The 45,884-nt window shown below is 71.3% G+C and carries 38 protein-coding genes, 1 tRNA gene and 1 pseudogene; 17 read left to right on the top strand and 23 right to left on the bottom strand.

Features of this window, described 5'->3' with window-relative positions:
• The first annotated feature begins 270 nt into the window (after nt 1–270).
• The 5 genes from ACYQ8L_RS09745 to astB all read left to right on the top strand — a co-directional run bounded on the left by ACYQ8L_RS09745 (nt 271) and on the right by astB (nt 6,999).
• The gene (locus tag ACYQ8L_RS09745) at nt 271–1,443 is read left to right on the top strand and encodes a hydrolase (protein WP_459941597.1); all 1,173 of its coding nucleotides are present in this window, start codon (nt 271–273) and stop codon (nt 1,441–1,443) included.
• A 141-nt stretch (nt 1,444–1,584) separates the two neighbouring features.
• A complete protein-coding gene (locus ACYQ8L_RS09740) occupies nt 1,585–2,967 on the top strand; it encodes an aminotransferase class III-fold pyridoxal phosphate-dependent enzyme (protein ID WP_459941596.1) in 1,383 nt (460 codons plus the stop codon).
• Nucleotides 2,964–3,989: an arginine N-succinyltransferase gene (locus ACYQ8L_RS09735; RefSeq protein ID WP_459941595.1), complete on the top strand. Its 1,026-nt coding sequence runs from the start codon at nt 2,964–2,966 to the stop codon at nt 3,987–3,989. Before ACYQ8L_RS09740 ends, ACYQ8L_RS09735 begins: the two co-directional genes overlap by 4 nt.
• Complete coding sequence (locus tag ACYQ8L_RS09730) at nt 3,989–5,533, top strand: succinylglutamate-semialdehyde dehydrogenase (protein WP_459941594.1); 1,545 nt, start codon at nt 3,989–3,991, stop codon at nt 5,531–5,533. Before ACYQ8L_RS09735 ends, ACYQ8L_RS09730 begins: the two co-directional genes overlap by 1 nt.
• Before the next feature lie 110 nt (nt 5,534–5,643).
• Nucleotides 5,644–6,999: an N-succinylarginine dihydrolase gene (astB, locus tag ACYQ8L_RS09725; RefSeq protein ID WP_459941599.1), complete on the top strand. Its 1,356-nt coding sequence runs from the start codon at nt 5,644–5,646 to the stop codon at nt 6,997–6,999.
• A 65-nt stretch (nt 7,000–7,064) separates the two neighbouring features.
• On the opposite strand, the gene ACYQ8L_RS09720 is transcribed toward astB, so the two are convergent.
• A complete protein-coding gene (locus tag ACYQ8L_RS09720) occupies nt 7,065–7,892 on the bottom strand; it encodes a TIGR02757 family protein (RefSeq protein WP_459941593.1) in 828 nt (275 codons plus the stop codon).
• 242 nt (nt 7,893–8,134) lie between these two features.
• Between ACYQ8L_RS09720 and ACYQ8L_RS09715 the strand changes: the two genes are divergently transcribed.
• The 9 genes and pseudogenes from ACYQ8L_RS09715 (at nt 8,135) to recD (ending at nt 17,763) form a co-directional block, all read left to right on the top strand.
• Nucleotides 8,135–8,725, top strand: coding sequence for a tetratricopeptide repeat protein (locus ACYQ8L_RS09715; RefSeq protein WP_459941592.1), 591 nt, complete (start codon nt 8,135–8,137; stop codon nt 8,723–8,725).
• Nucleotides 8,726–9,009: 284 nt separating this feature from the next.
• The gene (locus ACYQ8L_RS09710; protein WP_459941591.1) at nt 9,010–9,234 is read left to right on the top strand and encodes a DUF2061 domain-containing protein; all 225 of its coding nucleotides are present in this window, start codon (nt 9,010–9,012) and stop codon (nt 9,232–9,234) included.
• 15 nt (nt 9,235–9,249) lie between these two features.
• Nucleotides 9,250–9,981, top strand: a complete 732-nt coding sequence (locus ACYQ8L_RS09705) for a phosphoadenylyl-sulfate reductase (protein WP_459941590.1) — start codon at nt 9,250–9,252, stop codon at nt 9,979–9,981.
• A complete protein-coding gene (cysD, locus tag ACYQ8L_RS09700; protein ID WP_459941589.1) occupies nt 9,974–10,777 on the top strand; it encodes a sulfate adenylyltransferase subunit CysD in 804 nt (267 codons plus the stop codon). Before ACYQ8L_RS09705 ends, cysD begins: the two co-directional genes overlap by 8 nt.
• 350 nt (nt 10,778–11,127) lie before the next feature.
• On the top strand, nt 11,128–12,690 hold the full coding sequence (locus tag ACYQ8L_RS09695; protein WP_459941588.1) for a sulfate adenylyltransferase subunit 1: 1,563 nt from the start codon (nt 11,128–11,130) through the stop codon (nt 12,688–12,690).
• 28 nt (nt 12,691–12,718) lie between these two features.
• Nucleotides 12,719–13,494, top strand: a pseudogene (lgt, locus tag ACYQ8L_RS09690) (prolipoprotein diacylglyceryl transferase).
• Between the two features lie 28 nt (nt 13,495–13,522).
• Nucleotides 13,523–14,659 (top strand): trans-sulfuration enzyme family protein, encoded by a 1,137-nt coding sequence (locus ACYQ8L_RS09685; protein WP_459941587.1) that lies wholly within the window; start codon nt 13,523–13,525, stop codon nt 14,657–14,659.
• A 59-nt stretch (nt 14,660–14,718) separates the two neighbouring features.
• A complete protein-coding gene (locus ACYQ8L_RS09680; protein ID WP_459941586.1) occupies nt 14,719–15,882 on the top strand; it encodes a trans-sulfuration enzyme family protein in 1,164 nt (387 codons plus the stop codon).
• Between the two features lie 39 nt (nt 15,883–15,921).
• Complete coding sequence (recD, locus tag ACYQ8L_RS09675) at nt 15,922–17,763, top strand: exodeoxyribonuclease V subunit alpha (RefSeq protein ID WP_459941585.1); 1,842 nt, start codon at nt 15,922–15,924, stop codon at nt 17,761–17,763.
• Nucleotides 17,764–17,841: 78 nt separating this feature from the next.
• On the opposite strand, the gene ACYQ8L_RS09670 is transcribed toward recD, so the two are convergent.
• A tRNA-Ser gene (locus ACYQ8L_RS09670) sits at nt 17,842–17,929 on the bottom strand.
• A gap of 12 nt (nt 17,930–17,941) precedes the next feature.
• Nucleotides 17,942–19,213, bottom strand: coding sequence for a serine--tRNA ligase (serS, locus tag ACYQ8L_RS09665; protein WP_459941584.1), 1,272 nt, complete (start codon nt 19,211–19,213; stop codon nt 17,942–17,944).
• 184 nt (nt 19,214–19,397) lie between these two features.
• Here serS and amrA point away from each other — a divergent pair, with 184 nt between their 5' ends.
• Nucleotides 19,398–19,955, top strand: coding sequence for an AmmeMemoRadiSam system protein A (gene amrA / locus ACYQ8L_RS09660; protein ID WP_459941583.1), 558 nt, complete (start codon nt 19,398–19,400; stop codon nt 19,953–19,955).
• Here amrA and ACYQ8L_RS09655 read toward each other — a convergent pair whose 3' ends face one another.
• From ACYQ8L_RS09655 to ACYQ8L_RS09560, 20 genes are all read right to left on the bottom strand, one after another.
• Nucleotides 19,956–21,023: a divergent polysaccharide deacetylase family protein gene (locus ACYQ8L_RS09655; protein ID WP_459941582.1), complete on the bottom strand. Its 1,068-nt coding sequence runs from the start codon at nt 21,021–21,023 to the stop codon at nt 19,956–19,958. It lies immediately after the preceding gene.
• Nucleotides 21,013–22,386, bottom strand: coding sequence for a S41 family peptidase (locus ACYQ8L_RS09650; RefSeq protein ID WP_459941581.1), 1,374 nt, complete (start codon nt 22,384–22,386; stop codon nt 21,013–21,015). Before ACYQ8L_RS09650 ends, ACYQ8L_RS09655 begins: the two co-directional genes overlap by 11 nt.
• A gap of 220 nt (nt 22,387–22,606) precedes the next feature.
• Nucleotides 22,607–23,623 (bottom strand): Ppx/GppA phosphatase family protein, encoded by a 1,017-nt coding sequence (locus ACYQ8L_RS09645; RefSeq protein WP_459941580.1) that lies wholly within the window; start codon nt 23,621–23,623, stop codon nt 22,607–22,609.
• Nucleotides 23,602–25,011: a glucose-6-phosphate isomerase gene (locus tag ACYQ8L_RS09640; protein WP_459941579.1), complete on the bottom strand. Its 1,410-nt coding sequence runs from the start codon at nt 25,009–25,011 to the stop codon at nt 23,602–23,604. The genes ACYQ8L_RS09645 and ACYQ8L_RS09640 overlap by 22 nt, the downstream gene beginning before the upstream one ends.
• Before the next feature lie 236 nt (nt 25,012–25,247).
• Nucleotides 25,248–26,045, bottom strand: a complete 798-nt coding sequence (locus ACYQ8L_RS09635; RefSeq protein WP_459941578.1) for a dihydropteroate synthase — start codon at nt 26,043–26,045, stop codon at nt 25,248–25,250.
• Nucleotides 26,042–26,998 (bottom strand): DUF4388 domain-containing protein, encoded by a 957-nt coding sequence (locus ACYQ8L_RS09630; protein ID WP_459941577.1) that lies wholly within the window; start codon nt 26,996–26,998, stop codon nt 26,042–26,044. Before ACYQ8L_RS09630 ends, ACYQ8L_RS09635 begins: the two co-directional genes overlap by 4 nt.
• Complete coding sequence (locus ACYQ8L_RS09625; RefSeq protein WP_459941576.1) at nt 26,995–28,722, bottom strand: hypothetical protein; 1,728 nt, start codon at nt 28,720–28,722, stop codon at nt 26,995–26,997. Before ACYQ8L_RS09625 ends, ACYQ8L_RS09630 begins: the two co-directional genes overlap by 4 nt.
• Nucleotides 28,723–28,788: 66 nt before the next feature.
• Nucleotides 28,789–29,157, bottom strand: a complete 369-nt coding sequence (locus ACYQ8L_RS09620) for a DUF1844 domain-containing protein (RefSeq protein WP_459941575.1) — start codon at nt 29,155–29,157, stop codon at nt 28,789–28,791.
• Between the two features lie 128 nt (nt 29,158–29,285).
• Entirely contained in the window at nt 29,286–29,927 is a 642-nt protein-coding gene (locus ACYQ8L_RS09615) for an exosortase C-terminal domain/associated protein EpsI (protein WP_459941574.1), read from the bottom strand.
• A gap of 7 nt (nt 29,928–29,934) precedes the next feature.
• Nucleotides 29,935–30,789 carry an exosortase A gene (gene xrtA, locus ACYQ8L_RS09610; RefSeq protein WP_459941573.1) on the bottom strand — a complete coding sequence of 285 codons (855 nt, stop codon included), beginning with the start codon at nt 30,787–30,789 and terminating at the stop codon, nt 29,935–29,937.
• A 122-nt stretch (nt 30,790–30,911) separates the two neighbouring features.
• Complete coding sequence (locus tag ACYQ8L_RS09605) at nt 30,912–32,237, bottom strand: CDP-alcohol phosphatidyltransferase family protein (RefSeq protein WP_459941572.1); 1,326 nt, start codon at nt 32,235–32,237, stop codon at nt 30,912–30,914.
• Nucleotides 32,238–32,632: 395 nt separating this feature from the next.
• Nucleotides 32,633–34,555 carry a GGDEF domain-containing protein gene (locus ACYQ8L_RS09600; RefSeq protein ID WP_459941571.1) on the bottom strand — a complete coding sequence of 641 codons (1,923 nt, stop codon included), beginning with the start codon at nt 34,553–34,555 and terminating at the stop codon, nt 32,633–32,635.
• A gap of 475 nt (nt 34,556–35,030) precedes the next feature.
• Nucleotides 35,031–35,402: a YkgJ family cysteine cluster protein gene (locus tag ACYQ8L_RS09595; RefSeq protein ID WP_459941570.1), complete on the bottom strand. Its 372-nt coding sequence runs from the start codon at nt 35,400–35,402 to the stop codon at nt 35,031–35,033.
• A gap of 489 nt (nt 35,403–35,891) precedes the next feature.
• Nucleotides 35,892–36,440 (bottom strand): PEP-CTERM sorting domain-containing protein, encoded by a 549-nt coding sequence (locus tag ACYQ8L_RS09590; RefSeq protein WP_459941569.1) that lies wholly within the window; start codon nt 36,438–36,440, stop codon nt 35,892–35,894.
• Nucleotides 36,441–36,876: 436 nt separating this feature from the next.
• On the bottom strand, nt 36,877–39,093 hold the full coding sequence (locus tag ACYQ8L_RS09585; protein WP_459941598.1) for a tetratricopeptide repeat protein: 2,217 nt from the start codon (nt 39,091–39,093) through the stop codon (nt 36,877–36,879).
• A gap of 356 nt (nt 39,094–39,449) precedes the next feature.
• Nucleotides 39,450–40,262 carry a nickel pincer cofactor biosynthesis protein LarB gene (gene larB, locus ACYQ8L_RS09580; protein ID WP_459941568.1) on the bottom strand — a complete coding sequence of 271 codons (813 nt, stop codon included), beginning with the start codon at nt 40,260–40,262 and terminating at the stop codon, nt 39,450–39,452.
• Nucleotides 40,259–41,188 carry an ATP-dependent sacrificial sulfur transferase LarE gene (larE, locus tag ACYQ8L_RS09575; protein ID WP_459941567.1) on the bottom strand — a complete coding sequence of 310 codons (930 nt, stop codon included), beginning with the start codon at nt 41,186–41,188 and terminating at the stop codon, nt 40,259–40,261. The genes larB and larE overlap by 4 nt, the downstream gene beginning before the upstream one ends.
• Before the next feature lie 140 nt (nt 41,189–41,328).
• A complete protein-coding gene (locus ACYQ8L_RS09570) occupies nt 41,329–42,582 on the bottom strand; it encodes a peroxiredoxin family protein (RefSeq protein WP_459941566.1) in 1,254 nt (417 codons plus the stop codon).
• Nucleotides 42,579–42,833: a hypothetical protein gene (locus ACYQ8L_RS09565; RefSeq protein ID WP_459941565.1), complete on the bottom strand. Its 255-nt coding sequence runs from the start codon at nt 42,831–42,833 to the stop codon at nt 42,579–42,581. The genes ACYQ8L_RS09570 and ACYQ8L_RS09565 overlap by 4 nt, the downstream gene beginning before the upstream one ends.
• 209 nt (nt 42,834–43,042) lie before the next feature.
• Complete coding sequence (locus tag ACYQ8L_RS09560; protein WP_459941564.1) at nt 43,043–44,299, bottom strand: diaminopimelate decarboxylase; 1,257 nt, start codon at nt 44,297–44,299, stop codon at nt 43,043–43,045.
• Nucleotides 44,300–44,503: 204 nt separating this feature from the next.
• On the opposite strand from ACYQ8L_RS09560, the gene ACYQ8L_RS09555 reads away from it, so the two are divergent.
• Together ACYQ8L_RS09555 and ACYQ8L_RS09550 are read left to right on the top strand one after the other, a co-directional pair.
• Nucleotides 44,504–44,821 (top strand): hypothetical protein, encoded by a 318-nt coding sequence (locus tag ACYQ8L_RS09555; RefSeq protein ID WP_459941563.1) that lies wholly within the window; start codon nt 44,504–44,506, stop codon nt 44,819–44,821.
• 6 nt (nt 44,822–44,827) lie between these two features.
• A complete protein-coding gene (locus tag ACYQ8L_RS09550) occupies nt 44,828–45,814 on the top strand; it encodes a 2-hydroxyacyl-CoA dehydratase family protein (RefSeq protein ID WP_459941562.1) in 987 nt (328 codons plus the stop codon).
• Nucleotides 45,815–45,884: the final 70 nt, after the last annotated feature.

Below are 45,884 nucleotides of genomic sequence, written 5' to 3'. Positions count from 1 at the left end.
GAGCTTCCAAAGAACTTCGGCTAGGCGGCTGGGCTGCTTCCAAAGAACTTCGGCTAGGCGGCTGGGCTGCTCGGCAGCTAGGCGGCTAAGAACATTCGGGATTCCGGCGCCAGCGGCTGCCCCAACCTGTGGGAGCGGCTTCCAAGCCGCGACGCCCTTTCTTTCGGGCCTTCGGCCCGGGTCGCGCCTTGGAAGGCGCTCCCACACCGGCGCCGGCCCGGGCGTTGCCTTCCTCCGTTGTAAGGCCCCGCAGTGGCCCGGGGGACCTCCATGGACCTTGTTCGCCGGCTGACTCGATGGGTCGGGATGCCGACCTGGAGCCGCGACCCGGCCGGGGTGGAACGATTTCTCTGGGAACTCGAGCCCCTTTTCGCGAAACTTGGGGCGGAGACCGAGCTCGTTTCCCTGCCGGCCTGGCACACCCGCGACGAGGCGGGTGAACCCGTGACGTTCGTGCCGGCCCCGGCCCTTTGGGTGACCCGAAGGCCCGAGGCGCCCTGCCGAGTGCTCTTGGTCACCCACGCCGACACGGCCCTCCCACCCTCCGCCCCCTCTCCCCCCGATTCCCGGAGATCGGACCGGTTGTGGGGCGTGGGAGCCCTCGACGACAAAGGGGGCATCCTGGTGCTGTGGGAGGCGCTCCGGCGGTGCGAAGCCGATTCCGGCACCTCGCCGGAGATCGGCTGGTCGGTCTGGATCGCCCCCGACGAGGAACTGGGATCCCCCTGTTCGGGGCCGGAACTCCAAAGGCGTGCCGCCGGCCACGACCTCGCCCTCGTGTTCGAACCCTCCCACCCCGACGGGGCCCTCGTTTCCGACCGCGACGGGTCGGGGAACTACATCGCGGTGGTTCGCGGGCGGCGGGCCCACGCGGGCCGAAACCCCGAACGGGGGCGAAACGCCGTCCACGCGCTGGCCGCCCTGGTCGTAGAGTTGGACGAACTCGGGAGAGCCGAACCGGAGCTGCGGATCAACGTCGGGGAGATCCGGGGCGGGGAGGCGGTCAACGTGATCCCCGACCGGGCGGTGGCCCGGTGGAACGTCCGGGCCCGGACCCCGGAGGCCGCGGCCCGGTTCGAGAAGGCCCTGGCGGCCGTCCACGCCCGGGTGGCAGCCCGGTTCGGGGTGACGATCGAGATCGAGGGCCGGTTCGGCCGGCCGCCCCGCCGTCTGGACGCCAGGGCCCTGGCCGTTTACCGGGCACTGGTCGCCTGCGCCGCGGACCTGGGCCGGGAGCTCACCTGGAGGCCGAGCGGTGGGGTTTCAGACGCCAATCTGCTCACCGCACTGGGCCTCCCCTGCGCCGACGGCCTCGGCCCCCGGGGAGACGGCATGCACACGGCGGAGGAGTGGGTGGCCGTGGAGAGCCTCGAGGAGCGGGCCGCATTGGTGCACGCCTTCCTGTGCCGGCTCGAGGCCGGAGTTCCGTGGAACTCCGGCTAGGCGGCCCGTCGGCCAGGCGGCCGGGCAGCCGGGATCGCCGTTGGACCCCGCCGAAAACGGGGCTCCCACCGGGGATTTCGTCCCGGCCGTGGCCCTTCCCGCGGTAAGGCCCCCGGGGGGGCCCCTGGTAGGAGAGACACCTTGGACACCCTGAACCCTTTTCGAACCGACCCCGGGATCCAGAAACTCCGGGAAGGGCTGCTCCGGAGGATCGCCGAACTCCAGGCCGACCTGAGGGGCGTGCGCCCCCCGGACCCCGCGAGGGCCGAGGCCGCCCGGGCGCGGATCGAGGCGTGGTCCGAACTCCGGGGAGGGCCCCTCGCCCTCCCCTACCTGGCCACCGGCCGGGGCCGGGGGCCCCTGGTCGAGCTTGTGGACGGCAGCGTCAAATACGACATGATCGGGGGAATTGGGGTCCACTTCCTGGGCCACGGCCACCCGGCCCTCCTCGAGGCCGCCCTCGACGCGGCCCTCGAGGACGTGGCCATGCAGGGGAACCTCCAGCAGGGCGGGGTCGTGCCGGCCCTGGGCGAGGACCTCCTCCGGCTCGCGAACGAGGGGGGCGCGGCCCTTCGGCACGTGTTCTTCACCACGAGCGGGGCCATGGCCAACGAGAACGCGCTCAAGCTCGCGTTCCACCGCCACGCGCCGGCCGACCGCCTTCTCGCCTTCGACGGCGGGTTCGCGGGCCGCACCCTGGCGCTCGCATGGGTGACCGACCGGCCGGGCTACCGCACGGGTCTCCCCCCCACCCTGGCCGTGGACTACGTGCCGTTCTTCGACCCCGGGGATCCCGAGGGGAGCACGGCGCGGGCCCACGAGGCCCTTTGCCGCCACCTCGATCGCTACCCCGGCCGCCACGCCGCGATGATCTTCGAACTGGTGCAGGGGGAACGGGGGTTCTATCCGGGCACCGCGGAGTTTTTCCGTCCCCTCATGGCCGAACTGCGGGACCGCGGCGTCGCCGTGGTGGTGGACGAGATCCAGACCTTCGGCCGCACCCACGCTCCCTTCGCGTTTCAGCACTTCGGGCTCGACGACCTCGTGGATCTCGTGACCGTGGGGAAGATGACCCAAGTGTGCGCCACCCTGTTTCGGTCGGAGTACCGGCCCCCGGCGGGCCTGGTGAGCCAGACCTTCACCGGGGCCACCGCCTCCTTCTGGGTGGGCCGGGCCGTGGTCCGGGAGATCCGCGAGGCCGGCCTCTTCGGGCCCGGGGGCCGAAACGCACGGGTGGAGGCGTTCTTCCGCGAACGACTGGGCCGCTTGGCCGAGCGGATGCCCGAACGGATCCGGGGCCCCTTCGGGCTCGGGGCGATGGTGGCGTTCACCCCCTTCGACGGCTCCGAGGCCGCGGCCAAGGCCACGGTGCAGCGCCTTTTCGACGAGGGGATTGTGGCGTACACGGCCGGCCACGACCCGGCCCGGGTCCGGTTCCTGGTGCCCGCCCCGGCCGTCTCCGAGACGGACCTCGAGGCCGTGGTCGGGATCGTGGAACGGGTGATCGAGGGAGGGCCGCCATGATGGTTCTTCGGCCGGTGCGCGTGGACGACCTGGAGGCCGTGGTGGGGCTGGTGGGGGCGTCGGGTTACGGGCTCACGAGCCTGCCCAAGGACCCCGACCTCCTGGCCGACCGGGTCCGGGACGGGGCCGAGGCCTTCGGCCGCGAGATCCGGAAGCCCGGGGGGGAGTCGTACCTCTTCGTCCTCGAGGATCTCGAGACCGGCGCGATCGCCGGCACGAGCGGCATCGTGGCCAAGGTGGGCGGGTTCGAGCCCTTCTACACCTACCGCCTCGAAACCCACGAACTCGTCTCTGAGGTCCTGGGAATCCGCCGAGAGATCCGGTGCCTGCACCTCGTGCGCGAACACAGCGGACCGTGCGAGATCGGGAGCCTCTACCTCTCCCCCGCGTACCGGCGCCACGGCAACGGCCGCATGCTCTCCCTCGGCCGGTTCCTCTACATGGCCTGCCAGCCGCACCGGTTCGAGCGGGTGGTGATCGCCGAGATGCGCGGCGTGGTGGACCCGGCCGGCCGCTGCCCGTTCTGGGAGGCCATCGGCCGGCACTTCTTCGGCATCGATTTCCCCAAGGCCGACTACCTAAGCGTGCGGGACAAGCGGATCATCTCGGAGCTCATGCCGACCCATCCGATTTACGTGCCCCTTCTGCCCCGGGAGGCCCAGGAGGTCATCGGCCGGGTCCACCCCGAGACCGAGCCGGCGCTGGCGCTCCTCCGGCAGGAGGGGTTCGAGCCCCTGGGATTCGTGGACATCTTCGACGGGGGTCCCGTGGTCGGATGTGACCGGCCCGCCATCCGCACGGTCCGGGAAACCCGCGTGGTGCCGGCCGCTCCCGCCGCCCGGCCCGCGGACGGCGTGCCCCACCTCGTGGCACCCCACCCCACGGGGGTGCCCATCGTCTCGGTTCCCCTTCCCGCCGGGGCGGCCGAGGCGCCCCTCGACGGGGAAGCCCGAGCCGTGCTCGGCGTTTCACCCGGGGATCCCGTGGCCTGCGCACCCCTGCGGCCGGGGGGAACGGCCTGATGGGCCGGCTCTGGGTCGGCGGCCGGTGGATCGGGGGCCGGGGTCCGGCGTTCCGACGGACCGACCCCGCCACGGGCGAGGAGGTCTGGACCGGGCGCGAGGCCGCGCCGGAGCAGGTGCGAGAGGCCGTTGCCGCCGCGGCGCGGGCCGCGCCCGGGTGGGAGGAAACCCTTCGGGAAGATCGCCTCCGGGTGCTCCGCCGGTTCCAGGACGAACTCGCGGCCAGCCGGGAGGAACTCGCCCGCCGGATCGCCCGGGAGACCGGGAAGCCCCTGTGGGAGTCCCGCGCCGAGGTGGATGCCGTGCGGGCCAAGGTGGACCTTACCGAGGCCTCGTTCGCCGAGCGGTGCTCGCACGTCCCCGTGGACCTGGGCGGGGCCGTGGGACGGGTGGAACACCGGCCCCTGGGGGTGGTGGCGGTGCTCGGCCCCTTCAACTTCCCGGCCCATCTGCCCTCGGGCCAGATCGTGCCCGCGCTCCTCGCCGGGAACGCGGTCGTCTGGAAGCCGAGCGAACTCACCCCGGGAACCGGCGAACTCCTGGCCTCCCTGTGGGAGGCGGCGGGCCTGCCGCCCGGGGTCCTGAACCTGGTCCAGGGGGGCGCGGCGGTCGGCCGCGCCCTGGCCACGGCTCCGGGGGTGGACGGGGTGTTCTTCACGGGCGGCGTGGCCGGGGGCCGAAGGCTCCACCGGGCGCTGGCGGGCCGGTTCGAAACCCTTCTCGCCCTGGAACTGGGGGGCAACAACCCGCTCGTCATCTGGGACGACGTGCCCGACGAGGGGATGGCGGCGGTCCACGCCCTCCTTTCGGCCTTCCTGACCACGGGTCAGCGGTGCACCTGCGCCCGGCGTCTGATCCTGCCCCGCTCCCGGGGAGGCCGCCGGATCCTCGACGCCGTGGTGGAGGGGGCCCGCGGGCTCCGGTTCGGCGCCTGGCACGAGGAACCCGAACCCTTCGGCGGCCCCCTGGTCACCCGGCGGGCCGCGCTCACGATCCGCCGGGCCTGGCACCGGCTCGTGGCCCAGGGGGGCCGGCCGCTCCTGGAACCCCGCATCCTCCGCCCCGGCGGGGCGTTTCTGTCGCCGGGGGTGGTGGACGCCTCGGGCCTGGGACCGGCCGATCCCGACCGGGAGTGGTTCGGCCCGCTCCTGCGGGTGTACTGGGCCGGGACCTTCGACGAGGCGGTCCGGCTCGCGGGCGCCACGGCGTTCGGGCTCGCGGCGGGGCTCCTCACACCCGACCGCCGCAAGTTCGAGCGGTTTCAGCGCGGCCTCCGGGCCGGGGTCATCCACTGGAACCGCCCCACCACCGGGGCGAGCGGGCGGCTCCCGTTCGGGGGGCTGGGCGCGAGCGGAAACCACCGGCCCCTGGGGTACTGGGCCGTGGACCAGTGCGCCGACCCGGTGGCGATCCAGGAGGCGGAACTCACGGCGCCCCCAAACCTTCCGCCGGGCGTTGAGTTTGGGCCTCTCGCAACGCCCGCCAGGCTCGCCACGAAGATCCGCGAAGATCGTGGCATTCGTCGCGAGCGTGGCGTGAGATAGGAAGCCGCCGTTGCCCGGTCGGGGCGTGTACTTCAGGCCTCTCGAACGCCCGCCAAGCTGGCCACGAAGATCCCTGAGGTTCGTGGCGTGAGTCCGAAGGGGTGCGGATGATGCAGCCTCCCGACAAAGCGGTGGAACTCCAGCTCGACGGTCTGGTGGGGCCCACCCACCACTACGCCGGGCTCGCGTACGGCAACGTCGCCTCGATGACCCATCGGGGGTCGCCCTCGAACCCGCGGGCCGCGGCCCTCGAGGGGCTGGCCAAGATGGAGCGGGTCATGGCCCTCGAGGTGCCCCAGGCCGTGCTGCCGCCCCAGGAACGGCCCCATCTCCCCACCCTGCGGGCCCTCGGGTTCCGGGGATCCGATGCCGAGGTCCTGGAGCGGTGTTATCGGGACGCCCCGGACCTCCTCGCCGCGGTTTCCAGCGCCTCGAGCATGTGGGCCGCGAACGCCGCCACCGTGACCCCTTCGGCGGACGCGGCCGACGGCCGGGTGCACTTCACCCCGGCGAACCTCGTGACCCACTTCCACCGGTTCCTGGAGGCCGAGGGAACCCACCGGGCCCTTCTTCGGATCTTCCCGGACCCCGCACGGTTCGCCGTCCACCCGCCGCTCCCCCCGTCCCCGGCCCTTGCCGACGAGGGCGCCGCCAACCACATGCGCCTGGCACCCGCCCACGGTTCGGCGGGGATCGGGGTGTTCGTGTACGGCCGGAGGGCGCTGCGGGTGGAGGGCCGGGAACCGGCCCGGTTTCCCGCGCGCCAGGCCCTGGAGGCCTCCGAGTCCGTCGCCCGCCGCCACCGAACCCCGCCCGAGCGCACCGTGTTCTTGCGCCAGAACCCCAAGGCGATCGACGCCGGAGTGTTCCACAACGACGTCGCCGCCGTGACCAACGAGGACGTGCTCCTCTGCCACGCCTCGGCCTGGGCGGACCCGGGCGCAGCCCGGAAGCTGGCGCGGGGGTTCCAGCAGGCGTTCGGCCGGCCGCTCCACCTCTACCGGATCTCGGAACGGCGCCTACCCTTGCGGTCGGCCGTGGCGACCTACCTCTTCAACAGCCAGATCCTGACGCTCCCCGAGGGCGGAATGGCCATAGTAGCCCCGACGGAATGCCGGGCCGACCCCGAGGCCCGGGGGATCCTGGCCGAGCTCGTGGAAACCCAGGGCCCGATCCGGGCCGTCCACTACGTGCATGTGCGCCAGAGCATGCGAAACGGCGGCGGCCCCGCCTGCCTGCGGCTCCGGGTGGTGCTGACGCCCGAGGAGTTCCGGGCCGTGCACCCGGGCGTGCTCCTCACCCCCGATCTTCTGGAGGCCCTGCGCGATTGGGTGAACCGGCACTACCGGGACCGCCTGGTGTTCGACGACCTCCGGGACCCGCAGCTCCTGCAGGAGGTGTACACCGCCCTTGAGGAACTGGCCCGGCTTCTGGATCTCGGGCCGGGCTTCTACCCCTCCCTCTGAGGCCCGGGCTTGGCCCCGAGGCGGTCCGGCAGCGGCCGGCCAAGCGCGGGGAAGGGCCTTGGACCTCACGAACCGCGGGGCGTCCGCGCGCCGTCTTTCCCGCCGGCGGGTCCGTACCGGCCCATGCCGTAGCGAAACAAGCAGAAGTCGTAGCGCACCGGGTCGGCCGGGTCGAACCGGGCGAGCGCGGCCGTGATCTCCCGGGCCGTCTTCCAGTCGTTGGCCCGGCGGCGGGTGAAGCCCAGGGCCCGGCCCACCCGGGCTACGTGGGCGTCCAGGGGAACGACCAGCCGGGGGGGGTCCACGAGGCCGTGCCAGTACCCCGGATCGAGGGCGTCGCGGCGCGCGGCCCAACGCAGGAAAAGACACAGGCGCTTGGCCGCGCCCCCCCTGGCCGGGGACGCGAGAAGGTGGCGCACCGGGTGCCCGGGGGGAACCTCCCGGACCCCGAGGATCGGCCGGGCGTCGCCGGAAAGGATGGCCTTCGCGAACCGCGCGAGGGCGACCCCGATGTCTCCCCCCGGATCGGCCGACCGAAAGAGCTCCCCGAGGCTTCCGTGCCGTTCCCGGGCCTGGGCCACCAGGTGGAGGAACAGCGCCACGTCGGCCCCCTTGTGGAACCGATAGGAAAACCCCTGAAACCGTTCAATCCACGCGGCGGGCTCCGTGGCCGCCAGGGCCCGGGCCGGGTGGGAGCCCAGCGCCTCGAACACGGTCCCCAGGGCCTCGAGGATCTTCTCCACCCGGCCGTAGGCGAAGGCCGCGGCGGTGAGCGCCGCCACCTCGCCGTCGGCCGGATCGTCCCACCCCCGGGCGTACACCAGCGGGTCGGGCCACAGGAGCTCCGGGCGGTGGTGGGTTCGGTACAGGGCCTCCAGCGCCTCCCGGGTCACCGGGGCCTGACTTGTTCTCCGTGGCACAAACTTTGAATCGGATCCGCCCCGGGCCCTCGCCGGCGTCCGGACATTCCCTGGGGATTCCCGCAAAAGGGTTCCTTCCGCCGGCGGTTTGGGGTTGTCTTTGGGAAATTTTTTGCTACTTTTCGGCATGAAACTTCCTTTTCGGGGACGGGCTTCCGCCCTCCCCGCTTCTGGGCAGAGGCCGTCTCGTTCTTCTCGTTTCAAGGGGGTTCGCCATGCGAACGAAACAGGTGGGTTGGGTCGTGGCCCTCGTGGTCGGATCGGCACTCTTCCTCGCCCATTGGGCGCCGGCGGCCGACATCCCCCGCTCGGCGCGGTTGATGAAGGAGGCCGGCAACCAGTTCCTGGCGGCTAAGCGGTACGCCGACGCCATCGACTGCTACCTCCAGGCGCTCGAGATCGTACCGGATTACCCCGAGGCGCACTACAACCTGGGGGTGGCCTTCCTGAAGGGGTTCGGGGCGTACCGACTCGCGCGGTACCATTTCGAACGATATCTGGAGCTCGACCCCACGGCGCCCGACCGCGAGGCGGTGGAGGCCCTGGTGGCGACTCTGGCCCAGAAGGAAGCCCCGCTACCCAAGGAACCCGGCCGGGTTCTGGCCGTGATCGGCGGCCGGATCCTGGTGAGCGGGGGGAACTGGGTGAAGAAGGGCGACGAGATCGAGATCCAGGAAAAGTCCGGCGCTCCCTGCGCCTGCCTCCTAGCCGATTACGTGTACCCCGACTGCGTTCTCACGCAACGCATCCTGGACGATGAGACCCTGGGCAAGGTTCAGCCCGGATTGGTCGCCGTGAACCGCTGACCCATTCCCGTTCCTCGTTCGGTTCCGCTTGCCCCCGGTCTTCGGCCGGGGGTTTTGTTTTCCGGCCCGAACCCTTCCCCGCCTTCCCCCGAAGAACCCGCCCGTACCGACCTGCGCCGTCGGGCCTCCGCGAGTCCAGCGAAGTCCCATTCCCCGGCTGTCTACGTCATTTTACGGCGATTTCTTGCAAGTTTTCCGCGTTGTGCGCTTGCATTACCGATCGCTTTGCTATACATTTGCACTGCGTCCAACAAAACTACTCCTACTACTTTAAGGTAAAAACCGTGGAAACCGCCCGCCGGAGCCTTGCGAAAGCCCTGTCATGGCGCCTGGTGGCCACCGTGGTCACCACCGCGATCGTGTTCGCGGCCACCGGCGAGGCCGAGTTCGCCGCGACCATCGGGATCACCGACACGGTGGTCAAGTTCGGCGCCTACTTCCTGCACGAACGACTGTGGAACCGTATCCCGTTCGGCCGGCACCGGCCCGAACCCGAATATTACATCTGACCCAAGGAGGCCCCCATGGCCGCGATCCGCCAGCTCCCAGCCCTCCCCGCCGGCGCCGCTCCCGAGGAGATCCTTCGGGTGGGTCTCGAGGCCGCCGGGGGGCCGGTGGCCCTCGCCTGCTCCTTCAGCCTCGAGGACCTCGTGGTCCTCGACCTGCTCACGCGCCTCACGCCGGACCCCCTCGTGTTCGCCCTCGACACCGGGCGGCTACCGGAGGAGACCTACGAGGCCGCCGAGGCGGCGCGGCTTCGCTACGGCGTGACGATCCGGTGGTACTTCCCCGACCGAGCCGCCGTGGAGCGGCTCGAGACCGAGCGGGGGCTCTTCAGCTTCCGCGACAGCGTGGAGGCGAGAAAGGAATGCTGCCGCATCCGGAAGGTGGAGCCCCTGGGCCGGGCGCTTTGGGGGTTGGCCGGGTGGATCACCGGGCTCCGGCGGGAGCAGAGCGTGACCCGAAGCGCACTCGCGCCGCTCGAGATCGACCAGGCCCACGGAGGGATTCTCAAGATCAACCCCCTTGCCGACTGGACCTGGACCCAGGTGGAAGCCTACGCCACCGCCCACGCCGTGCCGGTGCACAAACTCCACCGCGCCGGCTACCCCTCCATCGGCTGCGCACCGTGTACCCGCCCGGTCCGGCCCGGCGAGCCCCCCCGGGCCGGCCGGTGGTGGTGGGAGGACCCCGAGCACAAGGAGTGCGGGCTGCACGTCGGCCCACCCCCCGAAACGGGAGGGACCCATGCGTGATCATCTGACCCAACTGGAAAACCAGAGCATCTACATCTTCCGGGAGGCGTACCGGAAGTTCGAGAGCCTCGCCATGCTCTACTCCGTGGGCAAGGACTCCACGGTCATGGCGCACTTGGCCCGGAAGGCCTTTTTCGGCCGGATCCCGTTTCCGCTGGTGCACATCGACACCACCTACAAGTACCCGGAGATGATCGCGTTTCGCGATCGCATGGTGGCCGAGTGGGGCGCCGAGCTGATCGTGGGCAGGAACGAGGAGGCCCTGGCGGCCGGCATGGGGCCCGAGAGGGGACGGCTCGCCTGCTGCGAGGCCCTGAAGACCCAGGCCCTGGCCCAGACCATCGCGAAGCACAGCTTCCAGGGGCTTTTTCTCGGGATCCGCCGGGACGAGGAGGGCAGCCGGGCCAAGGAGCGGGTGTTTTCCCCACGGGACGAGAACTTCGAGTGGGCCTACAAGGACCAGCCCCCGGAGTTGTGGGACCAGTTCAACACCGACTTCGACCGGGGCACCCACGTGCGGATCCATCCGCTCCTGGGATGGACCGAGCTGGACATCTGGCGCTACATCGAGCGCGAGGGGATCGAGATCTGTCCCCTGTACTTTTCCAAGAATGGCAAGCGGTTTCGCTCGCTCGGCTGCATGCCGTGCACGGGGGCGTTCCCCTCGAACGCCTCCACGGTCGCCGAGATCATCGCGGAACTGGAGGCCACGAAAACCCCGGAGCGCGCGGGCCGGGCCCAAGACCAGGAAAACGCCTACGCCATGCAGAAACTTCGCGCTCGCGGATACATGTGAGCGGGGTCAGGGGTCGCGGACGGAAGTCGGGCCCCCCGCACACCTTGGAAGTTCCGCAAGGCGGCTAGGCGGCTAAGAACATTCGGGATCCCCATGTCGTCGCGTCGGCCAACCCGTGGGAGTTGTTGCCGTATCAGGGGCCAGAGTTCAGAAGGCAGATGTCGAGAACCCCTGTCCTCTGTCGTCTGTCCTCTGGCTCCTGACACGGTCGCCGGTCTCGCGGTCTGCGGTCCCGTGGTCCAGACGGCCGCGGCGTACCGTGTGACCGAGGAGGAAGTTATTGTTTTTGCAAACAGGCCGCGCCTCGCGGCCTACGGAGCTTCCAGGAAACCACGACGGGACATCACACCATGAACCGAACCGACACCCTTCGCATCGTGATCGTGGGCCACGTGGACCACGGCAAGTCCACCCTGATCGGGCGGCTCTTTTACGACACCGGCTCCATCCCGGAATCCCGCTACCGGGAGATCGAGGACACCTGCCGCCGGCAGGGTCGCCCCTTCGAGTTCGCCTACCTGATGGACGCCCTCGAGGAGGAGCGGGAACAGAACGTCACCATCGACACGGCCCAGACCTTCTTCCGGTGGCAGGGACGCCCGTACGTCATCATCGACGCCCCCGGGCACAAGGAGTTTCTGAAGAACATGATCACCGGCGCGGCCAGTGCCGACGCGGCCGTCCTCCTTCTCGACGGGGTGGAGGGGGTGCGGGAGCAGACCCGGCGCCACGCGTTCATCCTCTCGCTCCTGGGCATCCGGCATGTGGTCGTGGCGGTGAACAAGCTCGACAAGGCGGACTACGACCGCGCCACGTTCCTCCAGGCGGAAAACGACGTCCGCTCGCTCCTCCACTCCCTGGGGATCGCACCGGACCACGTGATCCCGATCTCCGCCCGCGAAGGGGAGAACATAGCCCGCCGCCTCGGCCGCACGCCCTGGTACGATGGGCCCACGGTACTCGAGGCCCTGGCCACCCTGGGCGGGACCCAGGACGAGGACGCCCTGCCCCTCCGGTTCCCGGTCCAGGACGTGTACACGTGGGACAACCGGCGGCTCTACGTGGGCCGGGTGGAGACCGGCCGGGTGAGGCGCGGTGACGCGGTCCGGTTTTTCCCCTCGGGCCGCACGGCCCGGGTGAAAACGGTCGAGCGGTGGGGCGATCCGCCCCTGGAGGAGGCCCGTTCGGGCGACTGCGTGGGATTGACGTTCGACGAGGAACTCTTCGTGGAGCGGGGCGAGGTGATGGGCCATCCCGACCGGGGACCGGTGGTGGGCCGCGAGATCCGGGCCAGCCTGTTCTGGCTCGGCAAGGCTCCCCTGGAGAGGGGGAAAACGGTTATCCTCAAGGTCGCGACCACCGAGGTGGAGGCCCAGTGCCTGGACATCGAGGACCGGATCGACGCCTCCACACTGGAGGTTCTGGAGCGCCACGCCGAGCGGCTCGAGAGCCCGGAGGTGGGGAACGTGCTCCTGCGGCTCCGACATCCCGCGGCCCTCGACGCGTTCCAGGACAACCCCAAGCTCGGGCGGTTCGTGCTCCAGGACGGCGCGTTCATCGCCGGCGGGGGCATCGTCCGGGAGGCCCGGGCCCTGGGGGGCGTGCGGGCGGCTCAGGTCATCCACCTCGACCGCCAGTTCGCCACGGAACCCGATGGCTACGTGGTGGACCTGACCCAGGAGCGGGGCGCGGTGGAGTTCGAGGTGACGCCCCACTTCCTCGACCTCGTCGCGGCCGGGAACCGGGTGCTGTTTCGACTGCGGGGGCCCGAGCAGGTGGCCCCGGTGGCCCTGTTGGCCTACGAGCACGACCTGGAGTTCACCTTCCGCCGCACCGGCGAGCGGGTCGGGCTGGTTCTCTGGCGCCGGGCGACCCCCCAGCCGTCGGCGCCGCTGGAGGGGCTCGGTCTCTGACCCCGTTTCGTCGAAAGGAAAACCAAAGGTGTTGCCCTACCCCGCGCTAGACCCCGTGGCCTTCCGGATCGGCCCCCTCGCCGTGCGCTGGTACGGACTTGCCTACCTCTCGGGGTTTCTCCTGGGGGCCTGGGTCCTACGGCGGCAGGCCCGCGCGGGGCGGTTGCCGCTCGGCCCGGGCGAGGTGGGGGACCTGGTGGGCTGGCTCGTCCTCGGCGTCGTGCTGGGAGGCCGGCTAGGGTACGTTTTGTTTTACAACGCACCGTACTTCGCCACCCACCCGTGGAAGATCGTGGCGGTGTGGGAGGGAGGGATGAGTTTCCACGGGGGGCTCCTGGGGGTTGGCGTCGCCCTGTGGGCCTACGCGCGACGGCACCGGGCCGACCCGTGGGTGCTCGCGGACGGGCTCGCCCTGGCGGCCCCCCGGGGCTTTTTTTCGGCCGCCTCGCAAACTTCGTCAACGGCGAACTCTACGGCCGCCTGACCGATCTGCCCTGGGCCATGGTGTTTCCGGGCGGCGGGCCCCTGCCCCGTCACCCGAGCCAACTGTACGAGGCCGGTTTGGAGGGCCCCCTCCTGGGGCTCGTCCTCTGGGTTCTTTGGCGCCGCGGGCCGGCGCCGGGGCTTACGGCGGCGGCGTTCCTGGGGGGATATGCCCTCGTCCGGTTCGGGGTGGAGTTCGTCCGGGAACCCGACCCCCAACTCGGATTCGTGCTCGGCCCTCTCACCATGGGCCAGTGCCTGAGCGTCGCCATGGCCCTCGGCGCAGCCGTGCTGGCCGGGGTACGACGGCGAGCCACCTAGCCTCACCCTTCCCGCCCGAGGAGGTCCCATGCGGATCGACACGCTGCTGGTGCGGGCCGGGCTCGGGGCCGACCCGGCCACCGGGGCCGTCAGCGCCCCCATCCACCCGTCGAGCACCTTCGCCCACCCGGGACTCGGCCGCACCACCGGGTTTGACTACTCCCGCACGGCCAACCCCACCCGCAAGGTGTTGGAGGACGCCGTGGCCCGGCTGGAGGGCGGGGCGGGGGCCTGTGCGTTCGGGTCCGGGATGGCGGCGCTCACCACCCTGTGTCTTCTGTTCCGGCCGGGGGACCACCTGGTGGCCTCCGACGATCTGTACGGCGGCACCTACCGCCTGTTCGAGCAGGTGTTCCGGGCGTACGGCCTCGAGGTGACCTACGCCGATGTCACCGACCCGGGCCGGGTGGAGCGGGCCCTTCGGCCCGGCACCCGGGCCGTCGTGGCGGAGAACCCGACGAACCCGCTGCTCAAGGTGGTGGACGTGGAAACGCTGGCCCGCCTCGCCCACGACCACGGGGCCTGGCTCGTCGTGGACTCGACCTTCCTCACCCCCTACCTCCAGCGCCCCCTCGAACTCGGGGCCGACATCGTGGTCCACAGCGCCACCAAGTACCTCGGGGGCCACAACGACCTCCTGGCCGGGGTCCTGGTGGCCCGGGACCCCAACCTGGCCGAGCAGCTCGCGTTTCTCCAAAACACCACCGGGGGCGTGCTCGACCCCTTCTCCTCGTGGCTCCTGGTGCGAAGCCTCAAGACCCTCGGGGTGCGGCTCGAACGCCAGTGCCGCACCGCCGGGGAGGTGGCGCGGTTTCTCCTGGGACACCCCGCGGTCACCCGGGTATACTACCCCGGCCTCCCGGACCATCCGGGCCGGGCGGTGCTCGCCCGGCAGGCGGCCGGGTTCGGGGCCATGGTGAGCTTCCGGCTCGCCGCGGCCGAGCGGGTCGGCCCGTTCCTCGAGCGGCTGCGGGTGGCCACCTTCGCCGAGAGCCTGGGCGGGGTGGAGACCCTGGTCACCGTGCCGAGCCGGCAGACCCACTGCGACGTGCCGCCCGAGGTGAGGGAACGCCTGGGCGTCACCGACGATCTCGTGCGGCTGTCCGTGGGCCTCGAGCACCCCGAGGACCTCATCGCCGACCTCGCCCAGGCCCTGGGGGGCTGACGCCCGCCCCGCCGATCCGGGGGGACTCGAACCGCCCAACCCGCAACCCGAGGAAAGTCATGACGCAAGGACGACGTGTTTCCCCCACCACGCGCTGCGTGGGCGGCCGCAGGGAGGTGGACCCGGCCACCGGGGCGCTCGGAACGCCCATCGTGATGGCCAGCACCTTTCACCAGCCCGACCCCGAACACCCCGGCCCCTGGGACTACAGCCGGTCCGGCAATCCCACCCGCCACGCGGCCGAGAGCCTGGTGGCGGATCTCGAGGGCGGCACCGCCGGGTTCGCCTTCGCCTCGGGCATGGCCGCGACGACGACCGTGCTCGCCCTGCTCAACCAGGGCGACCACGTGCTCGCGGCCCGGGACCTCTACGGCGGCACCTACCGGGCGCTCACCGGGGTGTTCTCCCGGTTCGGCGTCGAGGCCTCGTTCGTGGACACCACCGACCCCGAGGCCGTCGCCCGGGGGCTTCGATCCAACACCCGGATGCTTTGGTTGGAGACCCCCTCGAACCCGCTCCTCCGGGTGACCGACCTCGGGGCCTGCGCGGCCATAGCCCGGGAACGGGGAATCCTCACGGTGGTGGACAACACCTTCATGACCCCGCTGCGCCAGCGGCCCCTCGCGCTGGGCGCCGACATCGTGGTCCACAGCGCCACGAAGTTCCTCGGGGGCCACAGCGACCTCGTCGCCGGGGTGGCCGTGGTGGCGGACGCCGACCTCGCCCAACAGGTGGGCTACCTCCAAAACGCCCTGGGTGGGGTGCTCTCGCCCCACGACGCCTGGCTTCTGGTCCGGGGGATCAAAACCCTGAAGGCCCGCCTGGACGCCGGGGAGGCCACGGCGGCGGAACTCGCCCGCCGACTCGCGGCCCATCCGGCGGTGGAGCGCGTGTACTACCCCGGGCTCCCCGACCACCCCGGCGCCGAGGTGCACGCCCGCCAGGCCACGGGGCCGGGAGCGGTGTTGAGCTTCGATCTCGGGACCGGGGAGCGGGCGCTTGCGCTCCTGCGGGCCGTTCGCATCCCGGCCGTGGCCGTGAGCCTGGGGGGGGTGGAGTCCATCCTCTCCTACCCCTGGGCCATGTCCCACGCGGCCATGCCCCCCGACCACCGCCGGGCGCTCAGGATCGGGCCGGGGCTCCTGCGGCTTTCGGTGGGGCTCGAGGACGTCGAAGACCTCTGGGCCGATCTCGAGGCAGCCCTCGGCGCGATCCCGGGCTGAGGCCGCGGCCGGCGGCGAGTCCCACGACCGAGGGGGAGAATGACGGTGGAGACCTTGCTCGAAGCGCTGGAAGCCCAGGGGGTGGTGGGGGCCCTCGACGCGGAGCTCGCCCGGACGATCGTCCGGCTCTCGGGGGACGGCCGCGCCGAGGTGGCCCTGGCGGCCGCCCTGGCGAGCCGGGCCGTGACCGAGGGCCACGTGTGCCTGCCCCTGGGCCGGCCGGAACGGGTGCTCGGAGAGCTCCCGACCCCGTTCCGGCCCGACCCCGGGTGGGCCGAGGCGCTCGCCGAAAGCCCCGCCGTGGGGCGGCCCGGCGACGTCAAACCCCTGGTCTTGGACGACGCGGGGAGGCTCTACCTCCACCGGTACTTCGCCTACGAGGACGGCGTGGCCCGGTGGGTGCGAGACCGGGCCGCCGCGCCGAACCTCCCCCACGACCCCGACCGGGCCCGGGCCGACCTGGACCGGCTGTTCCCGCCCGGCGGCGGTGAGCCGGATTTCCAGCGGCTCGCGGCGGCCACCGCGCTCCTGCGGCCCCTGACCCTCGTGTCCGGCGGCCCCGGCACCGGAAAGACCCACACCGTGGTGCGGCTCCTCGCGCTCCTGCTCGCCCACCCCGGCCACGAACGGCTCCGGGCGGCCATCGCCGCCCCCACGGGCAAGGCGGCCGCGCGGCTCCAGGAGGCCGTGCGCCAGGCCCGGGAGACCCCGGGGGCCCTTCCCGTACCCGACGAGGTGCGCGATCGCATCCCCGGTGAGGCCTCGACCCTCCACCGGCTCCTCGGGGTCGTGCCGGGCCGCAGCCGCGCCCGGTTCGGTCCCGACAATCCCCTGCCCCACGACCTCGTCGTGGTGGACGAGGTGTCCATGGTGGACCTCTCCCTCATGGCCCGGCTCACCTCGGCCGTGAAGCCGGGGGCCCGGCTCGTGATCGTGGGCGACCGGGACCAGCTCGCGTCGGTGGAGGCGGGTTCGGTGCTGGGCGACCTGTGCGACACCGGCGCCGAACACGGGGTCCCGGCCGACCACGCCCGCGACCTGGCCCCCCTGGCCGGGTTCCCCCTCCACCCCTGGGTCCGGGACGAGCCGCCGCCGGCGAGGGGACTCGTGGTCCTCCGCCGCAACTACCGCTTCGGCGAGGAGAGCGGCATCGGCCGGATCACCCGGGCGGTCAACGCGGGCCGAAGCGGCGAGGCGCTGGAACTCCTGCGCCAGGCGGCGGGGGGCGAGGTGTCCTGGAAGGATCTTCCGGCACCCACCGAACTCCCCGGGGCGCTGGAACCCGTGGTCCGCGCCGGCATCGTGCCCGTGTTCGAGGCCCTGGCCGAGGGCCGGCCCGAGGAGGCCTACCGTCGGCTGGAGCGGTTCCGGATCCTCTGCGCCCTTCGCGCAGGCCCCTACGGGGTCACCACGGTGAACCGGGTGGTCGAGGGGATCCTGGCCCGCGAGGGACGCGTGCCCTCCCACGGCGGGTGGTATCCCGGCCGGCCCGTGCTCGTCACCCGAAACGACCCGGCGCTTCGGCTCTACAACGGGGACGTGGGCCTGTGCTACGCCGATGCGAACACCGGCACGCTCCAGGTGCTCTTCCCCACCCCCGAAGGCGGCTGGCGCACCCTGCCGCCGGTGCGGGTGCCCCCCTGCGAAACCCTCTACGCCATGACGGTGCACAAATCCCAGGGCTCGGAGTTCGACCGGGTGCTCCTGGTGCTCCCCGACCGGCCGAGCCCGGTGGTGACCCGGGAGCTCGTCTACACCGGGCTCACCCGGGCGCGAAGCCACGCGGAGGTGTGGGGCCGGCCCGCCGTGTTACGGGCCGCCGTCGAATCCCGGGCCGAACGCACCTCCGGGCTCCGGGACCGGATCTGGGAGGGGTGGTAGGGGGGAGGAAACAAATCAGCCGACCCCGCAAGGTCGGCCGTCACGTCTCACCGGAATGCTTCCGCCCGATCTCTGAGCTGGCGGAGGGGGTGGGATTCGAACCCACGGGGGCTTGCGCCCCGCCGGTTTTCAAGACCGGTGCCTTAAACCGCTCGGCCACCCCTCCGCTTTCTGGCTTCTACTCGATCACCTCCACGCCCCCCATGTACGGCCGCAGGGCCTCCGGCACGACGACGCTGCCGTCCTCGCGCTGGTAGTTCTCGAGGATCGCCACCAGGGTCCGGCCCACGGCGAGACCCGAGCCGTTCAGGGTGTGCACAAGCTCGGTGCCCTTCCCCCCCTTGGGCCGGAACCGGATGTTGGCCCGGCGGGCCTGGAAGTCCTCGAAGTTGGAGCAGGAGCTGATCTCCCGGTACCGGCCCTGGCCCGGGAGCCACACCTCGAGGTCGTAGGTCTTGGCGGCCGAGAACCCCAGGTCCCCGGTGCACAGGGTCACCACCCGGTACGGGAGCCCCAGCCGCCGGAGCACCTCCTCGGCGTTTTGGGTCAGGGTTTCCAGCTCCTCGTACGACCGGTCGGGGTGGGCGAACTTCACGAGCTCCACCTTGTCGAACTGGTGCTGGCGGATCATGCCCCGGGTGTCCTTGCCGTAGGCGCCGGCCTCGGCCCGGAAACAGGGGGTGTAGGCCGTGTAGCAGACCGGCAGGGCCTCCTCGTCGAGGATCTCGTCGGCGTGGAGGTTCGTGACCGGCACCTCGGCCGTGGGCACGAGGTAGTAGTCGGTGTTCGTCAGATGGAAGAGGTCCTCTTCGAACTTCGGGAGCTGGCCGGTGCCGGTCATGGCCTTGGCGTTCACCATGAACGGGGGCCAGACCTCGGTGTAGCCGTGCTCGCCCGTGTGCAGGTCGAGCATGAACTGGATGAGCGCCCGCTCGAGCCGGGAGCCGAGCCCCCGCAGCACCACGAACCGGGCGCCGGTGATCTTGGCCGCCCGCTCGAAGTCGAGGATGCCGAGCCGCTCCCCGATCTCCCAGTGGGGCAGCGGCTCGAAATCGAACGCCGGCGGCTCGCCCCAGGTGCGCACCACCGGGTTGTCCTCCTCGCTCCGGCCCACCGGCACCGACTCGTGGGGGATGTTGGGCACCCGAAGGAGCAGCCCGTCGATCTCGGGCTCCACCTCCCGCAGCTCGGCCTCGAGCGCCTTGATCCGCTCCCCGACCTGCCGCACCTCTTCCATGAGGCCCGTGGCGTCGCCGCCCTCCCGCTTGATCCGGCCAACCTCCTTCGAGGCCGCGTTGCGCCGGCTCCGAAGGGCCTCCAGCTCCTGGAGAACCTCCCGGCGCCGGGCGTCCAGGGCCAGGATCCGGTCGAGGTCCACATCGGCGCCCCGGGCCTCGAGGGCCCGCCGGACGCGGTCGGCCTGTTCGCGGATGGTGCGGATCGAAAGCATCAAACGCCCTCCTTCAGGGATGGGTTCCTCCGCGGCGCGGATGGGGCCCGGATTATAGGGAGGCCCCGCAAGGGGGTCAACGCGCCTTGACAAGCCGCGGCCCGCGCCCAAGAGTGAATCGGGAGGCGGCACCGGCGCCCGCGTCCGTCGACTCCCCTTCCCGGCACACGTAAGGAGGCATCCCATGGCCCTTTCCCCCGAAGCCCGTCGTGAACTCCTTGCCATCGCGCGTGAATCCATCCGGCAGGGGCTCCGGGGCCGAAGGTACGTCCCCCAAGCCCCCACCCTCCCCGAGCTCGCCCGGCCGGCCGGGGCGTTCGTCACCCTCCACGAGGCCGGGGCGCTCCGGGGGTGCATCGGCACGTTCCAGGCCGACCGGCCGCTCTACCTGAATGTGGCCGAGATGGCCCGGGCCGCGGCCTTCGAGGATCCGCGCTTCCCGCCCCTCCGGCCCGAGGAGTTCGGCCGGATCGACCTCGAGATCAGCGTGCTCTCCCCCATGCGCCGGGCCCGGCCCGAGGAGGTGGAGGTGGGCCGCCACGGCGTCTACATCGTGCACGGCCTCCACCGGGGGGTGCTCCTGCCCCAGGTGGCCGTGGAGCAGGGCTGGGACCGGGAGACGTTTCTGGACCACACCTGCCTCAAGGCCGGCCTCCCCCCGGGGGCGTGGCGGCACGGCGCCGAGGTGCACGTGTTCGAGGCCGAGGTGTTCGGGGAGAAGGATCTCGAAGCGGAAGCCTGATCATCCCCCCGGCTGGGCGGCCAGGAGCTCGTCCAATGGCACCACCCGCACGCCCGCCTCCCGGATCCGGGGGGCCCACTCGCGCAGGGTGTCCAGGGTCACCCGGTGGGGATGGCCGATGGCCACGGCCTGGCCCGTGCGAAGGGCCCGCTCGACGGCCCGTTCGAGCTGCCGGCCCACCGCCTCGGGGGTCTGCTCGTTGTCGAGGAACACGTCCCGCCGGAGCGCCGGAACCCCGGCCCGCACCGCCTCGTCGTAGGCCACGGTCCGGGCCGTGGTGACGCTGTCCAGGAAAAAGAGCCCGGACCGCCGGAGCTCGTCGGCCACCCAGGCCATCTCTTGCGCGCGTTGCGTAAACCGGCTGCCCATGTGGTTGTTGACCCCGGAGACGCCCGGCACGTCGGCCAGGGCTCTCCGGACCCGGGCGCGCACCTCGTCCTCGGAAAGCCCCACGAGGAGCGCGTGGGGCCCGGGGTCGGCCCGCTCCGGATAGCCCTCGGGCTCCATGGGGAGGTGGAGAAGGGCCACCCGCCCGCGCTCCCGGGCCAACCGCGCCACGTCGGCGCTGTGCTCCAGGTAGGGGAGGATCGCCGGGGTCACGGGGATCGGCAGATCGAGAAACGCCCGGGCCCGGTCCAGACTCCCCCCCAGGTCGTCGATCACCACGGCAAGGCGCGGCCCGGCTTCGGGCGGCCGCCGCCAGCGGATCGTGACCGGCAGCCGGCCCGACGGGAGGTCCAGGTCGAACCGGATCCGGTCCGCCTCCCGGCGCACGGGGCCCAGGGCCACCCCGTCCGCCCGGGCCGCCTCGCGGACCTCGGCCAGGAGCGCCTCTGCCTGGTCCGCGTCGGCCACCCGGAGTTCGGCGGGGGTCCCGTCGAGGGGCCCCAGTGCCCTCCGGAGGGCCCCGCCCGGTGCCTCCACCCCCACCGGCGCGGGCTTCGTCCGGTGCTGGCGGCCCAGGAGGTAGGCGCCCCCCACGAGGGCCAGACAGGCCAGCCAGGCCGCGACCCACCCGAGGCCGCGCCGGCCCGTTCTTCCGCCCCGGCGCTTCCGGTTACGGGCCACGGCCGGCGTCCGCCGGGGCCGAGGAGGCCTGGCCCATGCCCCCGAACACCCGCAGGGCCTGGAGGATCTGGACGGCCCGCTGCAACTGGCGGTCTTGGCTCAGATCGGAGCCCTCACCGGCGCCGCCCGGTTCCTCGGCTTCGGGTTTCGGGGGCCTCTCGCCCTCTTCTTGGCCCGGCTCGAAGTGCCCCTTGAGGTCCTCCTCGCGCATCCGGCCGTGGATCCGGTCTTCCGGCACTTCCTCCGGATCCCCGGGGCCCGCGGCCACCTTCACGTCGGGCTCGATGCCCCGGGCCTGGATGGTGCGGCCCGACGGGGTGTAGTACAGCGCCGTCGTGATCCGAAGACCCGAGCCGTCCGAGAGCGGAAGGATGGTCTGCACGCTCCCCTTCCCGAAGGTGCGCTCGCCCAGGATCAGCCCCCGCCTGTGATCCTGGAGCGCGCCGGCCACGATCTCGGAGGCCGATGCCGTGCCCCCGTTCACCAGGACCACGAGGGGGAGTTTGGGCTCGGTGCCGTCGTCCCGGGCCGTGTAGACCACCTCCTGCTCCGGGTCGCGGCCCTTCGTCGAAACCACGGTTCCCCCCGTCAGGAAGAGATCGGCGACCTTCACGGCCTGGTCCAGGAGGCCGCCGGGGTTGTTGCGCAGGTCGAGGACCAACCCGTAGAGACTCGGGTCGTCCCGGAGCCCCTCGAGGGCCTCCGCCACCTCCCGGTGGGTCGCCTGCTGGAACTGGGTGATCCGCACCACCCCCACCCCGTCCACCCGCCGGGCCTTGACGCTCTTGATCCGGATGATGTCCCGGGTCAGGGTGAACGCCTTGGGTTTGTCCCACCCCTCCCGCAGGATGTGGATCGTGATGCGGGTGCCCTTGGGACCGCGCATCCGGCGCACCGCCTCCATGAGGTCCATGCCCTCGGTGGGCTCACCCTCGATCATCACGATCACGTCGCCCGCCTGGATGCCGGCGGCCGCGGCCGGGGTGTCCTCGATGGGGCTCACCACCGTGAGCCGGCCGTCCTTCACCGTGATCTCGATCCCGAGGCCCCCGAACGCCCCCTCGGTTTCCACCTGCATCTCCTGGAACATGTCGGGGGTCATGAACGAGGAGTGGGGGTCGAGCCGGGCCACGATGCCCTCCACGGCCCCGTACACGAGATCCTCGGGCTTGACCGGCTCCACGTAGTTTCGCTGCACCACGTCCATGGCCTCGGCCAGCACCCGGAGCCGCTGGTAAAGCTCGTCCCGCTCCTCGGGGGCCACCTCGGGGGGCCGGGCCCAGAGCACCCCCGCGAACAGGAGGCCCCCGAGCGCGATCCCCACGGCCCACATCCACCCCGGTCCAGTAGCGCGATTCTTCATGGCGGTCCTTCCGAGTACCTTCCCGCTAGGAGGCTGGAAGGCTAGGATGCTAACATGCGAAAATCTCTTATGATTCCAGCGTGACGCCCATCCCTACCCGTGGGAGCCGTTTCCGCGTCAGGGATCAGAATTCAGAGGGCAGACCTCAGAGACCCCCTGTCTTCTGTCCTCCGTCTTCTGGCCCCTGGTACGGCGGCCCCACCCTGGAGGCTGGACTCGGCTATTGTCCCCCACCCGCCGGCCCCGAAACCAGCCGGGCCCTGCCCCGTTCCCGTTCGACGGCCTCCAGGAGGATCCCCTCCAGGAGCCCCCCGTCGCTCACCCGGAACCCCGCCGCGCCGTACCGGTCGAGGAAGGTCTCGAGGAGCGAAAGGCCGGGCAGGATCACGTCCTCCCGGCCCGGTTCCACGCTCGGGAGCGCCGCCCGCTCGGCCCGGGTCATGGCCCAAAACCGCTCGGCCACCTGGGCCAACGCCTCCCGCGGCACCCACCGGCCCGACAGGGCCCGGGTGTCCCGGATCGCAAGGCCGAACGCCTCGGCCGCCACGGTAAGCGGGGTGCCGGCCGTGGCCACCACCTCGGCCCGACCGGCGCCGAGCTCCCGGGTCCACCGCGGGTCCGCGAGCCGGTCCGGCAGGCCGTCCCACGCCCCGGCGGCGCGCCGGGTCAAGGTGGCCCGCTCCCGGGGCGCCGGGGGGTCCGACCACGCCCCGGCCTCCCAGAGCGACACCACCCCCACGGGAAGGCTCGCCGCGGCCACCGGCCGGCCGCCGCCCTCCCAGGCCGCGACCTCGGTCGAGCCGCCCCCGATGTCGAGAAACAGCCCGGCGGGAGGGGGCGGTTCCAGGAGCCCCAGCGCGCCCCGAAGGGACAGCCGCGCCTCCTCCTCGCCCGACACGATCCGCACCGGCCCGCCCAGGATCTCCCCGGCCCGCCTCGCAAACGCCGGCCCGTCGGCCGCGTTTCGGCCCGCGGCGGCCAAGGCGCCCACGCGGTACAGGGCTCCGTAGGCGTCCATCTCGGCCCGAAACACTTCCAGGAGCCGCTCGGCCCGGGCCCGGGCCTCGGGCCGGAACGTCCCCCCCGGCCGAAGCCCCTCGGCCAGGCGGACCACCCGCTGGCGAAGGGGGCCGGGCCGAAGCTCACCGGGGGCCGTCTCCTCGGCCAGGAGGAGCCGGAAGGTGTTGGAGCCGAGGTCCACCGAGGCCCAGCGGGTCACGGCCGGGGGCAGACCCATCGGTCGGCGGGGGCGGCCAGCCGCTGGGCCGTCTCGGCCATCTCCGCGTAGCCCGGCCGGCCCATGAGGGCGAAGGTGAGGCGCTTGCCGAGCTCCACCCCGGGCTGGTCAAGCGGGTTCACCCCCAGGACCTCCCCGGTGAACACCGTGGCCACCTCGAGCAGATAGAGGATCTGCCCCAGGGTGCCCGGGTCCACCCGGGGCAGGAAGAACGTGAGGTTGGGGCGGCCGTTTTCGGCGAGCGCCGCCTCGGTGGCCCGCTTCTCGGCCCGCAGGAGCTCCCCGAGGGAGCGCCCGGCCAGGTACGCCACCTCGTCGGCCCCCTGGGGAAGCGGCGGGCACCCCAGATTGCGTCTGCCCTCGCCCACCTCGAGAAAGGTGACCACCTTGTCGTGGGGCCCCTCCATGTAGAGCTGCACCTGGCTGTGCTGGTCGGTGGTGCCCAGGGCCTTCACCGGCGTCGGCCCCACGAACACCTCCCGGCCGTCGGTGGATAGCCGCTTGCCCAGGCTTTCGGCCCAGAGCTGCCGGAACCAGTCGGCCACGTCCCGCAGCGCGTCGCTGTAGGGCATCATCACGTGCACCGGTCGGCCCCGGCGGTAGAAAAGCGCGTGCACCAGCCCGAACAGGTAGGCCGGGTTGTCCCAGGGGTCGGGCCGGGTGGCCACGGGCTCGGCCGCGGCCGCGCCGTCGAGGAGCCCCTCCACGTCCACGCCCGCGCAGGCCAGGGGAAAAAGCCCCACGGGGGTCAAGACCGAGAACCTGCCGCCCACGTTGGGCGGCACGTCCAGGGCGGCCACCCCCTCCCGCCGGGCGTACTGCCGGAGGAACCCCTTTTCCGGGTCGGTGGTGACGACGAGGCGGTCGCGCGCGCCCTCGGAGCCCACGGCCCCCGCGAGCCACGCATGGACCGCCAGGAACTGGGCCAGGGTCTCGGCGGTGCCGCCCGACTTCGAGATCACATTCACCGCGGTCTCCCGGGGGTCGAGCCAGTCCAGGAGGTCCGCGATGGTCTCGGGGTCCACGTTGTCGCACACGAACAGCCGCATGCCGCCCCGCCGCTCCGGCGGCAGGTGGTTGTGGAGCGCCGAACCGAGGGCCCGGTGCACGGCCAGGGTGCCCAGGGCGCTTCCGCCGATGCCCAGCACCAGCAGGTTCTGGTACGCGCCCCGGAACCGGCCGGCGAGCTCCAGGCTCTCCCGCAACCCGGGCCGATCGAGGGGGAGGTCGTAGAACCCCATCTCCCCCGAGCGCCGGCGGGCCCCCAGGCGCTCGTGGGCCCGGGCGGCCTCGGGGAACGCGGCCTCGATCTCCCCGGGCGCAAGCCCTTGGGGTCCGATGCGTTCGGCGAGCACGTTGGCGTAGCGGAGGGTGACAAGGTCGGCCATGGGTTGGTCCTTTCCTGGTGCTTCGCGCTGGGCTGCTGGTCCGTTTGGCGGCAAGCCCCCCCGACTCTCGCAAAGACGCGTGTTCCGCGCCGAAAGAGCGGCTGCCGTGTCAGGGACCAGACTTCAGAGGACAGATGTCAGGGAACCCCCGTCCTCTGTCGTCTGTCCTCTGGCTCCTGACATGGGAGCCGGGATTCACCTCGCCCGGGGGCGGGCGCGCCCCGGAAACCTCCGGGTCACCCGCCGCCCGGGCCGGGTGCCCGAAACTCCTCGGGGGCGTACAGCCTTCGGTTTTCGAACACCTCGAGGGCGGCAACCACCCGCCGAAGGTCGGGACGGGTCGCGTCGAGCATCACGTGGGTGAGCCCCGCCCCCGCCGCCGCGGCCAGGAACACCCCCTGGAGCCATCCGGTGCCCCGCCCCCCCGCGGCGCCCGTGGTCAGGTTGGAGAGCCCGACGATCGTGGCCACCGGCTCCCCGAACACCTCGGGCAATCTCCGGAGAACCTCGAGGAGCGCCGCGTTGTAGGCCTGCCCGTCCTGCCACCCCAGGGGCACGAGCACCGGGTCGATCCAGATCCGCTGGAGGGGAACCCCGGCCTCCTGGCACCGGCCCACGAGCTCGGCGGCCAACGCCAGGCGCTCGTCGGCCTCCCGCGGCACCCCCGAGCCCATGCAGAACACCACCAACTCGGCCCCGAGGCGCGCCGCCAGTTCCGGGATCCCGTCCCGCCCCGGGTCGGCGGAGTAACCGTTCAGAACGACGGGCCCCTCCCATCGCTCCGCCAGCCAGGCCATGGGCTCGGGCCGCGCCGCGTCGGCCACCAAGCCTCCGGCCCACACGCCCTCCAGGCTCCCCACCACGAAGGCCACATCGTCCCGGGTGGCCGACCGGCCCAGGTTCACGTCGAGGTAGGCCGCCCCCGCCTCGACCGCGGCCCGCGCCAGCCGTTGCAGGGGTTCGGGGTCGCGGCGGGCCACGGCCCGGGCCACCTCCGGATGGGCCACGGTGAGGTTCTCGGCCACCACGATCACCGCCGGCCCTCCCCCCGTCCGGCCGGGGCACGGGCCCCATCCCCGGGTTGCGCGTGGGCGGCGATTCTCGCCCGCCAGTCGTCCGCGACCCGGTTCCGCTCGGCCCAGGCGGCCCGCAGGCCGTTCACCCCCCGGGGCCCGGCGGTCCATGCGGTGGCCAGGCCCGCCGCGGCCAAAAGCACGCCGAGCACTAGGTCGAGGGGCAGGCGGCCCCTTCGCCGGGCCGGCGCAGGGGCGACCGCCTTCCCCGTGCCCGCGGGTTGAACGACGCCGCGTTCCAGCAGTTCCGCGAGGGCCTGCATCCCCCGGAACTCCCCGAGCCGCGCCCGGTCCACCACCTCCCGAACCGTGGCCACCCCGTCCACCAGGGCGAGCACCTTGAGGGCGGCCGCGTCCACGTCTTCCGGAAGGGGACTGCCGGCCTTCCGGGACAGCACGATCCGGTCCGACGGCAGGACCTTTCTTACCCGGGGCCATTCGTCGACCTGGCGGAACCCCTCCATGAGGAGCTCCCCCACGTCGATCAACTCGCTGACCCCCTCCTCCACCTCCACCGGTTCCTCCCGGAACCGGAACTCGCCGCGTTTGAGGGCGAGAAGCCCGTACACCGTTTCCCGGTGCTGAAGGCCCAGCACCTCCCGGAACTCTCCGAGCCGGAGCACCCCCATGGAGACCAGGATGTCCCCGAGCCGGCGAAGGCTTTGGCGCTGGCGCTCGAGGGCGAGCCCGAGCTGGGCCGGGGTGATGAGGCCGGCCCGCACCAACCGGGCCCCGATCAACTCCGCCGGGCTCCGCCGGTCGGGCCACGCCTCCACGAGGCGCCCCTCTCGAAAACGCAACCGCGCGACGCCGTCGGCGGTTTCGATCTCGAGGGTTCCCGTCTTTCCCTGGTGGGAAACGAGTTGCAGCAGTTCGGAAAGGTTGAAGGTCTCCAGGTTTCCGCGGAGGCTCATCCCGTCCCCCTCCGGCCCAGGGCCCGCAAGAGCGACCACGCGTGAAGAAACGCCAGCAACCCGGCGGCGGCCCACCACGCCCGGGGCTCGGTCCACCAGGGCCAGAGCGGCACCGGGACCCAGGCCGTTCCCAGGGCCCCCACCGCGCCGACCCACAGCACCCCGGCGGCCGCGGCTCTTCCTCCCCCGCGTGCGAGGAATCTGCCCCACCCGGGAAGGAGCGCGTTTCCGATCCGGGTTCCCACTTCCAGCCTTCGCCGCCACCGGTGCCGACGATCCCGGATCCGCTCGGCCTCGGCCGGGTCGGGAGCCTCGGCCCGATCGAGGGACCAGCAGGCGGCGCAAAGATCGGTTCCCTTCACCCGGTAGCCGCACCGGGGGCAGATCACCACCCCGCACCCGGGGCACAGCCGGCTCCGCCGGTCCCGGGCCAACCGGCCCGCCGCGATGGCCAGGAGGAACCCCACAAGGCCAGCCCCCCAGACCGGCACCGCCCTCCAGGGCCACACGAACCAGCCCACCACCGGCCCGGCCCATCCGGGCACGGGGGCGGGGCGAAGAAGCGGTCCCCAGATCCACCCCGGCGGCACCGGCACCGCGGCGGGCACGCCGTCACCCCGTCCCGGCTGCTGCCGGGTCTCAAAGCGTTCCACGGCGGAAGCGTCCACGGACCGGGCTTTCTGGAGCGCCTCGTCGGCACCCCGCAACTCGAGCCGCGCCAGCCGAGCCAGGTGGAGGTTGTACCAGGCCACTGGATCGTCCGGACGGAGGGTGGCCGCCGCCTCGTAGTGGGCCTCGGCCTCCTGGTACCGCCTCCCGAGATAGGCGGCGTTTCCCAGGGCCACGCGCCAAAACGCGGGGTTGTCCCCCCGGGCCAGGGCCTCTTCCGCCACCCGCTTCGCCTCGCCCCAGTCCCCGCGGCGCTGGGCGAGAGCGTACCGCACCACCGGATCGGCGCCGGACCCGGGCCCGAACGCCCCCGGTTTGGCCCCCGTCCGGACCAGGTAGCGGTGCCACGCCTGGGACGAGAGTTGAGGGTCGAACGCCCCCAGCCTGAGGGACAACGGTAGGGAAAACGCGGCAAGGAACGCCACGGCGAGGACGATCCGTCCCCGGGAGGGCAGGTAGGGCACCAGAGCCGCCGCCAGCGCCCCCAACGCGGCACCGGGGCCGAACCCGGCCAGCCAGGCCGCACCCGCCAGGAACACGCCCACCCCTCCGGGGGTCCACCGGCGGTACCGCCACGGGAACGCGTCGGCGTAGTCGTGGAGGAGCAGGCGGCCCCGGGCGACCACCCCCCACAGGACGAAGGCGGTGAGGGCAGCCCAGCCCGCCAGCCCGATCCCCACGGCCGTCCGGGCGGCCAACTGTCCCAAAACCCAAGGGTCCGAGACGACCGCGCCCAGGCCCGCCAGGCCGTGGCGCACCCGGTCCGCCCAGGCGGTCTCCGGGCGGGTCGCCAGAACCCACCGGGCCCTTGGGTCGCCGGGAGCCGCTTGCACGGCCAACTCGGCCCAGACCGGGGCCTCCTCGGCGGTCTGCGCCCGCCGGGCCTTCTCCAGAAACCGCAACTCGAGCGGCACCAGGTCCGAAGCCAGTTGCTCCGCCCGAAGCCGCTCCATCCAGGCCCGAAGCCGCGCACGGGCCTCCGGGGACCGGCCGGCGTCCTCCCACCCCGGAGGAAGCGCTGCCGCGCTGCCGGCCACGAGGAGCACCAGGCCCACCAGGGCCGCTACCCGCCGAATGACCGCCCCCTTTCCCTCGCGGCCGCCCCACGGCGCTCGCGGCGGTCACGCCCCACGGTTGGCCCTCACGAACTTCCACTTGAGATCGGCGGTCACCGTCTCGAGAAGCCGGTCCTCGTCCGCCGTGAGATTCCCCCGGGTCTTCTCCCGCAGGAGGTCCAGGATGTCGATCGTGTGCCGAGCCTGCTCCAAGTCCTTTTGGAGGCCGCCGGTTGCGGGGTCGGGCACCTCACCCAGATGCACCAGGGCCATCTGGGCCAGGCCCACCACGAAACCCGTGAAGTCCACGGGCGGCAGGGGGGTCTGCCGCGTCCGCTCCGAGGACTCGGCGGGCCGGGGCTCCTCCTGGACCCCTTCCCCGTCCGGCCGGACCTTCCTTCGGTCGCGCACGGTGAACCCACGCTCCTCGGTCATGGTCCATACTCCTTTTCGGCTGGGAAGCTGGGAGGCTGGGAAGCGGAAACTCTGCCCCGCCCCCCGGCGCATCGCCTCCGCCCTGGGTCCTCACCGGCTCCTGCGAGCGCTGCCGCCCCCCGGAGCGCTCATGCCGGGAACACCTCCTGGAGCCGAGGCAGGAACTCCCGCACAAACTCCTCCATCCTACGGGCCACGGCGTCGGGGTCTCCCCCCTTGGGCACCGTGGCGATGAACCGCACGAGCGCGCCGTCGTTTCGCTTGCGGAAGATCGAGTCCACCACGAGCCACACCTTGGCCCAGTACTCGTTCGTGATGTTCCTCCCGCGGCTCTGGTACCAGTACAGCACCACCTGGCGCTCATCGCCCTTCTGGATCACCACCCGGTTCGCCCGGGTGGCGCCGCCGTTCACCCCCGGGGTCTCGAAGGTCACGACCCGGGCCTCCACGGGCCGCCACCCGGCGCCGGGCAGGCAGTGGCGGGGCGAATGGATCTGGTCGCCCTCGGCCTGTCGCTCGTAATACCCCACGTACACCGACACCGCGGCCCCGTCGGGCGCCCGGTAGGTGCGCAGGAGGTAGTCCTCCACGCCCACCACTTGCACGATCCGTTCCTCGAGGCTCGACGGCACCCCCTTCCACGCCCCGATCTCCAGGGGCACGCTGGCCAGGGGCCGCCGGAGCGGCACGGCCTCGACGTCGCTCAGGAACCGGGTGTACCCGGCCGTAGCCAGGATCAGGGCCACCAGAACCAGCGTTCTCCGGTGCATGGGTTCCTCATCCGTCCTGTGGTCGGGGGCCGATGCGGTTCAGCACCCACCCGGTGGCGAACAGCAGCACGAAGGCCACCACGAACACGAGCCAGCCGGAGAACGTGTGGAAGAACCCCTCGGCCGCCTTGGGGCTCACGTAGTGGGTCAGCAGCCCGGTGCCGGTCACCCGGAACGCGTTGGCGGCCACGGCGATGGGCACGGCCGAGAACACCAGGAGCACCCGGCGCCACGCGCCGCGGCCCATAAAGTAAGCGTAGACCACGCTGAGCGCCAGGAGGCTCACGAGGCTCCGGATCCCGCTGCAGGCGTCGGCCACCTCGAGGGTCTGGGAGGCCAGGTGGATGACGTTGCCCTCCCGAAACACGGGAACCCCCAGCCAGAACAGGGTCTCCGTGGCCACCCGGGCGGCCAGGAGTTTGAGGGGAAACGCGACGGAATCGTACACCAGGTACGGAAGGGGAACCATGAAGAGGAGGAACGCCAGCGGAAAAAGGGCCTTGCGGAACACGCCCCAGCCCCAAAGCCACAGCGTCGACCCCATGAGGAGGAACACCAGGCTCGAACGCTGGAGGAACAGCTCGGCCCCGGCCCGGCCGAGCACGTAGAGGGCGAGGCTTCCGAGGCACAGCGCGAGCCCGGCCCAGGAGCCCCGCGCCCGCCGGGCGGCCTCGGCCAACTCCCGCCGGCGGTCCCACAGGAGGTACAGGCTCACGGCTGGCACCAGGAACCCGTGGGAGTAGTTCTCGTCGATGCGCCAGTCCTGCACCATCGGCGGCACCACGGCGGCATAGAGCACGGCCACCGCGCCGAGTACCACCACGAGATCCAAAGCCGAGGGCGCCGATCGAGAGCGGGCCATCCGTAGCTCCTCAAACGGCCGGAAGCGGCCGTTCTCCGAAGGGAAACGAAGCACCGCCCCGAGGGTACCGATAGCAGACAAACGCCGTCAAGGAATCGGCCTCGGAGGGCTCGTGAGCGGGCTCACGCGGCCTTCTGGCCCGCTGGGGTGCCCGAGATCCAGCGGACCACGGGCGAGGCCACGTACGCGACGGCCGCGAGGAAGGCGATCCACAGGGGGGCCGTGTACTCGTCGGTGCGTACCCCCTGGGCGAGAAGCAGGAGGAAGAAGGCCAAAAAGGCCACCCGGGCGATGCGCGGGATCCGGGGGAGCACGGCCCGGCCGAAGTGGGCGTAGGGGACCCTCGACACCATGAGGGCCGCGCTCACGAGCACGATCAGCGCCTTGGCCAGGTCGCCGGGCACCAGCAGGCACCCGCTTCCCACCAGGAGCGCCCCGCCCGGGCTCGGTAACCCGCTGAACTCGTGGACCCCGCCGGCGACACCGGCCTTTCGCTTCTCCACCACGAACCGGATCAGGCGGTACACGGTGGCGGCCAGATGCACGAACCCCAGCGCCGCCCCGAGCCAGAACCGGTCGAACGCCGTGGCCACGATGAGCCCCACCGTGACCCCGAAACTCGTCCCGTCGGCCACGTCGTCGAAGATCTCCCCCCGGGGCGTGGACCCCCACTTCTCCGCGGCGCGCCCATCGAACAGGTCGAGGAACTGCCCCAGGAACACCAGACCGAAGGCATACACCGGATCGCGGCCGGTCACCACGACCCAGATGCCCCCCAAGCCGCAGACCAGATTCAGCAGGCTCAGGATGTTCGCGTACCAGTAGTTGGGAATGACCTTGAACGCCCACGAGCAAAACGCGAGGGCCGTGCAGATGACCAGGAGCGGCCGGATCGTGCGGTGGAGCGGCAGGGGCCCGTAGATCCACTCGATCCCGGTCACCGCCAGGAGCACCACGATGAGGAACGTCTTGGCCTTCCCGAAGAGATTGGCCGATTTTTCCTTGAGGAAACGCCGGGACGCCTGCCCCAGGAGGTCGAATCCCAGGAGCACCCCCACGAGCCACGGATCGTACACGCCCTTCCAGGCGAAATAGACGAGGAGCGGGGCGTACATGAGCTTGTCCGACAGGGGGTCGATGGTGGCGCCCCGCGGGCTTGAAAGGCCGGTGCGGCGGGCGATGTCGCCGTCGGTGAGATCGGTGATCATCCAGAACGCAAAAAACAAGAATGCGGCCCGGGGCCACCCCAGCTCGAGGAGCCCCACCGTCACGAACCCCATCGGGTAGCGCAACCGGCTGATATTGTTGGGCCACAGCACCCGGTTACGCCGCACGAAATCGCGCTGGGCCGGCGTGCGGACGAACCGGTACACCAAGAACCGCTCCACCGCGAACAGCGCGAGAACCGGCAGCACCAACTCGATCAGGATTCTGTCGTACGGGGGCATGGGAGTTCCACGTGACTGCGGTCCACGGTCGCCGGTCCTGCGGTCTTCGGTCCCTTGATCCGGGCCGTGGCGGCCCACCACCTGGCCGACGACCGACGACCGACGACCAACGACCAACGACCGAATTTAGTAAGGCTACCGGGATCCGGCGTGCGATTCCAGGGGCGCGGTGCGGTGGAGGGCTTCCGGGGGGTGTGGGAGGGAGCCCAAAGGGGGTATCGGAGCGGGACAAACGGGATGGCGCCAAAGGGGCACGGGGAAGAGGCCGCAGAGCAACCGGCGCCCCAGGAAGGCAACCGGCGGCCGCCCCCCATCCCCACGGGTTGAGCCTTCCAGCCATCCGGCTTTCGAGCCTGCAAGCTTCCCAGCTTTCCAGCCTTCCAGCCTTCCAGCCTCTACAACACCCGGGTCCACCCGGCCTGCTGGGACTCGGCCGGCGCGGCCTCGTCCTCCGCCGGGGTCGGGGCGGCAGGGGCCGCGGCGTGGGCCTCGATGCGGTTTCGGCCCCGGGCCTTCGCGAGATAGAGGGCCCGGTCGGCCCGCTGGATGAGCCCCCTCAGGTCCCGGGCGTCCTCGGGGAACGCGGCCACCCCCATCGAGATGGTGAGCTTGCCCCCGGGCTGGCGCTCCTCGCCGGGAAAGTAGAACGCCTCCACCTCCTTGCGGATCCGCTCGCCGATCTCCACGGCCTCGCGCTTTCGGGTCTCGGGCAGGATGATCGCGAACTCCTCGCCCCCGAACCGGCTCACCACGTCGATGGCCCGCACGCTGGCCCGGAGGATCCGCCCCAGGAGCACCAGGGCCTTGTCGCCGGCCGGGTGGCCGTTGGTGTCGTTGTAGTGCTTGAAGTGGTCGATGTCGATCAGGATGAGGCTCAGGGGGTGGCTGTGGCGCGACGCCCGGTCCAGCTCCTGGGCCAGCCGCTCCTGGAAGTAGCGGCGGTTCAGGAGCCCCGTGAGCCCGTCGGTGATCGAGAGCCTCCGGAGCTCCTTCGATTGGGCCCAGTAGGTGGACCGCTCGATGGCCAACGTGGCCTGGGCCAGCACGGTTTCCAGCACGTCCAGGTCCTGGGGCTCGAAGGGCTCTCCCGTGGCCTTGTCCGAGAGGTTCAGCACCCCCACCGTGTGGCCGTTCTTCCGGATCGGCAGGCACAGGAAGCTTCGGGTGTCGAACCGGGGCCGGTTCTTCCGGCGGAACCGCGGGTCGAGCTCGATGTCGTGGACGATGATGGGCTCGCCGGTGGCGAACACCCTGCCGGCGATCCCCTCCCCGGCCCGGAGCCGCAGCCGCTCGGCCACCTTCTCGGCCATGCCCACGGCCGCCCGCACCCGCAGGGCCCCGTTTCCGGCCTCGGGCACCATGAGGCTCCCTTTGCGGGCCCCGGTGAGCTTTCGGGCCTCGTCGAGGATGACCCGGAAAAGCTCCTCGGGGTCGAGGCTGCCCAGGAACCGCTGCGACAGGCTTCGCACGGCCGCCACCTGCTCGTGGCGGCGACGGGCGTCCTCCTGGAGCCTCCGGTTTTCCAGCACCACCCCGAGCTGCACCCCGAACCCCCGCAGCAGGGCGCTCTCGTCCGCGTCGAGCTCCCGGTTCACCACGGCCAGCACCAGGTCCACGCGGTCGCCGGTGCCCACGGGGAAGAGCGAAATCCGCTCCACGCTCTCGGGCAGCCCCAGGCGGGAGAGCTCGTGGGGGTCGTCCACCCGCACCGGCCGGCGGTGCTTCTCCAGGTCGGCCACGGGGGGGAGCTCCGTCGAGAGCGACCACGAAAGGAGCGCCTTTTCCAGCGGCCCCGACGCGGTCTGCACCCGGAACCGGCCTGCCCCGCCCTCGCGCACGAGCACCGCGGCGTTTTCCACCTCGAAGAGCACGCTCAGGGTCGAAAGGGCAAGCCCCCAGACCTCGATGGCGCTTCCCGCCTGCAGGAGGTCGGGCAGCAGGTCGAACAGCGTCACGGCCCGGGTTCGGTCGCGGTCGGCCCGGCGGCGCTCGGCATGCCCGCGCACCAGCGCCCCGAGGCACAGCCGGACCAGCGTGCCCCAGGCCTGGAGCTTCCGGGGTTCCACCTCGGCCCCCGCGTCCCCGGCGCCCAAAAGGACGATCTGCGGCAGGTCGGACGCGCCGGCCACCGGCCCGGCAAACACCAACCGGCCCGACGGGTCCCGGAACAGGATCGTGTCGTCCCCGCCGAGGGCCTGCTTCACGATCTTCCGGAGGAACCCCGGCCACCCCTTGGGATCCTGCCCCGGCACCTCGGGCAGCCCCAACTCCCGCAGGTCCCCGGCCACCACCCCGCCGGGAACGCACACCAGGGCCATTCGGACTCCGGCGGCCTCGGCAAAGGACCGGGCGAACCGCTCCCACTGGGCCGGAGAAAGAATTTTCCCAAGGTTGGGAAGCGACGCGGCATTCATGTGGCGATTTTGCCTCGCTTTTCGAAACCGCTCCAACCGGGCGGTCGGCGCACTGTAGTACCGCCCCGCGGCGGGGGTCAAGCGCGCGAAACCCGTTGATTCCCCTCGGGGAAGCCGCAGCGGGCCCCCGGCCCGCCCTCCGGTGGCGCCGTGGGCGAACCCCGCCCCAAGTGGGGATTTATGCAAACGCCGGTCCGGCCGCCGGCCGAAAAAAATTTCGCAACCGCCTAAAGTCGATGCCTCACGCGGACGAAAAGAAAGACAAAGCGTCGGATCGAGGTTGACCCAACCCGACGCGAACCCCTCTTGGCCGGGGCACGGTTTCCCTCCTTTCCCGTGCTCCGGCGATTTTTTGCTCCGCCGCGCCGCGGCCGCCGTCTTACCCGTCCCCCTCCGACACCACCCGCCCTCGCACGCACCGGCCCCGGTGGGCCCGGGTGGGGTAGCGCCGGCAGACCTCGGGCTTGGTGTCATGGATGCGGCAGCGGGCCTCCTCGGGGCCGGTGCGCACCAGAAACGGGCAGTCGTCCAGGCGTTCCCCCGTGGCCGGGTCGTACCAGATCTCCTGGTCCGGCCCCATCCGGGCCAGCAGATCGGCCCGCCCCTCCCGGTTCCAGCGTTCGAGGTCCCCGTCGGTGGCCCGCAACCGATGGCCGTAGAGGTCGCAGCAGATGCCGCAGCGCAGGCACCCCGCCTCGGGCTGGAGCCCTCGGCGGCTCGGTCGGATTCGCTCCCAAAGGATTCGGATCACGGCGAGGTCGGCTCGGGGGCTGGAGAGGGGGCCTCCGGCGGCCGGTTGAGGGCCTTCGGGGTTTCCGTCATGCTACGCGTTCCTCCGTGAACCTGACCGCCGAGGCGCAAATCCAAACTGCCATGCGCCTCCCCGCCGGACGTCGTGGCGGCTCGGCGGCGAGGCGGCTCAACTGCGGTGAATTGTGAAGTCGTAAATCGTGAATCGTTTGGCCGCTCGGCGCCCCGCGCGACCTACAGCCCTTCGGCCCCTCCCGAATCCCGCCTTCCGGAAGCTGGTCTCCGATACGCGGACCCCCGGCCCGGATCGCGCCTTGGAAGACTCGTAGGACAGGGGGGCGCGGCCTGACACGGGCGTCACCATGCTGCGTCTAAGGCCCCCCAGGGGTCCAGGGGAGATGCCGTGCCGAAGCCAAACGAAGCGAGGGGCGCTTCCCAAGGCGGAAAGCGCCCCTCGCTTCGATCGTTCCCCCGCTCGCCCCCGTCTCGATCAGGACGCGGGTTCCTCCTCGTTCTTCCCCTTCTTCCCCCGCCGCCGGGTCACCCCGGCGATCCCGAGAAGCCCGGTGCCCAGGAGCACCATGGTGCCGGGCTCGGGAACCACCCCCCCCGGCCCGCCGCCACCCCCCCCGCCAACATCCGTGGCACCGACCCAGGTGCTCTCGCCCCCCGCCAAACTTTGAATCTTGACAGCGGAGTAATACTGGGTGGTTCCACCAAAACCGTCACTGCTCAGGAACTTGAACGAATCCGCCCCAAACGTACCCGCCCCCGAGTACGTGATGTCGTACACGAGAAGCTCCCCGGCCGACAGCCGATTCCCCGGAGGGGGAAGATCAAACGTGAGATCGTAAAAACCTCCGGAGCCGTCTGCTTTAGTCGTATTCGTGCCCACTCCGATGTCCACATTCCCGACGGTACCCGGATCCGAGGCCGCTCTCGCAAAGGAGAAGTTGCTGGGGTCCAACTGGAGCCCTTCGTCAAGGTTGAAGTACCACCGCGTGGCATCTTCATCCCCCACCAAATCGTGGGCGCTCATGGTGATGCGCACCTGGTTGGCTGCGATGTCTTCCACTGTGGCCGTCAACCACGGGGGCGTTCCCCCTGGCGAAGGTTTGCCCGAAAAGACGGTGTCCATCTCAAAGGTCACGACGCCGGCGTGGGCACTCGAGAAACCAGCGAACACGGCGCCCACCAGTGCCACGGTCCAGGCGAAACGTAATGGTGTTCTCATGTCTAACCTCTCTCCCTAGAGGGCCACATTCGTGAGCAGCGTGCCCTGCGATCACCCGTTGAAGTTATCTCGGCGCGTTTAATATGCACTTTCTGTGCCAATACCCCGTCATGACCACACCACACGAAGACGAACAGAATCGTGTGTATTTTCAACATGTTCTGACTGCCCCCGCCAACCGCGGGCTTCTTCCAGGCCCGGACACGGTCCGCGGTCCGTTACCCAAAAGTGGAAAACCTTTTCACCCCCCTCCGCCCCCGTTCCCCTCCATTCTCTCCCGCAAGGCCTCAACCTTTGCCTCCAGAGCCTCGGCACCCGGCAGGGGCTTCAGCCGGTTCAAGACGGAGCGCGCCTCGTCCCGGCGGCCCAGGGACACCAGATTCTGCGCCCTATGGAGAAGCACCTCGGGATCCTCTGGGGCTTTGGCCGCCGCGAACCGCAAGACCGGCTCTGCCTCCTCGTGCAGTCCCGCGGTTTCCAACGCCCAGCCCAGGGTATCGGCCACCCGAGGATCTCCCGGGGCTCCGGCCACCGCGAGTCTGGCCAAGGCCAGCGCTTCCTCGGTGCGTCCAAGGGTTAGATAGAGGTTCGCCAGGTTGTTGGCCGTGTAGGGCTCTCCCGGCACCCGGTCCAAAAACTCCCGGTACACCGCTTCCGCCTCTTCCACCCGGCCCTGCCGGAGCAAAAGGGCCGCCAGATCGTTATACGCGTGGGGTTGATACGGATTCAGGTTGATCGCTTCCCGAAACTCGACCGAAGCTTTCGCAAGATCTCCCTGCGCGGCAATGATCTTCGCCTTCATGTACCGGGTAGACCAGTAGTTGGGCTCCAGGAAAAGGCTTCGGTCGATCTTCGAGGCCGCCTCTTCGAGTTTCCCCTCTTCGTAGTACAGGGTGGCGAGATAGTTCAAAACGATGGGGACCTCTCCCTGGAGCCGCAGGTAGTCCTCTACCTCCCTGATACGTTCTCGCAGCGGCGAGCCCAGTTCCTTCATCACCGCAAGCTGGGCGAGGAGAGGCTCCCAGCCCTCCGGGTTTCGGCTTCGGGCCTCCCGGTACCACTCGAGCGCTCTGCGCGCTCGACCCTTTGCACGCTCCAAGTCCCCCTGCAGTTTCGCCACCCGGTCGTTCTGGGGCAACGCCTGGTCCAGTTCCCTCAGTTCGCGCGCCGCGGCCTCAAGTTCCCCCGCGGCAAGGAAGATCTCCGTCCGCAGGAACCGGACCCGCGGCAGGGTGAGCAGCCTTTCCGGAAGCACCCCCAGAACCTTGTCGGCCGCTTCCGGGGCTCCTGCATCCAGGAGCAACTCGGCATAATCGAACCGGGCAAACGGGTGGCTCGGGACCCTTTGGAGCACCCGCTCGAACTCGGCTCTCGCGGCGGCCCAACGGCGCTGGCCGGCCAGGGCCTTCGCGAAAAGGTAGTGGGTCTCGACGGTCATGTCGCCCCGTGCTATCAGTTTTTGCAGGGCGTCCGCCGCCCACCGGTGGCGCCCGGAAACCAGGTGCATCTTGGCTTCGAGCAAAAGGGCCGTACGGCCTCCGGCCTCTAGCTTTGCCGCCGCCTCCAGATACTTCCGCGCCTCGTCGGGCCGACCGGTGGTGATGAGAACATCGGCAAGGATTGCGCTTAGCCTCGGGTCGCCCGGTTTCACCTTCAGCGCGTCGTTCAATACCGAACCTGCTCGGTCCAACTCGCCGGTCCGCAGGAGCACGCGCGCCAACGCGACGGTGAGCTCCCTCCACGCCTCGCTGCTCGGAGCTCTCGCTGAACGCCTTTGTTCGAGATACGACGCCGCATCCGCCGGCTTGCCCGACCGCTCCAGGAGTTGGGCCCACACGCGGTCCACCCAGACCGCTTCGGGTGACTTGGAGCGTTCGGCGTCAAGCAGTTCTTTCGCCTCCTCCGTTTTCCCGCTTTCGACGAGAAGCGATACCAACGTCTCGAGAAGCTTCGGGGAGTCGGGATATCGGCGCAGCCCCTCCCGGCACACCTCCAACCCTGCGGCCGCTCCTTCCCGCCACGCCAGGTAGGCCGCCGCGGCCCGGAAGGTATCTTCGTCCGCCTCGGGGGAGTCGGTCGCGGCAAGCCACGCCCGAACGGCGTCCTCCACCCGCCCCGACCCGCTCAGTGCCTCGGCCTTGAATCGGAGTCCTCTGGCGCTTAGGGGAGCGGCTTTCAAAGCCGTTTCCGCCCGTTCGAGGGCCTCCTCGTAGTTTCCGGCCGAAAGCAAGAGTTCCGCTAGATCCAGGTTTGCCCCAATGTGACCCGCATTCGCATCGAGAACCCGTGCCAGCGTCTTTCGGTACTCGCCCGGGCGTCCCAGCACATCCAAACACCGGGCGAGGCCGTAGAGGCTGTCAGGGTCGTTGGGGAGTTCCTGGAGGGCGGCCTGGTACTCGATGCTGGCCTCGCGCACCTTGCCCTCGGACAGGTAGGCGTCGGCCCGCTGCCGGTGCATGGCGGCCTTCTCGGCCGGGCCCTTGCCGCAGGCCCCGAGGCCGAGCGTCAGAACGAGGAGGAGGGCCGCGAGGACGGAGGTTGTTCGAATCATGGGTTCCGATCGATATCGAGGGGCCCCCGTGGCGCGGGGGGAATTCGGGCAAGATTGGGCTCACCAGGGGCGCCGGTGCGGTGCCGTGGCATCCGGCACGGCGCCCCCCGGTGGCGGTCGGGGTTCATGCAACTGGGGTGCCGGGGGCGCCCGGACGTGCGGATATTCGGCCGTGGGGGCCCGATCGCGCGGCCATGAGGCCAGGCGGTCGGGCGGGGAAAACATTTTCCCTCCCCCGGAGCCGGGCCGGAATGGGAAATGGATTACCCACTCCTGTGGCAGCAGCTTCCCTTCGGGGCCCCCCTTGGCCCCTCTCCCCCCGCCTCCCCTTCGGCAAGGCGGTTGATCAGGTGGGCCTGGTAGCCGGCGCCGAAGCCGTTGTCGATGTTGACCACGGTCACCCCCGACGCGCAGGAGTTGAGCATGGCCAGAAGCGCGGCGATGCCGCCGAAGCTCGCCCCGTAGCCCACGCTCGTGGGCACGGCGATCACGGGCACGGCCACGAGCCCGCCGATGACGGAGGGCAGGGCGCCCTCCATGCCGGCCACGGCCACCACACACCGGGCCTTCCGGAGCACCTCGCCGTGGGCCAGGAGCCGGTGGAGCCCGGCCACGCCCACGTCGTAGAGCCGCTCGACCCGGCTCCCGAAGGCCTCCAGGGTGAGCGCGGCCTCCTCGGCCACCGGGAGGTCCGAGGTGCCGGCGGCGGCCACGGCCACGAGGCCCACGGGCCGGGGCTTCTCCCGTTCCAGCAGGATCATGCGGGCCAGCCGGTCGTACCGGGCCTCGGGGAACCGCTGGCGCACGGCCTCGGCCGCGGCTTTCGAGGCCCGGGTGCAGAGCACGGTGGCCGACCGCTCGGCCAGCCGCTCGAAGATCCCGGCCACCTGGTCGGGGGTTTTTCCGGCGCCGTAGATCACCTCGGGCAGGCCCTTTCGGAGGGCCCGGTGGTGGTCCACCTTGGCGAACCCCAGGTCCTCGAAGGGAAGCGCCGAAAGCCGATCGAGCGCCTCGTCCACCGAGGTCTCGCCGGCCCGCAGGGCCTCGAGGAGCCGGCGCAGGGCCTCCCGGGTCACGGTTCCACCTCCCGCTCCTCCGGCCGCAGCACCTCGTTCATGGCCCCGGTCCGGTAGCCCTGGAGGTCCAGGGCTACGTAGGCGTACCCGGCCGCCTTGACGAGCCGGACGACCGCCTCCCGGAGCTCCCCGGCGACCCGGGCGAACTCGTCGGGCCCCACCTCGAGGCGGGCCACGTCGCCGTGGTGGCGCACCCGGAGCACCCGGAGCCCCAGGGCCCGCAGCCCCTCCTCGGCCCGGCCGACCCGGGCCACGGCCTCGCGGGTGATGGGGGTGCCGTAGGGGAACCGGGAGGAGAGACAGGCCATGGCCGGCTTGTCCCAGGTGGGGAGGCCCCGGGCCCGGGACAGCGAGCGGATGTCGGCCTTGGTGAGCCCGGCCTCGTCCAGGGGGCTTCGCACTCCGAGCTCCCGGGCGGCCCGCCGGCCCGGCCGGTGGTCGGAGCGGTCGTCGGCGTTGGTGCCGTCGGCCACCCAGGGAAGCCCCTCCTCGGCCGCCACCTCGAGGAGCTTTCCGAAGAGCTCCCGCTTGCAGTGGTAGCACCGGTCGGGGGGGTTTCGGACAAAGGCCGGCAGGTCGAGCTCCTCGCTCACGATGAACCGGTGCCGGCCCCCGAGGCGGCGGGCCAGGGCCTCGGCCTCGCGGCGCTCCCGCTCCAGGTAGGTCTCGGAAACGGCCGTGACCCCCAGGGCCCGCTCGCCCAGCACCTCGACGGCCGCGGCGAAGAGGTAGCTCGAGTCCACACCCCCCGAAAACCCGATCACCACCCCGCCCATCTCGCGCAGGAGGTCCCTGAGGCGCGCCTCCTTGTCGGCCAGGCGGCGAGGCGGCGCGGCGGCAAGGCGGCCCCCGGCCCCCCCTGCTGGCGTACCGGGGCCCTGGGACCCCGAGGCGCCCGGCCAATCATCCATCAAGTGGTTTCGCATCCAATCACGCCTAACGATTTGTTTTCCAAGCGTATTTGTATCACTCAAAGCCACCCGATACGGTTCCGCCCAGTCCCCAGTCCCCAGTCGCCAGCCGCGCCAGCCGCGCCAGCCGCGCTAGCCGCCCAGCCGCCTAGCCGCTAGAACACCTCCACCCGCACCCGGTCCTCGGCCAGGGGCTCGGCGAAGAGCCGAAGCCCCAGGGCCAGGGCCTGGATCTCGGCGGCGAGCTGGTCGGCCGTGCCGTAGTACACCAGGTCCTCGCCCCGCACCTGCTGGAGCCGGTAGGAGGTGCGGCGGAGCTCCTCCAGCACCGCCCGGGCCTTGAAGTCGAAGTCGCTCACCACCTCGAGCCGGATGCTCCGGGGCGCCTCGGGGAACCCGAGCTCCCGGAGCCGGGCCCGGAGCCGGCCCAGGTCCACGTCGCCCACGAGCCCCGCCCGGTACACGTCGCCCGTCCACACCCCCTGGCGGGCTTCCTCCCGGTAGAGCCCGTCGAACCCCAGGGCCGCGTAGAGCCGGGCCCACCGGCCGTCGCCGGCGAGCGGACTTTCGGGCACCCGCAGGCCCTCGCCGGGGCGGCCGGGATCCTCGGGGGACGGAAGCCGCACCCCCACGCTCGCCAGGGCGTCGCGGGCCAGGGCCACCTTGAGCCGATCGGCCACCACGGCCTCCACCCGCCGGGTCTCGGCCTCCCGGTCCCTGCGGCCGGCGGCGTCGGCGATCCAGCCCGTGGCGTCGTGGAGGCCGAACCGCGGCAACTCGGCCTCGACCCGGAAGCTCCCCCACTCCACCTCGCCGGCCGGCCCCCGGGAGCGAAGGAGCGTCACGAGCCGCCCCCGGAGCCCCTCGCCCCAGGCCCCGAGGGCCACGGTGCCCTCCTCCAACGCCCGGGAAAGCCGCTCCCGATCCCCCTCCCGGTACCCGCTCACCACGGCCGTGACCCGGCCGCTGGGGTCGGTCACCACGAGGAGCGGGATGAACCGGATGCCGAGGCCCTGGAGGATGGCGGCGTCCCGGTCCACCAGGTGGGCCACCCCGAGCTCGCCCCGGGCGGCCTCGTAGCGCCGCACGAACCCGGCGATCCGCTCGAGGGGGAGTCCCGAATCGGTGTTCACGGCCACCACGGTGAGGTCCTCGGCCGGGAACTCCCGCCGGATGGCCCTGAGGTCGTCGAGCTCCCGCACGCAGTCGCGGCAGTGGACCGACCAGAAGGAGAGCACCACGGCGCCCGGGCCGGTGATTTCCTTGAGGGTCACCGGGTTCCCGGCGAGATCCACCCCGGAAAGCGGCGGCAGCCGGTCGCCTACGCGCACCGCCGCGGGAAGGTCCTCCTGGGCCGGGGCGGCCGAGGCCAGAAGGAGGGCCACAAGCGCCGCCGCGATCCGGCTCATTTCAGCTCCTCGTCGTCGATGAGGTAGATGATCCGGTCCTTGACCTCGCTTCGGCTCTTGAGGCTCAGGTAGTACACCCGGTTCCCCACCAGGGCCCAGGCCGCATCCCCCGAGGCCGAGATGGACACCGCCGGCCCGGCCGGCTCCGGCAGGGTGTAGGCCACGGGCGCCTCGGGCCGCACCAGGTTCGCCAGGAGAAGCGCCCCCACGGCCCCCAGCCCCACACCGAACAAAAACTCCTTGCGGCTCATGGCTTCGCCTCCTTTCCCGGCCCCGCGGCCGGGTCACAGGATCCGCACGTGGTGGTTCCCGTACGTCCGCTGGGACGCCGGGAGGCCAGGACGCTACAATCCCTCGTGGTTCTAGCGCCGCCTCGCATCCCAACCCGGGGGAGCGGCCTTCTGGCCGCAATTCTTAAGGACTTTCCGTCCCCTCCCGCCCCCATAGCCGTCCCAGTTCCCTACCCCCTCCACACGGCCGGCTCGAACTCCAGGGTGGCGAAGTAGTCGGCCGGGGTTTCGGCCCGGCGGATCCGCTCCACCGCGCCGTCGGCCCGGAGCAGGAGCTCCTGGGGCCGGAGCCGGCCGTTGTAGTTGAACCCCATGGCGTGGCCGTGGGCGCCGGTGTCGTGGATGACCACGAGGTCCCCCTCGTCGATCCGCGGCAGGGGGCGCTGGATCGCGAACTTGTCGTTGTTCTCGCACAGGGCCCCCACCACGTCCACCACGGTGTCCGCCGGCGCATCCTCTTTCCCGTGCACGGTGATGTGGTGGTACGCGCCGTAGATCGCAGGCCGCATCAGCGCCGACATGCAGGCGTCCACCCCCACGTACTCCCGGTAGATGTGCTTGTGGTTGATGCACCGGGTCACGAGCACCCCGTGGGGTCCGGTCATGTACCGGCCGCTCTCCATGAGGAGCTTGGGCACGTACCCGTGAGTTTTTCCGAACTCCGCCAGAAGCCCCGCGATCTCCCGGCCCATGCGGTCGAGATCCAACGGCTCGTCCTCGGGCCGGTACGGGATCCCGAGCCCACCGCCCATGTTCACGAACTCGAACCGGATGCCCAGGGCGTCCTGCACCCGTTCTACCACATCCAGCAGCATCCGCACGGTTTCGACGAAGTAGTCGGCGTTGCGCTCGTTGGAGCAGATCATGGTGTGGAGCCCGAACCGGGTGGCCCCGCGCTCCCGCGCCAGGCGGTAGGCCTCCACGATCTGGTGGTCGGCCACGCCGTACTTGGCCTCCACGGGATTGCCGATGATGGCGTTCCCCGTGCGCTTGGGGCCCGGGTTGTACCGGAAGCAGATGAGATCGGGCATCCGGGGCACCTTGGGCACCAGGGTGATGTCGTCGAGGTTCAGGATGCCCCCCACGGCCAGGCAGGCCTCCATCTCCTCCACCGTGGTGTTGTTCGAGGTGAACAGGATGTCGTCCCCCCGGGCCCCCACCCGCCGGGCCAGCTCGATCTCGGGGATGGAGCTGCAGTCGAACCCGAACCCCAGGTCGGCCATGATCCGGAGGATCGCCGGGTTCGGCAGGGCCTTGACGGCGTAGTACTCCCGGAACGAGGCCACACCGGAGAAGGCGCGCTTCAGGGCCTCGCCGGTGCGGCGGATGCCGATCTCGTCGTAGATATGGAACGGGGTGCCGAACCGCTCGGCCACCTGGGGCAGCACGGCGGAAAGCCGCGCCTGGAAGTCAGGGGACATGGGCATGGGTCGAACTCCTCAGCTACGGAAAAAAAGAGCGGTCACGAAGTCGGTAAGGATACCCGAGACACCGCGGCAGAGGCCAGAACCGGGGGCGCAGGCGCCGGTGGGGAGTCGGAAGGCTGCCGCGCCTCTACCCCGTGACCCGGGCGGGGGGTTTTGCTAGACTTCCGCGTTTCATGGAACCAAACCCGCGCCCGGAGGTGGCCCGTGTTCGACCGCCTGGCGGAACTCTGGAACGGCGTCGACTGGCAGACCCTGCTCGAGCACGTCTCCAACGAGAAGATCCTCGCGGCCCTGACCCACCCGTACGGGCTGGCGGCGATCGGGGTGCTCATGCTGGTTTCGCTGTTTATGAAGTGGCGCGTGACGTTTGCGGTGCTGGCCGGGGGCGTGGGGGTCGCGTTCCTCGGCCGGTACGCCACCGCCGGCCAGGGCGGCCCCAACCGGCAGCTCTTCCTGTTCGCGGCGGGCGCCGTGGCCGTGGGAGCGTTCCTGATCTACTACCTCTTTATCCGCGAGGACTAGCCCGCCGTGGGACGCATCGGGATCACGACCACGGTGCCGGTGGAGGCGATCTACGCCGCCGGCCACCAGCCCGTGGACCTCAACAACGCCTTCATCACCCACCCGGACCGGAGCCGGTTCCTCGACGAGGCCGAGGCGGCCGGATTCCCCACGAGCACCTGCTCCTGGATCAAGGGGTTGTACGCGGCGGCAAAGCGGCTCGGCGTCGATGCCGTGATCGGAGTGATGTCGGGGGACTGCTCCAACACCCAGGCGCTGGTGGAGATCTGGAAGTACGAGGGGATCGAGACCATCCCCTTCGCGTTCCCGTTCGACCGGGACCCGGGGGCCCTCTCGGAGCAGATCGACCGCCTGTGCCGCCGGCTCGGCACCAGCCGGGAGGAGGCCGAGGCCCAGAAGCGCCGGCTCGACCGGGTGCGGGTCCTGGGCATCGAGCTCGATCGGTTGACCTGGGAGGAGCACCGGGTCACCGGGGAGGAGAACCACCGGCTCCTGGTGGGCATGAGCGACTTCGAGGGCGACCCCGAGGCGTACGCGGCTCGGGTGGAGGCGTTCCTGGCCGAGGCCCGGGCCCGCCCTCCCCGGCCGCCGGAGGTCCGGCTGGGGTACATCGGGGTGCCGCCCATCGTGGACGGACTCTACGAACTCCTGGACTCCTTCGGCGCCGGGGTCGTGTTCAACGAGACCCAGCGCCAGTTCGCCCTCCCCTACCCCGGGACGGATCTCGTCGAGGCCTACCTGCGCTACACCTATCCGTACGACGTGTTCGGCCGTCTCGAAGACATCCGCGCCGAGATCGCCCGCCGGGGGATCCAGGGCATCGTCCACTACGTCCAGTCGTTTTGCTTCCGGCAGATGGAGGACGTGATCCTCCGTAAGGAGCTCGGGGTGCCGGTTCTGACCCTCGAGGGCGACCGGCCGATCCCGGTGGACGCCCGCACCCGCACCCGGCTCGAGAGCTTCGTGGAGATGATCGGGGGATTGGGGATGTGAGGAACCGTGCGGACGCTGGGACGCGCGGACGCACACCCGTGCCTCCCAGCCTCCCAGCCTCATAGCCTCC

The sequence above is a fragment of the Deferrisoma palaeochoriense genome, assembly GCF_054656955.1.
Note: the sequence above shows the minus strand (reverse complement) of the source record. Positions and strands in the feature narration are given on the sequence as shown.

Coding starts and splice junctions, on each gene's coding strand:
- ACYQ8L_RS09680 (WP_459941586.1), top strand. CDS start 14,719: ATGACGCAAGGACGACGTGTTTCCCCCACCACGCGCTGCGTGGGCGGC.
- ACYQ8L_RS09565 (WP_459941565.1), bottom strand. CDS start 42,833: ATGAGCCGCAAGGAGTTTTTGTTCGGTGTGGGGCTGGGGGCCGTGGGG.
- ACYQ8L_RS09735 (WP_459941595.1), top strand. CDS start 2,964: ATGATGGTTCTTCGGCCGGTGCGCGTGGACGACCTGGAGGCCGTGGTG.
- ACYQ8L_RS09590 (WP_459941569.1), bottom strand. CDS start 36,440: ATGAGCGCCCACGATTTGGTGGGGGATGAAGATGCCACGCGGTGGTAC.
- ACYQ8L_RS09715 (WP_459941592.1), top strand. CDS start 8,135: ATGCGAACGAAACAGGTGGGTTGGGTCGTGGCCCTCGTGGTCGGATCG.
- ACYQ8L_RS09685 (WP_459941587.1), top strand. CDS start 13,523: ATGCGGATCGACACGCTGCTGGTGCGGGCCGGGCTCGGGGCCGACCCG.
- cysD (WP_459941589.1), top strand. CDS start 9,974: ATGCGTGATCATCTGACCCAACTGGAAAACCAGAGCATCTACATCTTC.
- ACYQ8L_RS09695 (WP_459941588.1), top strand. CDS start 11,128: ATGAACCGAACCGACACCCTTCGCATCGTGATCGTGGGCCACGTGGAC.
- recD (WP_459941585.1), top strand. CDS start 15,922: ATGACGGTGGAGACCTTGCTCGAAGCGCTGGAAGCCCAGGGGGTGGTG.
- amrA (WP_459941583.1), top strand. CDS start 19,398: ATGGCCCTTTCCCCCGAAGCCCGTCGTGAACTCCTTGCCATCGCGCGT.
- ACYQ8L_RS09585 (WP_459941598.1), bottom strand. CDS start 39,093: ATGCACCGGCAGCGGGCCGACGCCTACCTGTCCGAGGGCAAGGTGCGC.
- astB (WP_459941599.1), top strand. CDS start 5,644: ATGCAGCCTCCCGACAAAGCGGTGGAACTCCAGCTCGACGGTCTGGTG.
- serS (WP_459941584.1), bottom strand. CDS start 19,213: ATGCTTTCGATCCGCACCATCCGCGAACAGGCCGACCGCGTCCGGCGG.
- ACYQ8L_RS09605 (WP_459941572.1), bottom strand. CDS start 32,237: ATGCCCCCGTACGACAGAATCCTGATCGAGTTGGTGCTGCCGGTTCTC.
- ACYQ8L_RS09630 (WP_459941577.1), bottom strand. CDS start 26,998: ATGAGCCTCCGCGGAAACCTGGAGACCTTCAACCTTTCCGAACTGCTG.
- ACYQ8L_RS09620 (WP_459941575.1), bottom strand. CDS start 29,157: ATGACCGAGGAGCGTGGGTTCACCGTGCGCGACCGAAGGAAGGTCCGG.
- ACYQ8L_RS09600 (WP_459941571.1), bottom strand. CDS start 34,555: ATGGCCCTGGTGTGCGTTCCCGGCGGGGTGGTGGCCGGGGACCTGCGG.
- ACYQ8L_RS09570 (WP_459941566.1), bottom strand. CDS start 42,582: ATGAGCCGGATCGCGGCGGCGCTTGTGGCCCTCCTTCTGGCCTCGGCC.
- ACYQ8L_RS09615 (WP_459941574.1), bottom strand. CDS start 29,927: ATGCACCGGAGAACGCTGGTTCTGGTGGCCCTGATCCTGGCTACGGCC.
- ACYQ8L_RS09705 (WP_459941590.1), top strand. CDS start 9,250: ATGGCCGCGATCCGCCAGCTCCCAGCCCTCCCCGCCGGCGCCGCTCCC.
- ACYQ8L_RS09640 (WP_459941579.1), bottom strand. CDS start 25,011: ATGGCCGACCTTGTCACCCTCCGCTACGCCAACGTGCTCGCCGAACGC.
- ACYQ8L_RS09645 (WP_459941580.1), bottom strand. CDS start 23,623: ATGGGTCTGCCCCCGGCCGTGACCCGCTGGGCCTCGGTGGACCTCGGC.
- ACYQ8L_RS09560 (WP_459941564.1), bottom strand. CDS start 44,299: ATGCCCATGTCCCCTGACTTCCAGGCGCGGCTTTCCGCCGTGCTGCCC.
- larE (WP_459941567.1), bottom strand. CDS start 41,188: ATGCGAAACCACTTGATGGATGATTGGCCGGGCGCCTCGGGGTCCCAG.
- xrtA (WP_459941573.1), bottom strand. CDS start 30,789: ATGGCCCGCTCTCGATCGGCGCCCTCGGCTTTGGATCTCGTGGTGGTA.
- ACYQ8L_RS09730 (WP_459941594.1), top strand. CDS start 3,989: ATGGGCCGGCTCTGGGTCGGCGGCCGGTGGATCGGGGGCCGGGGTCCG.
- ACYQ8L_RS09745 (WP_459941597.1), top strand. CDS start 271: ATGGACCTTGTTCGCCGGCTGACTCGATGGGTCGGGATGCCGACCTGG.
- ACYQ8L_RS09650 (WP_459941581.1), bottom strand. CDS start 22,386: ATGAAGAATCGCGCTACTGGACCGGGGTGGATGTGGGCCGTGGGGATC.